Source organism: Rhodococcus sp. UNC363MFTsu5.1 (assembly GCF_000686785.1).
Classification (GTDB): Bacteria; Actinomycetota; Actinomycetes; order Mycobacteriales; family Mycobacteriaceae; genus Rhodococcus_G; species Rhodococcus_G maanshanensis.
The window spans coordinates 106,783-161,917 of record NZ_JMLO01000006.1 but is presented as its reverse complement, the minus strand read 5'-3'; the positions used below and the strand labels follow the sequence as shown (position 1 = coordinate 161,917).

The 55,135-nt window shown below is 69.8% G+C and carries 57 protein-coding genes and 1 tRNA gene (2 of these 58 running past the window's edge); 37 read left to right on the top strand and 21 right to left on the bottom strand.

Annotated features, from left to right (window positions below; all coding sequences use genetic code 11):
• Together BR31_RS0110555 and BR31_RS0110550 are read left to right on the top strand one after the other, a co-directional pair.
• On the top strand, window positions 1-660 hold the 3' portion of the coding sequence (locus tag BR31_RS0110555; protein ID WP_156042437.1) for a class I SAM-dependent methyltransferase. The gene continues 615 nt to the left of window position 1, outside the view; 660 of the gene's 1,275 nt are visible here — the last part of the coding sequence; its start codon lies off the left edge, out of view; its stop codon occupies window positions 658-660.
• Complete coding sequence (locus tag BR31_RS0110550) at window positions 657-1,460, top strand: DUF1295 domain-containing protein (RefSeq protein WP_027500932.1); 804 nt, start codon at window positions 657-659, stop codon at window positions 1,458-1,460. The genes BR31_RS0110555 and BR31_RS0110550 overlap by 4 nt, the downstream gene beginning before the upstream one ends.
• On the opposite strand, the gene BR31_RS31855 is transcribed toward BR31_RS0110550, so the two are convergent.
• From BR31_RS31855 to BR31_RS0110535, 3 genes are all read right to left on the bottom strand, one after another.
• On the bottom strand, window positions 1,457-1,834 hold the full coding sequence (locus tag BR31_RS31855) for a transposase (RefSeq protein ID WP_269321341.1): 378 nt from the start codon (window positions 1,832-1,834) through the stop codon (window positions 1,457-1,459). The genes BR31_RS0110550 and BR31_RS31855 overlap by 4 nt on opposite strands.
• A 243-nt stretch (window positions 1,835-2,077) precedes the next feature.
• Complete coding sequence (locus BR31_RS0110540; protein WP_027500931.1) at window positions 2,078-2,536, bottom strand: hypothetical protein; 459 nt, start codon at window positions 2,534-2,536, stop codon at window positions 2,078-2,080.
• 142 nt (window positions 2,537-2,678) lie between these two features.
• Window positions 2,679-3,503: an SDR family NAD(P)-dependent oxidoreductase gene (locus tag BR31_RS0110535; protein ID WP_197023587.1), complete on the bottom strand. Its 825-nt coding sequence runs from the start codon at window positions 3,501-3,503 to the stop codon at window positions 2,679-2,681.
• A 7-nt stretch (window positions 3,504-3,510) separates the two neighbouring features.
• Here BR31_RS0110535 and BR31_RS0110530 point away from each other — a divergent pair, with 7 nt between their 5' ends.
• Window positions 3,511-4,350 (top strand): LysR family transcriptional regulator, encoded by an 840-nt coding sequence (locus tag BR31_RS0110530; protein ID WP_027500929.1) that lies wholly within the window; start codon window positions 3,511-3,513, stop codon window positions 4,348-4,350.
• Between the two features lie 49 nt (window positions 4,351-4,399).
• Here BR31_RS0110530 and BR31_RS0110525 read toward each other — a convergent pair whose 3' ends face one another.
• Window positions 4,400-6,286: a propionyl-CoA synthetase gene (locus BR31_RS0110525; RefSeq protein ID WP_051637281.1), complete on the bottom strand. Its 1,887-nt coding sequence runs from the start codon at window positions 6,284-6,286 to the stop codon at window positions 4,400-4,402.
• A 187-nt stretch (window positions 6,287-6,473) separates the two neighbouring features.
• Between BR31_RS0110525 and BR31_RS0110520 the strand changes: the two genes are divergently transcribed.
• Both BR31_RS0110520 and BR31_RS0110515 read left to right on the top strand, forming a co-directional pair.
• Window positions 6,474-7,151, top strand: a complete 678-nt coding sequence (locus BR31_RS0110520) for a GOLPH3/VPS74 family protein (RefSeq protein ID WP_027500927.1) — start codon at window positions 6,474-6,476, stop codon at window positions 7,149-7,151.
• On the top strand, window positions 7,151-8,050 hold the full coding sequence (locus BR31_RS0110515) for an SDR family oxidoreductase (RefSeq protein WP_037176195.1): 900 nt from the start codon (window positions 7,151-7,153) through the stop codon (window positions 8,048-8,050). Before BR31_RS0110520 ends, BR31_RS0110515 begins: the two co-directional genes overlap by 1 nt.
• A gap of 4 nt (window positions 8,051-8,054) precedes the next feature.
• On the opposite strand, the gene BR31_RS0110510 is transcribed toward BR31_RS0110515, so the two are convergent.
• Genes BR31_RS0110510 through BR31_RS0110490 form a run of 5 tightly spaced genes read right to left on the bottom strand, consistent with a single transcriptional unit; the run spans window position 8,055 to window position 12,511 of the window.
• Window positions 8,055-9,548, bottom strand: a complete 1,494-nt coding sequence (locus tag BR31_RS0110510; RefSeq protein WP_027500925.1) for an acetyl-coenzyme A carboxylase carboxyl transferase subunits beta/alpha — start codon at window positions 9,546-9,548, stop codon at window positions 8,055-8,057.
• Window positions 9,549-9,557: 9 nt separating this feature from the next.
• Window positions 9,558-10,781: an ABC transporter permease gene (locus tag BR31_RS0110505; RefSeq protein WP_051637280.1), complete on the bottom strand. Its 1,224-nt coding sequence runs from the start codon at window positions 10,779-10,781 to the stop codon at window positions 9,558-9,560.
• Window positions 10,778-11,680, bottom strand: a complete 903-nt coding sequence (locus BR31_RS0110500) for an ABC transporter ATP-binding protein (protein WP_027500923.1) — start codon at window positions 11,678-11,680, stop codon at window positions 10,778-10,780. The genes BR31_RS0110505 and BR31_RS0110500 overlap by 4 nt, the downstream gene beginning before the upstream one ends.
• Window positions 11,677-12,231 carry a hypothetical protein gene (locus BR31_RS0110495; RefSeq protein WP_027500922.1) on the bottom strand — a complete coding sequence of 185 codons (555 nt, stop codon included), beginning with the start codon at window positions 12,229-12,231 and terminating at the stop codon, window positions 11,677-11,679. Before BR31_RS0110495 ends, BR31_RS0110500 begins: the two co-directional genes overlap by 4 nt.
• Window positions 12,224-12,511: a helix-turn-helix transcriptional regulator gene (locus BR31_RS0110490; protein WP_027500921.1), complete on the bottom strand. Its 288-nt coding sequence runs from the start codon at window positions 12,509-12,511 to the stop codon at window positions 12,224-12,226. The genes BR31_RS0110495 and BR31_RS0110490 overlap by 8 nt, the downstream gene beginning before the upstream one ends.
• Before the next feature lie 88 nt (window positions 12,512-12,599).
• On the opposite strand from BR31_RS0110490, the gene BR31_RS0110485 reads away from it, so the two are divergent.
• The 5 genes from BR31_RS0110485 to BR31_RS0110465 all read left to right on the top strand — a co-directional run bounded on the left by BR31_RS0110485 (window position 12,600) and on the right by BR31_RS0110465 (window position 16,963).
• The gene (locus tag BR31_RS0110485) at window positions 12,600-13,151 is read left to right on the top strand and encodes a hypothetical protein (protein ID WP_027500920.1); all 552 of its coding nucleotides are present in this window, start codon (window positions 12,600-12,602) and stop codon (window positions 13,149-13,151) included.
• A gap of 108 nt (window positions 13,152-13,259) precedes the next feature.
• On the top strand, window positions 13,260-14,660 hold the full coding sequence (locus BR31_RS0110480) for a PepSY-associated TM helix domain-containing protein (RefSeq protein ID WP_027500919.1): 1,401 nt from the start codon (window positions 13,260-13,262) through the stop codon (window positions 14,658-14,660).
• Window positions 14,657-15,241, top strand: coding sequence for a copper resistance CopC family protein (locus tag BR31_RS28175; RefSeq protein ID WP_051637279.1), 585 nt, complete (start codon window positions 14,657-14,659; stop codon window positions 15,239-15,241). The genes BR31_RS0110480 and BR31_RS28175 overlap by 4 nt, the downstream gene beginning before the upstream one ends.
• Complete coding sequence (locus BR31_RS0110470) at window positions 15,238-15,762, top strand: copper chaperone PCu(A)C (protein WP_027500918.1); 525 nt, start codon at window positions 15,238-15,240, stop codon at window positions 15,760-15,762. The genes BR31_RS28175 and BR31_RS0110470 overlap by 4 nt, the downstream gene beginning before the upstream one ends.
• The gene (locus BR31_RS0110465) at window positions 15,755-16,963 is read left to right on the top strand and encodes a Dyp-type peroxidase (protein WP_027500917.1); all 1,209 of its coding nucleotides are present in this window, start codon (window positions 15,755-15,757) and stop codon (window positions 16,961-16,963) included. The genes BR31_RS0110470 and BR31_RS0110465 overlap by 8 nt, the downstream gene beginning before the upstream one ends.
• Here the strand turns inward: BR31_RS0110465 and BR31_RS0110460 are convergent, their stop codons facing one another.
• Window positions 16,964-18,604 carry an ABC-F family ATP-binding cassette domain-containing protein gene (locus BR31_RS0110460; protein ID WP_027500916.1) on the bottom strand — a complete coding sequence of 547 codons (1,641 nt, stop codon included), beginning with the start codon at window positions 18,602-18,604 and terminating at the stop codon, window positions 16,964-16,966.
• 61 nt (window positions 18,605-18,665) lie between these two features.
• On the opposite strand from BR31_RS0110460, the gene BR31_RS0110455 reads away from it, so the two are divergent.
• Window positions 18,666-19,517, top strand: a complete 852-nt coding sequence (locus tag BR31_RS0110455) for an aldo/keto reductase (protein WP_197023586.1) — start codon at window positions 18,666-18,668, stop codon at window positions 19,515-19,517.
• 27 nt (window positions 19,518-19,544) lie between these two features.
• Here the strand turns inward: BR31_RS0110455 and BR31_RS0110450 are convergent, their stop codons facing one another.
• On the bottom strand, window positions 19,545-19,910 hold the full coding sequence (locus BR31_RS0110450; RefSeq protein WP_027500914.1) for a hypothetical protein: 366 nt from the start codon (window positions 19,908-19,910) through the stop codon (window positions 19,545-19,547).
• A 180-nt stretch (window positions 19,911-20,090) separates the two neighbouring features.
• On the opposite strand from BR31_RS0110450, the gene BR31_RS0110445 reads away from it, so the two are divergent.
• The 3 genes from BR31_RS0110445 (at window position 20,091) to BR31_RS0110435 (ending at window position 23,658) form a co-directional block, all read left to right on the top strand.
• Complete coding sequence (locus BR31_RS0110445; RefSeq protein ID WP_027500913.1) at window positions 20,091-21,863, top strand: hypothetical protein; 1,773 nt, start codon at window positions 20,091-20,093, stop codon at window positions 21,861-21,863.
• Between the two features lie 106 nt (window positions 21,864-21,969).
• Window positions 21,970-22,605, top strand: a complete 636-nt coding sequence (locus BR31_RS0110440) for a relaxase domain-containing protein (RefSeq protein WP_027500912.1) — start codon at window positions 21,970-21,972, stop codon at window positions 22,603-22,605.
• 150 nt (window positions 22,606-22,755) lie between these two features.
• Window positions 22,756-23,658, top strand: a complete 903-nt coding sequence (locus BR31_RS0110435; protein ID WP_037176192.1) for an AraC-like ligand-binding domain-containing protein — start codon at window positions 22,756-22,758, stop codon at window positions 23,656-23,658.
• Between the two features lie 10 nt (window positions 23,659-23,668).
• Here the strand turns inward: BR31_RS0110435 and BR31_RS0110430 are convergent, their stop codons facing one another.
• Window positions 23,669-24,757: an NAD(P)-binding domain-containing protein gene (locus tag BR31_RS0110430; RefSeq protein ID WP_027500910.1), complete on the bottom strand. Its 1,089-nt coding sequence runs from the start codon at window positions 24,755-24,757 to the stop codon at window positions 23,669-23,671.
• A 39-nt stretch (window positions 24,758-24,796) separates the two neighbouring features.
• On the opposite strand from BR31_RS0110430, the gene BR31_RS0110425 reads away from it, so the two are divergent.
• The 15 genes from BR31_RS0110425 to BR31_RS0110355 all read left to right on the top strand — a co-directional run bounded on the left by BR31_RS0110425 (window position 24,797) and on the right by BR31_RS0110355 (window position 40,026).
• On the top strand, window positions 24,797-25,528 hold the full coding sequence (locus BR31_RS0110425; protein WP_027500909.1) for an enoyl-CoA hydratase: 732 nt from the start codon (window positions 24,797-24,799) through the stop codon (window positions 25,526-25,528).
• Complete coding sequence (locus tag BR31_RS0110420) at window positions 25,525-26,643, top strand: MBL fold metallo-hydrolase (RefSeq protein ID WP_037176191.1); 1,119 nt, start codon at window positions 25,525-25,527, stop codon at window positions 26,641-26,643. The genes BR31_RS0110425 and BR31_RS0110420 overlap by 4 nt, the downstream gene beginning before the upstream one ends.
• Before the next feature lie 44 nt (window positions 26,644-26,687).
• The gene (locus tag BR31_RS0110415) at window positions 26,688-29,180 is read left to right on the top strand and encodes an HAD-IC family P-type ATPase (protein ID WP_081830404.1); all 2,493 of its coding nucleotides are present in this window, start codon (window positions 26,688-26,690) and stop codon (window positions 29,178-29,180) included.
• An 87-nt stretch (window positions 29,181-29,267) separates the two neighbouring features.
• Window positions 29,268-29,456: an antitoxin gene (locus BR31_RS0110410; RefSeq protein ID WP_027500906.1), complete on the top strand. Its 189-nt coding sequence runs from the start codon at window positions 29,268-29,270 to the stop codon at window positions 29,454-29,456.
• Window positions 29,457-29,478: 22 nt separating this feature from the next.
• Window positions 29,479-29,862, top strand: a complete 384-nt coding sequence (locus tag BR31_RS28170; RefSeq protein ID WP_037176189.1) for a thiol-disulfide oxidoreductase DCC family protein — start codon at window positions 29,479-29,481, stop codon at window positions 29,860-29,862.
• A 3-nt stretch (window positions 29,863-29,865) separates the two neighbouring features.
• Entirely contained in the window at window positions 29,866-31,455 is a 1,590-nt protein-coding gene (locus BR31_RS0110400; protein ID WP_027500905.1) for a Na+/H+ antiporter, read from the top strand.
• A 32-nt stretch (window positions 31,456-31,487) separates the two neighbouring features.
• Window positions 31,488-32,714, top strand: coding sequence for a lipase family protein (locus tag BR31_RS0110395; protein ID WP_037176272.1), 1,227 nt, complete (start codon window positions 31,488-31,490; stop codon window positions 32,712-32,714).
• A 43-nt stretch (window positions 32,715-32,757) separates the two neighbouring features.
• Window positions 32,758-33,132 carry an MmcQ/YjbR family DNA-binding protein gene (locus BR31_RS0110390; protein WP_027500903.1) on the top strand — a complete coding sequence of 125 codons (375 nt, stop codon included), beginning with the start codon at window positions 32,758-32,760 and terminating at the stop codon, window positions 33,130-33,132.
• Window positions 33,129-34,331, top strand: coding sequence for a sensor histidine kinase (locus tag BR31_RS0110385; protein WP_027500902.1), 1,203 nt, complete (start codon window positions 33,129-33,131; stop codon window positions 34,329-34,331). Before BR31_RS0110390 ends, BR31_RS0110385 begins: the two co-directional genes overlap by 4 nt.
• Window positions 34,332-34,374: 43 nt before the next feature.
• Window positions 34,375-35,196, top strand: a complete 822-nt coding sequence (locus BR31_RS0110380) for a LytR/AlgR family response regulator transcription factor (protein ID WP_051637278.1) — start codon at window positions 34,375-34,377, stop codon at window positions 35,194-35,196.
• Complete coding sequence (locus tag BR31_RS0110375) at window positions 35,193-35,567, top strand: hypothetical protein (RefSeq protein WP_425528689.1); 375 nt, start codon at window positions 35,193-35,195, stop codon at window positions 35,565-35,567. Before BR31_RS0110380 ends, BR31_RS0110375 begins: the two co-directional genes overlap by 4 nt.
• A gap of 18 nt (window positions 35,568-35,585) precedes the next feature.
• Window positions 35,586-37,352 (top strand): sodium/solute symporter, encoded by a 1,767-nt coding sequence (locus tag BR31_RS0110370; RefSeq protein WP_037176187.1) that lies wholly within the window; start codon window positions 35,586-35,588, stop codon window positions 37,350-37,352.
• A 217-nt stretch (window positions 37,353-37,569) separates the two neighbouring features.
• Window positions 37,570-37,929, top strand: coding sequence for a DUF485 domain-containing protein (locus BR31_RS0110365; RefSeq protein ID WP_027500898.1), 360 nt, complete (start codon window positions 37,570-37,572; stop codon window positions 37,927-37,929).
• Window positions 37,929-39,563, top strand: a complete 1,635-nt coding sequence (locus BR31_RS0110360) for a solute symporter family protein (RefSeq protein WP_027500897.1) — start codon at window positions 37,929-37,931, stop codon at window positions 39,561-39,563. Before BR31_RS0110365 ends, BR31_RS0110360 begins: the two co-directional genes overlap by 1 nt.
• Before the next feature lie 31 nt (window positions 39,564-39,594).
• Entirely contained in the window at window positions 39,595-40,026 is a 432-nt protein-coding gene (locus BR31_RS0110355) for a type II toxin-antitoxin system Rv0910 family toxin (RefSeq protein WP_027500896.1), read from the top strand.
• Between the two features lie 6 nt (window positions 40,027-40,032).
• Here BR31_RS0110355 and BR31_RS0110350 read toward each other — a convergent pair whose 3' ends face one another.
• The 4 genes from BR31_RS0110350 to BR31_RS0110335 all read right to left on the bottom strand — a co-directional run bounded on the left by BR31_RS0110350 (window position 40,033) and on the right by BR31_RS0110335 (window position 44,412).
• Entirely contained in the window at window positions 40,033-40,854 is an 822-nt protein-coding gene (locus BR31_RS0110350) for a tyrosine-protein phosphatase (RefSeq protein WP_051637277.1), read from the bottom strand.
• Window positions 40,855-40,966: 112 nt separating this feature from the next.
• Window positions 40,967-41,866 (bottom strand): ABC transporter substrate-binding protein, encoded by a 900-nt coding sequence (locus BR31_RS0110345; protein ID WP_027500894.1) that lies wholly within the window; start codon window positions 41,864-41,866, stop codon window positions 40,967-40,969.
• Window positions 41,867-41,927: 61 nt separating this feature from the next.
• Window positions 41,928-43,037, bottom strand: coding sequence for an esterase-like activity of phytase family protein (locus BR31_RS0110340; RefSeq protein ID WP_027500893.1), 1,110 nt, complete (start codon window positions 43,035-43,037; stop codon window positions 41,928-41,930).
• Between the two features lie 178 nt (window positions 43,038-43,215).
• Entirely contained in the window at window positions 43,216-44,412 is a 1,197-nt protein-coding gene (locus BR31_RS0110335) for a lipase family protein (protein ID WP_037176185.1), read from the bottom strand.
• A gap of 244 nt (window positions 44,413-44,656) precedes the next feature.
• On the opposite strand from BR31_RS0110335, the gene BR31_RS0110330 reads away from it, so the two are divergent.
• The gene (locus tag BR31_RS0110330) at window positions 44,657-45,640 is read left to right on the top strand and encodes a TIGR03086 family metal-binding protein (RefSeq protein ID WP_027500891.1); all 984 of its coding nucleotides are present in this window, start codon (window positions 44,657-44,659) and stop codon (window positions 45,638-45,640) included.
• Window positions 45,641-45,658: 18 nt separating this feature from the next.
• On the opposite strand, the gene BR31_RS0110325 is transcribed toward BR31_RS0110330, so the two are convergent.
• Window positions 45,659-45,734: transfer RNA gene (locus BR31_RS0110325), tRNA-Arg, on the bottom strand.
• Between the two features lie 66 nt (window positions 45,735-45,800).
• A complete protein-coding gene (locus BR31_RS0110320) occupies window positions 45,801-46,250 on the bottom strand; it encodes a DUF6069 family protein (RefSeq protein ID WP_027500890.1) in 450 nt (149 codons plus the stop codon).
• A gap of 135 nt (window positions 46,251-46,385) precedes the next feature.
• On the opposite strand from BR31_RS0110320, the gene BR31_RS0110315 reads away from it, so the two are divergent.
• Window positions 46,386-47,333 carry an NADP-dependent oxidoreductase gene (locus tag BR31_RS0110315; protein WP_037176183.1) on the top strand — a complete coding sequence of 316 codons (948 nt, stop codon included), beginning with the start codon at window positions 46,386-46,388 and terminating at the stop codon, window positions 47,331-47,333.
• Between the two features lie 282 nt (window positions 47,334-47,615).
• Window positions 47,616-48,536 (top strand): antibiotic biosynthesis monooxygenase, encoded by a 921-nt coding sequence (locus BR31_RS0110310; RefSeq protein WP_231496434.1) that lies wholly within the window; start codon window positions 47,616-47,618, stop codon window positions 48,534-48,536.
• On the opposite strand, the gene BR31_RS28165 is transcribed toward BR31_RS0110310, so the two are convergent.
• Complete coding sequence (locus BR31_RS28165) at window positions 48,508-49,329, bottom strand: SDR family NAD(P)-dependent oxidoreductase (protein WP_051637275.1); 822 nt, start codon at window positions 49,327-49,329, stop codon at window positions 48,508-48,510. The two genes, BR31_RS0110310 and BR31_RS28165, sit on opposite strands and share 29 nt — an antisense overlap.
• Window positions 49,330-49,444: 115 nt before the next feature.
• Here BR31_RS28165 and BR31_RS0110300 point away from each other — a divergent pair, with 115 nt between their 5' ends.
• The 5 genes from BR31_RS0110300 to BR31_RS0110280 all read left to right on the top strand — a co-directional run bounded on the left by BR31_RS0110300 (window position 49,445) and on the right by BR31_RS0110280 (window position 54,468).
• Window positions 49,445-50,485, top strand: a complete 1,041-nt coding sequence (locus BR31_RS0110300) for an LLM class F420-dependent oxidoreductase (RefSeq protein WP_027500887.1) — start codon at window positions 49,445-49,447, stop codon at window positions 50,483-50,485.
• Between the two features lie 102 nt (window positions 50,486-50,587).
• Window positions 50,588-51,373 carry a hypothetical protein gene (locus BR31_RS0110295; RefSeq protein ID WP_027500886.1) on the top strand — a complete coding sequence of 262 codons (786 nt, stop codon included), beginning with the start codon at window positions 50,588-50,590 and terminating at the stop codon, window positions 51,371-51,373.
• 87 nt (window positions 51,374-51,460) lie between these two features.
• A complete protein-coding gene (locus tag BR31_RS0110290) occupies window positions 51,461-52,972 on the top strand; it encodes a multicopper oxidase family protein (protein WP_231496433.1) in 1,512 nt (503 codons plus the stop codon).
• 105 nt (window positions 52,973-53,077) lie between these two features.
• A complete protein-coding gene (locus BR31_RS0110285) occupies window positions 53,078-53,452 on the top strand; it encodes a glyoxalase superfamily protein (protein WP_027500884.1) in 375 nt (124 codons plus the stop codon).
• Between the two features lie 113 nt (window positions 53,453-53,565).
• Window positions 53,566-54,468: a universal stress protein gene (locus tag BR31_RS0110280; protein WP_027500883.1), complete on the top strand. Its 903-nt coding sequence runs from the start codon at window positions 53,566-53,568 to the stop codon at window positions 54,466-54,468.
• Between the two features lie 21 nt (window positions 54,469-54,489).
• Here BR31_RS0110280 and BR31_RS0110275 read toward each other — a convergent pair whose 3' ends face one another.
• Window positions 54,490-54,726 (bottom strand): hypothetical protein, encoded by a 237-nt coding sequence (locus tag BR31_RS0110275; protein WP_027500882.1) that lies wholly within the window; start codon window positions 54,724-54,726, stop codon window positions 54,490-54,492.
• On the bottom strand, window positions 54,723-55,135 hold the 3' end of the coding sequence (locus BR31_RS0110270) for an acyl-ACP desaturase (RefSeq protein WP_027500881.1). Its footprint extends 544 nt past the window's final position; the window shows 413 of its 957 coding nt (coding positions 545-957); the start codon falls outside the window, past its right edge; it ends in the stop codon at window positions 54,723-54,725. The genes BR31_RS0110275 and BR31_RS0110270 overlap by 4 nt, the downstream gene beginning before the upstream one ends.

Here is a 55,135-nt window from a genome sequence, read left to right as displayed (position 1 = left end):
ACCCGGCTGCTCGAGATCGGCACCGGGTGGGGGGAGCTCTGCATCCGCGCCGCGCAGCGGGGAGCCACGGTCCGCTCGGTCACGTTGTCGACGCAGCAGCGGGCACTGGCGCGCCGTCGCGTGGCCGAGGCCGGGCACGCCGAGTCGGTGCGGATCGACCTGCTCGACTATCGCGCGGTCGAGGGCGAGTACGACGCGATCGTCTCGGTGGAGATGATCGAGGCGGTGGGCCATCGGTTCTGGGAGATGTACTTCGCCGCGCTCGACCGACTCCTCGCACCGGATGGCACGGTGGCGTTGCAGGCGATCACGATGGCACACGACCGGATGCTGACCACCAGGGACACCTACACCTGGGTGCACAAGTACATCTTCCCGGGCGGTTGCCTGCCGTCGACGCAGGCGATCGAGGCCGTCACCTCGCGGCACACGACACTGCGGGTGCGGGAGCTGACATCGATGGGTCCGCACTACGCGGAAACGCTGCGGCTGTGGAAGGAGCGGTTCGCCGCGCGCAGCGCCGAGGTCGCCGCGCTCGGATTCGACGAGATCTTCCGGCGGATGTGGCTGTTCTATCTCGCATACTCCGAGGCGGGGTTCCGTTCGGGCTACCTCGACGTCCAGCAGATCGTGCTCGACCGCGGGACCGGTCCGCGGTGAACGCCACCGGGCCCGCTGGTTTCGCCGCGGTCAGCGTCACCTGTCTGGTGGTGCTGGCGCTGCTGCAGGCCGGCACGTTCGCGGCCGGCCGCAGGATCGGCCGCTACAACGTGGTCGATGTGTCCTGGGGCCTGGGCTTCGTCCTGGTTGCGGTGGCGGCGGCGGCGATCGGCGGAGGAGACGTGACGCGCCGGATCCTGGTGGCGCTCCTGGTCGCGGTGTGGGGCCTGCGCCTGAGCTGGCACATGCACACCAAGTCGAGGGGACGCGGCGAGGACCCCCGCTACGAGGAGCTGCTGGCTCGGTCGGCGGGTTCGCGCACCGCGGTGGTGGTTCGGAAGATCTTCCTCACCCAGGGAGTCGCCCAGTGGTTCGTGTCGGTGCCGCTGCAGCTGTCCGCGGTGCTCGGCGCCACCAGCGGCGCCGCGCTCGCGGTCCTCGGGCTCGGTGTGGCGGTGTGGTTCGTCGGATTCGCCTTCGAGGCCGTCGGGGACAGCCAACTGGCGCGCTTCAAGGCCGAGCCCGCCAACCGCGGCCGGATCATGGACGTCGGGCTGTGGGCATGGACCCGTCATCCGAACTACTTCGGTGACGCGTGCGTGTGGTGGGGGTTGTGGCTGGTGACCGCGAGCGTCTGGCCGGGGCCGCTCACCATCGCGTCGCCGCTTCTGATGACCTACTTCCTCGTGTATGCCACCGGTGCCCGGCTTCTCGAGAGATCGATGTCGCGGCGCCCGGGCTATGCCGAGTATCAGGAGCGCACCGGGTTCTTCTTCCCCCGCGTGCCCCGACCGTCCTAGGGTGTGTCTGACAAAGCGTGGATCCATGCGATTGCGGCGTGGATGAGGACGGCGGCTCGGTAGACGATCGCGTGTTTGTTGTAGCGGGTGGCGAGGCCTCGCCATTGCTTGGTGTGGCAGAACCGGCGTTCGATCACGTTGCGGTTCTTGTAATCGGCGGCGTCGAGCCCGACGGGCCTGCCGCCGCGTGAGCCGCGACGTTTGCGGTGCCCCTGCTGGTCTCTGGGTTCAGGGATGACGGCCTTGATGCCACGCTCGCGCAGATGCTTCCGGATCGCGCGGGACGAGTACGCCTTGTCTCCGCGGACCGCATCCGGTCTCGTGCGCGGTCGCCCGATCTCCCGTCCGACGCGCAACTGCTCCAGAAGCGGCAGAATCCCCGGCCTGGCCGGGAGTGATCAGCGTGACCAGAGGCAGCCCGTTGCCATCGACGAGCTGATGGATCTTCGTCGACAACCCACCCCGCGAGCGGCCGATCCCGTGATCAGGCGGCTCGATCGCTGGATTCGTGTAGTTCGACCCATCCCCCTGTGGGGTGGATCGTGTTCGTCGCATGCTGATGCGCGCGAGCGATCGTCGAGTCCACCGACAGCGACCAATCGATCAATGGCTTCGGGTCAGGTCCGCTTGCGGCTCGCGATCTCGTCAGAGAGCTGCTGCACATGGGCGGGGTCCGCGTCCCGGGCAAGGGCGACGTAGTGGTCCATGACGGCCGGCCGGTAGCGCACGGGCAACGTCTGTCCTGGTGCGAGTCGGGTGAGCTCGGTGATCGTGAGGTCTTCGTCTGCGATACCGCGAAACGAGATGCCGTCGGCGGTCTCCACGTCGAACATCAGGACCACGCGTGGATTGCCGTTGACCTCCCGCCAGTCGATGAGAACGCCGAGTGCAAGCGCGCCCGTGCGCAGTTCGGCATTGCGCTTGCGTGCATCACTGCTCAGGAGCGGGTTCGGGGCGACGCCCGGAAAGTCGGGCCCGACGCCGAGCGATTCCCGACTCAGGTCCGGCCTGAGCTGCGCCATCACATCGTCGAGCGTCTTCGTCGAATCGTTGAGCTTCTTCTTCCAACCGAACATCCTGACCCCTCCCTCACACCAGTGCCGGAATCTCGGCCTGGCGCTTCGCCCTCACCGCGATTGTATGGCGCGGCCATTCCGACCTCCGTCGCATCACCCCGTCCCGATGCCTATTTGTCAGACACGCCCTAGAGCGCGCCCGTCACCAGGGCACCGTTCCCGAGTCGTCGAAGAATCCTCCGGTCGGGCCGTCGTCGGGCAGGGTCGCGAGGCGAATCGCCACGGCCGCACCCTGTTGCGGTGTACGGACGCCGCGAAACCCGTTGAGGTCGGTGGCAGTGAAACCGGGACAGCCGGAGTTGATCAGGATGTTGGTATCACCCAGTTCCTTGACGTACTGGACAGTGAGGGCGTTGAGGAAGGTCTTCGAGGCCAAGTAGGCGGCGGGAACCGGGCCCATGTCGATGCCGGGTGTGGTTTGCAGGGCGAGCGAGCCGACGCTGCTGGACATGTTGACGATTCGCGGTGACGCCGAGGCGCGCAGCATCGGCAGCATCGCGTTGGTCACGCTGATGACCCCGATCACGTTGGTTTCCACGACGATTCGCACGGTCGCGGGATCGACCGTGGTCGGTGTCTGCGGCATACCGCCGGTGATCGCGGCATTGTTGACCAGAACGTCGAGCCCGCCGGCATGGCCGGCGATCAATTCGGCCGCCGCGGCCGCACTTGCGTCGTCGGTCACGTCGAGCGGCACACCGAACGCATCGGTCCCGGCCGCGCGCAGCTTCGCCACCGCGGCCTCGCGGCGTTGCCGATCACGCGCGCCCACACCGATTCGCCAGCCGAGCGCGCCCAGGCCGGCGGCGATCTCGTATCCGATTCCCTTGTTCGCGCCGGTCACCAGCGCAATCGTCTGTTCACTCACACCGCCGATCCTGCTGCGGCTCCGGGTGCAGCGTCCAAGACCGATCGGGTGGGCGGCGATACCGCACGGGTATTGGTCGTGGTGATCGCCGGATACCATTGGCCCGGTGGAGACGCGGGAGATGCGGTACTTCGTCGCCGTCGCCGAGGAGTTGCACTTCGGGCGGGCGGCACAGCGGCTCGCGATCGCGCAACCACCACTATCGCGAGCCATCCAGCAGCTCGAACGGCGGCTCGGAGTCGTCCTGCTGCACCGCACCGCTCGCGCCGTCGCCTTGACCGAGGCCGGGTCGGTGCTGCTGCGGGAGGCCAGGACCGCGCTCGACGCGGTCGAAGCCGCCGAGCGGCGAACCCGCCGCGCCGCGGCCGACCGGCCCGGTGTTGTGCTGGCCACCAAGGCCGGAGCGTCCAGCGAACTGTTGTCGAAGCTGCTGCACGCCTACGCCGCCGAACCGGGCGCCGTGGCAGTCGAGGTGATGCTGTGCGGGCCAGGCCAGCCGGAAGGTCTGCTGCGCAACGGGCGTGCCGACGTTGCTCTGCTGCACCGGCCCTACGACACGACGGCCGGATTCGACACCGAGGATCTGCACACCGAACAGCAGGTCGTGGTCCTGCCCGCGGGGCATCCCCTCGCCAGCCGGGCGAATCTGCCGTTGGCCGAAGTCAACGCCCTGACGGACCTGCCCCTGCCGCGCTGGCCCGGACGGGATGGCAGCTATCCGGACGGCCCCGGCCCGCAGGTGCGCGACCATACCCAACTATTCCAACTGATCGCGCTCGGACGGGCTTGCGCGCTGGTGCCCGAGTCGCTCCGAGCCCAGCTACGCGACGATCATGCCGTCGTGCCCGTGCCGGACGCACCGGCCGTCACGACCGTCGTCGCCTGGCCACCACACAGCAGATCCAAAGCCGTTGCCGACCTTGTCCGTACGGCGGTACACCTCTAGCCGTTACCATCCGCAACTGCCGCAGGTCGCGTGGTTCGAGCAACAGGCCCTAGGTGTCCCGTCCACCCAACAACCGGGCCAGCGCGTCGAGCACCGCGGGGTCCTCGATGGTCGAGGGCACGGTGTACTCGTCGTGGTCGGCGATCTGTCGCATCGTCTTACGCAGGATCTTCCCGGATCGGGTCTTGGGCAGCGCCTGCACGACGGTGACGTCGCGGAAGGTCGCGACGGCGCCGATCTGGTCGCGCACCATGGCCACCAGCTCCACCCGGAGCTGCTCCGGGTCGATGTCGGCGCCCGCCTTGAGCACGACGTATCCGCTCGGCCGCTGTCCCTTGAGCTCGTCCTTGATGCCGATCACCGCGCACTCGGCGACGGCGGCGTGCCCGGCCACAACGGCCTCCATGCTCCCGGTCGAAAGGCGGTGCCCCGCAACGTTGATGACGTCATCGCTGCGGCCGAGCACGAACACGTACCCGTCGGCGTCGATGTAGCCGGAGTCGCCGGTCAGGTAGTAGCCGGGGAAGGTCGCCAGGTAGGACTTGACGTACCGGTCCTCGTCGCGCCACAGTCCGGCCAGTGTGCCGGGCGGCATCGGCAGCTCGATGACGATGTTGCCCTCGGTGCCTGCCTGCACCGGCGCACCCTCCCCGTCCAGGATCTCGACGTGATAGCCGGGCACCGGCACGGTGGGGGAGCCGGCCTTGATGGGCATCGGTTCGAGCCCGCGCAGGTTCGCGCAGATGGCCCAGCCGGTCTCGGTCTGCCACCAGTGGTCGATCACCGGCACGCCGAGCTTCTCGGTGGCCCACTCGTAGGTGTCGGGGTCGAGCCGCTCACCGGCCGCGAACAGCGTCTCGAGCGAGGAGATGTCGTACCGCGCAATCTCTTTCGCCTCGGGATCGACCTTGCGGATCGCCCGGATCGCGGTCGGCGCGGTGAACAGCGCGCGCACGCCGTGGTCGCCGATCACGCGCCAGAACGCGCCTGCGTCGGGGGTCCCGACCGGCTTGCCCTCGTAGAGCACCGTCGTCGCGCCGACCAGGAGCGGGCCGTACACGATGTACGAGTGCCCGACGACCCAGCCGACGTCGGAGGCCGTCCACATCACCTGGCCGGGGCCGATGTCGTAGAGGTTGCGCATCGACCAGGCCAGCGCCACCGCGTGGCCGCCGTTGTCGCGGACCACGCCCTTCGGCTTTCCGGTGGTGCCGGAGGTGTACAGGATGTAGAGCGGATCGGTCGCGGCGACCGACACGCAGCCTGCGGGCTCGGCGGCGGCGAGCGCGGCATCCCAGTCCAGCCAGCCGGCGACATCGCTCGCCGATCCCGGGATCTGCTCGCGGTCCTTGACGATCACGGTGCCGGGAGCGTTCGCGGTCAACCCGAGCGCTCGCTCCACGATCGGCAGGTACTCGATGGTCCGGCCCGGTTCGAGTCCGCCGGACGCGGTGATCAGGGCCTTCGGCTCGGCATCGTCGATGCGGGCGGCCAGCTCGGCGGCCGCGAAACCGCCGAACACCACGGAGTGGATCGCGCCGATGCGGGCGCAGGCGAGCATCGCGATCGCGGCCTCCGGGATCATCGGCATGTACACGATCACCCGGTCGCCCGCCGTGACGCCCTGCGCGACCAGCGCGCCCGCGAAGCGCGATACCTCGTCGAGCAGCTCGGCGTAGCTGTAGGTGCGGGTGGTGCCCAGCATCGCGGAGTCGTAGATCAGCGCCGCCTGCTCACCGCGGCCTGCGGCGACGTGCCGGTCGAGCGCGTTGAAGCAGGTGTTCAGCGTGGCACCGGGAAACCAGCGGTACATCGGGGCGTCGTCGGCGTCGAGGGCGCGGGTGGGAGCGACATCCCAGTCGACCGCGTCGGCGGCATCGAGCCAGAAGCGCTCCGGTTGCTCGACGCTCTCACGGTAGGCCTCGGCGTAACTCATCGACTCGTGTCCTCTCAACCGCTCCGCAGGTGTGACGCGCACTACAGGGTAGGTGACCGGGTCGGTGCAGCAGTGCGATTGGCCCCGCCGCGGACGTCGTCTGCGCCGGGCGGCAGCGAAGCGTCGGTGAACGGCGCTCGGGCCTCGAGCTACCACCCGCCCCGTCGAGCCGACGTACCGTGGACGCATGACTTTGCTCGCCGAAGATCTGCTCCTGCTCCTGCTCGACGACGAATCCGGCAAGCCGCTGATCGGCAGCACCGCGCTGCCGAGGGCGTTGGCCGGGGCCGTGCTCCTCGAACTCGCGCTCGGTGGCGTGGTGCGGCCGGCCGGGGAGGGTGAGGAGGTGAAGAAGGGCAGGCTTGTGCTGAGCGAGGAGGCGCCGCCCGAGGACCCGATCCTCGCGGGCGCGGTCGCCCGGATCCGGGACTCGAAGCCGCTCAAGCCGGAGAGCGCGATCGAGAAGATCGACCAGCGGCTCCGCGAGGCGCTCGTCCAACGGATCGTGGACAGGGGCTGGGTCCGCGAGTCGAAGGGGCGTCTGCTCGGGATCTTCCCGACCACGGTGTGGCCCGCGGTCGACGAGAGCCACGAGCGTGCTGTCCGCGACGAGCTTCGCGCCGCCCTGGTGGACGGCGCCACCCCGACCGAGCGGACCGCCGCACTGGTCTCGCTGCTCTCCGCCGTCGACGCGGCGCCCAAGGTCATCGCGGACGGTGACCGTCGCGCAATCAAGAAGCGGGCCAAGGAGATCGCCGACGGTGAGTGGGCGGGTGCCGCTGTCCGCAGGACGGTCGAGGCCGTGAACGCCGCGATCATGGTCGCGGTGATCATCCCCGCGACCGCGGCGGGCGGAACCTCCTGATGCACGGCAAGGTCGCGCTGGTCGCGGGCGCGACCAGGGGCGCGGGGCGCGGGATCGCCACCGCGCTCGGTGCGGCCGGCGCCACCGTCTACGTCACCGGCCGGACCAGCGGGTCGCAGCGGTCGGAGATGAACCGGCAGGAGACGATCGAGGAGACGGCGGCCCTCGTGGACGCGGCAGGCGGTCGCGGGATCCCGGTCCGGGTCGACCACCTGGTGCCCGAGGAGGTGGGCGCGCTGGTCGAGCGGATCCGGGCCGAGCAGGGCGCCCTGCACGTGCTGGTCAACGACATCTGGGGAGCCACCGAGATGGAGTGGGACAAGACGGTGTGGGAGTCGTCCCTCGACGTGGGGCTGCGGTACCTGCGGCTCGGCGTCGACACTCACGCCATCACCAGCCATTTCGCGATCCCGCTCCTGCTGGAGACCCCCGGTGGCCTGGTCGTCGAGGTGACCGACGGGACCGACGAGTACAACGCCGCCAACTATCGGGTGTCGTTCTTCTACGACCTGGCCAAGGCCGCGGTCAGCCGGATGGCGTTCGCGCTGGCCCACGAGCTGGGACCGCGCGGTGCGACCGCGGTTCTGGTCACCCCTGGCTGGCTGCGGTCGGAGATGATGCTGGACAACTTCGGTGTCACCGAGTCGAATTGGCGCGACGCCACCGAGCGGATCCCACATTTCGCCATCTCGGAGAGCCCGACCTATGTGGGCCGGGCGGTGGCGGCACTCGCGCAGGATCCCGACGTCGCGCGCTGGAACGGGCAGTCGCTCTCCAGCGGGCAGTTGGCACGGGAGTACGGCTTCACCGATCTCGACGGCAGCAGACCCGACGCGTGGCGTTACCTGGTCGAGGTCCAGGAGCCCGGCAGACCGGCCGACACCACCGGGTACCGCTGACGGATCAGCGCGGCAGCCCCAGATTCCGGTAGCGCGCGATCCTGGCCGCGTACCGATCGGCGGCGGGCTGATCGACCAGGCCGTACAGCTCCCTGGCGATGGCCTCGCCGACCCGCTTAGAGAACCCGATCGGCTCGTCCGCCGCGTCCGGTGATTCCGGGATGATCGCGTCGATGATGCCGTCGCGCAGCAGGTCCAGCGAGCGGATGCCCTGAGCGGCGGCCATCTGCGGCGCGTGCGTGGTGTCGCGGTGCACGATGGCGCTCGCTCCCTCAGGGGGAAGCGGTGCGAGCCAACCGTTCTGCGCGGACAACACCCGATCCGCGGGCAGCAGCGCGAGGGCGCCGCCGCCGGTGCCCTGCCCGAGCAGCACCGAGACGGTGGCCGTGTCGAGGGTGACCAGGTCCGCGAGGCAGCGCGCGATCTCCGGGGCGAGGCCCTTCTCCTCGGCCTCCTTCGAGAGCGAGGCGCCGAGCGTGTCGATGACCAAAACCAGCGGGATCCGCAGTTCCTCGGCGAGTTTCATCGCCCGCCTCGCCTCGCGGAGCGCGGCCGGTCCCATCGTGTGTGCCGGGGACTGACCGCTGCGGTCCTGGCCGAACAGCACGCACGGCGCGCCCCGGAACCGCGCCAGCGACACCAGCACGGTCTGGTCCGCCTCGCCCTGCCCGGTGCCGCTGAGCGGGATCTGCTCGGTGGCCGCGTGCCGCAGCAGCTGCCGGATACCGGGCCGGTCGGCCCGGCGCGAGAGCATCACCGACTGCCATGCGGGCACGTCCGGGATGTGGGCGGGCTCGGGATTCGGGTCCTGCCACTGCCCGGTCTCGCCGGTCATCACCCGCAACGCGCGATGAACGAGGTGCCGCAACCAGTGCGGCGACACCACGCCGTCGATGACCCCGCTGTTGTAGAGGTTCTCGGCGGTCTGCACGCCCTCGGGGAACTTCTCGCCGTACAGCGCCTGGTAGACCCGAGGGCCGAGGAAGCCGATCAGCGCGCCCGGCTCGGCGATCGTGACGTGCCCGAGCGAACCCCAGGACGCGAACACCCCACCGGTCGTCGGGTTGCGCAGGTACACCAGGTACGGCAGGTGCGCGGCCTTGTGCACGGTGACCGCCGCCGCGATCTTGATCATCTGCACGAAGGCGAGGGTGCCCTCCTGCATCCGGGTGCCGCCCGACGTCGGGGACGCCAGCAGCGGCAGGCCCTCGGCGGTCGCCCGCTCGATCGCGGTGACGATCCGCTCGGCGGCGGCGACGCCGATGGACCCCGCGAGGAAGCCGAACTCACAGGCGATCACCGCGACCCGGCGACCCCGGACGGTTCCGACACCGGTGATCACGGACTCGTCGAGGCCGGTCTTGGCTGCGGCCGCGTCGAGGTCCGCTCGATATGAGCTGTTCGCCTCGACCGGCACCGGCGGCCGGTCCCATGGCTCGAAGCTCCCGGCATCGAGTACCAGGTCCAGGATCTGCTGGGCCGACAGGCGCACGGTCATGGCCCGACCTTATCGGCCGAACGCCTCCCGCCAGGACACCGTCTTGCCGACCCGCAGGATCGAGCGCTGGTAGATCTTCGCGGCTACGAGCGAGAGCGCCGCGGTGACCGCGATCATCAGCACGATGGTGCCGATCACCTGTGCCGGGTCGGTCACCCCGGCCGCGATCCGCAGCGGCATCAGGATCGCGGAGAACGGCGGGATCCAGCTCAGCACGGTGCTCAGGGTGCCGTCCGGGTTGCCGACCGCGGAGAAGGCGGAGAAGAACATCGCCATGATCAGCAGCATCAGGGGCATCGTCGTGGAGTTCACGTCCTCCTGGCGCGAGACCATCGAGCCGGCCGCGGCGTAGAGCACCGCGAAGAACGTGAAGCCGAGGACGAACCAGCCGAGGGTGCCGACGAACACCCCGATCGCCGTGCCGGTGACGGTCAGGACCCCGGTGGCGAGTCCGGCGCCGACCCCGGCGACACCGTATGCGGTCAGCTGTACCAGCCCGACCGCGCCGATGCCGATGACCTTGCCCCACAACAGCTGCAGCGGGCGCAGGGTCGACAGCAGCAGCTCGACCACCCGGCTGGACTTCTCCTCGACGACGCCCATCGCGACGTACATGCCGAAGCCGAGGATCTGCATGTACAGCAGGGTCACCGCCGCGATGGACATCGCGATGCGCTGGCCCTCCTCCGGGTCGGGCGGATCGATCGCCTCGACGGTGACCACGGCCGCGCCGATGTCCGCACTCAGCTGCGCGACGTCCACGCCCTGGGCCGTCAGAGCCCGCTGCTGAGCCTGGCCGGTGACCGCGATGTCGATGACGGTGCGGAGCGCGGCGTCGATCTCGGATTCGGTGACCGCGGTGGCGGATCCGTCCGGATTCGGGATGAGGGCCACGTCCAGGTCGCCGCTGCCGACGCGATCTCGGGCGGTCTGTTCGTCGGGGATCTCGGACACCTCGACGGGCGTGCCCACCTGCTCTCCCGCGGCCACAAGGGTCGGGGACAACGACTGGTCCCCGACCAGTCCGATGGCGGCGCGGTCCGCGTCGTCGCCGGTGGAGAAGATCGAGTACCCGACGATGCCGCCGACGATGGCGATCAGGATGACCACGTTGCTGATCAGGAAGCTCTTCTTGCGGACCTGGGTGAGGAACTCGCGCTTGGCGACCAGGCGTACTGCGCGGGCGGTCGGCAGTGTCTTCTGGTCGTTCCGCAGGCTCCACTCCCTGGTCATGCCGCGACCACCTCTCGGAACAGTTCGGTGAGGGACGGGCGGTGCAACGAGAACTCGTGTACCGGTCCGGTTTTCAGGGCGGCGGCGAGGATCGCCTGGTCGTCCGCGCCTGGCTCGAGCGTGAGCACGGTGCGCCCGTCGGTGTGACTGACCGCGCTCACCCCGGCCAGGTGCTGTGCCCAGTCCGCGCCCGCACCGGGGGCGTGCACGACGAGCTGGGCGCTCTCGCCGCCGCGCAGTTCGTCGACGGTGCCGACCGCGCGCATCTTGCCGTGCTTGATGATGCCGACGCGGTCGCACAGTCGCTGCACCAGGTCGAGCTGGTGGCTGGAGAAGATCACCGGCACCCCGGTCTTCGCCTTCTCGATCAGCACGTCGCTCATCACGTCCACCGCGACCGGGTCGAGGCCGGAGAACGGCTCGTCCAGGACCAGCACCGCCGGGTCGTGCACCAGCGCCGCGGCCAATTGGACTCGCTGCTGGTTGCCCAGGCTCAGCGAGTCCACGGTGTCACCGATGCGTTCGGCGATGCCGAGCCGGTCGGTCCAGCGGGTCACCGCCGACCTCGCCTCGGGGCGTGAGAGTCCGTGCAGTTCGGCGAGATACGAGAGCTGGGCGCCTACCTTCATCTTCGGGTACAGGCCACGCTCCTCGGGCATGTATCCGATGGTGCGGCGCACGTCCAGGTCGACGGGTCGGCCGCCGAGCCGCACCTCGCCGGAATCGGCGGACAGCACCCCGAGCGCGATCCGCATGGTGGTGGTCTTTCCTGCGCCGTTGCTGCCGACGAATCCGAAGATCTCGCCGGGGCGCACCTCGAAGCTGAGGTCGTCGAGCGCGACCACCTCGCCGTAGCGCTTGGAGATGCGGTCGATGGTGAGGGTGTGGCTGTCGGTCACGCTGCCTCCATGGGGAATTCGTCGGACTCGGGATCGGGATCGGGGCGGCTCCAGGCCAGGATCATCGCGGGGGAGCAGCCGCCGATCATCAGCGTGGTGAGGGTGAGCAGCCCGCCGGTGTAGGCCATCGTGGTGTGGCTTCCCTCGGTGACCACGCTGCCGACGATCAGGTAGATGACCGGGATCATCACCAGCGACTGGGTGATGCTCAGGCCGGTGGAGCGGGCCGCGTTCTGCTGCTGCACCTCCCACTCGTCGAGGGTCCCGGACGGCGCGTCGCCGAGGCGGCCGGAGACGATCTGCAGCGAGGTCCAGATGGGGAGGAAAAGCAGGCAGGCGGGCAGCCACAGCAGCGGGCCGCGCTCGAAGAAATGGCAGAGCACGCCGACCGTGAGCATGAAGGCGAAGGTCGCGGCGAGCGCGATCACCAGGATTCGACGGCGGTGCCGGGTACGCCAGCCGGGCAGCATGTGCCGCCACTTCTCGGAGTTCGCGAGGAACCTCCTGGCCCGGTGCGCCTGATAGCGCTCGACGAGGTTCATCTCAGGCATCTCGGTTCACTCCTGACTCGCGTGGTCGGTAGAGCTCGGTGGAGAGCGGGGTGAACTCGGTCCGCGAGAACACCGCCTCGATCGGCAGGCCGAACACCTCGCAGATCCGCATCGCCAGGTCCAGGCTCGGGAAGTGGTCGCCGCGCTCGAGCGCGCCGACGGTCTGCGGGTTCACCTCGATCAGTTCGGCCAGCCGGACCCTGCTCAGCGAGCGCTCGGCCCGCAGCACCGCGATGCGGTTGAAGATGGGGCGCGATTCCCCGCGTCGTACCGGGCTCATGCATCAGATTGTTGGGAAAACCCAACAGTCTGTCAAGTAGTTCCTACGGTCGGGGAACGAGTCCTACTCGATGTAGTACGGTTCGCCCATGCGCGTCGGCCCAGGTGAGAAGCTCTCTCGCCGTGTGCGCTGCGCGTCCGTCGGCTCGACAACCGCGGCCGTGGCCGTCGCAGCGCACGGCGCGGGCGGTGGCGGACTGCCCGCCGGGTCCACCCTCATGCTCCTCGTCGGGTTCTCCGCGGTGCTGGTCGCCGTGATGGCCGCAGTCCCCGCGCTTCGCCGCGGGGGGCCTGCGCTGGTCCCGATCCTGGCGGTCGGGCAGCTCGGTGCGCACACCACGCTGGCGTTCGGCGGCGCCCACCACGCGGACATGGCCTCGGGTCCGATCGGCGGCATGAGCCCGCAGATGCTCGCCGCGCACGCCCTCGCGATCGGCGTCTGCGCCGCACTCATCGCGGCGGCGGAACGGATCGGCCCGCGCACCGAGGCCGCGCTGCGCGCGGTCGTCGCGGCACTCGTCGTCGCCATCCCCGTCCTCGAACGACCCCGCAGCTGGCGACCCGTCGCCGAGGTGCACCCGCTCGTCTCCGCCCTCTGCCGCGTATCGGTCTCGCGGCGCGGCCCACCGCTTTTCGTCTGATCACACCTCACCCCACCGCGTAACCACGGCCGTCCCGGCCGGGGCGCGGTCTCTCGCGGTTCCCATGGGGTCCCGCGCACCCAAAGTCTGATCGACGAAAGCGATGTCATGACCATCACCACCGAGCCCGGCGTGCCCAAATCCTCGCCGCCGGGCACCGAATCCTCGGCGCTGCGCAAGCTCCTGCTGCGGCTGCACTTCTACGCGGGCGTGTTCGTCGGCCCGTTCCTCCTGGTCGCGGCCCTCACGGGATTCGTATACGCGTTCGCGCCGACGCTGGAGAGGCTCGTCTACGGGAACTACCTCGAGGCGCCCGCGACGGATCACCCGCTGCCCGCGTCCGAGCAGCTGCGGGCCGCGCTCGACGGCCGCGACCCGTCCGCGGTCCTGTCGTTGCAGACCGCCGAGGCGGGCGGGTCGACCCGCGTGGTGTTCGAGGACCCCGGCGTCGGCTCGGGGGAGACGACGGTGTTCGTCGACCCGGGCAGCGGCAAAGTGCTCGGCGCGCTGGCGACGGACTCAGGGGACCTGCCGCTGCGGGCCTGGCTGTCGGCCCTGCACAAGAACCTGCATCTCGGTGAGGTCGGCAACCTCTACAGCGAGATGGCCGCGTCCTGGCTCGGCGTGATCGTGCTCGCCGGCCTGTATCTGTGGTGGACGAAGTACCGCCGTGACCGCGCGAACGGCCGGGGCCGGTTGCTGACGGTTGACCGGTCGCTGACCGGCCGCAGGAGCACGCTGAACTGGCACGGGGTCGTCGGTGCCTGCGCCGCGATCGGGTTGATCTTCCTCTCCATCACCGGACTGACCTGGTCGGACAACGCAGGCGAGAACGTGAAGACGCTCCGCACCGAGATGAGCTGGACCACCCCGAAACTGGACACCACGCTGGGGGCGAGCCCGGCCGCGCCCGCGGGCGAGCACGCGGGGCACGGCGCTCCGGTCGCTCCTGTCACCGACGGCGCACCGGCGGACCCGTCGGCCGTCGACGGCGTGCTGGCCGTTGCTCGCGACCAGGGTCTGACCGGATCGCTGTCCGCGACGATCCCGGCCAGCGCCGCGAAGGCCTGGGCGGTGAAGGAGACCGCGACGGGCGGCGACTCGATCGCGGTCGACGCCAGGACGATGCAGGTCACCGACGAGCTCCGGTTCGCGGACTGGCCGCTGGCCGCCAAGCTCAGCTCGTGGGGGATCGCAGGCCACATGGGCACGCTGTTCGGCATCGCCAACCAGCTGCTGCTCGGGGCACTCGCGCTGTCGCTGATCACGCTGATCGTGACCGGCTACTGGATGTGGTGGCAGCGGCGTCCCCGCCGCTCGGAGGGGTTCGCGCTCGGCACCGTGCCGCGCCGCGGCGCCATGCGGCGGCTGCCATGGCCGGCCATCGGCGGTATCGCGGTGGTCGCGGTTGCCGTCGGCATCTTCGTGCCGCTGCTCGGACTCTCGCTGCTCGGCTTCCTCATCGTGGACATGCTGCTGGGGCTGCGTTCGAGGCGGCAACCGGCATGAGGCGGGCGGCGATCGCCCTGCTGCTGGCACTGGGCGCGGTCGTGCTGACCGCGCCGGTGGCGTCGGCGCACTCCGAGCTGCTGTCCTCGTCTCCCGCTCGCGACGGCGTGCTTGCGGAACCGCCAACCGAGGTCGTGCTGACCTTCTCCACGGCGGTGCAGTCGACCGGTGCCGCGGTCGTGGTCACCACCGCGGATGGGACCCGTCTCGACGACGGCCCGGTCAGGCGCGACGGAGCCAGGATGATCCAGCGGGTGAAGGCCGGCTCCGGGGCCGTCGACGTCCGCTGGCGGGCGGTGTCCGAGGACGGGCACCAGCTCACCGGGACCTTCGGCTACGCGGTGGGTGCGCCCGCCGGGGCGGCGGGTGTCGAGGCGACGCCGACCCCACCCGCTGGGCAGCAGGCGGTCGCGCCGGCACCGGACGTGCAGTCGTCCGCGGCGGAGCCGTCGCCGCTGTACCGCCGCCTGCTGGGGCCGGCCGCCCTGGTGATCGCCGCGCTCGCGCTCGCGGTCGCCGCGTGGCGCTCCGGAAGACACTCCAAGACAAACGAACTCGTATCGAAGGAACAACAATCATGAGCAACAACATCTTCTCTCGCCGGCGGATGCTGGCCGCGGGCGCCGCTCTGTCCATGGGACTCGCCCTCGCCGGCTGCTCGTCGGACTCCGACAACGCGGCCGAGAGCGCTCGGCCGGCGGCCGAGTCGGTGACCCTGACCGAGTCCTGGGTGAAGGCGGCCGACAGCGGGATGACCGCCGCCTTCGGCACCCTCGTCAACGAATCGGGGACCGAAGCGACCCTGGTCGCGGTGAGCAGCCCGATCTCGCCTGCCGTCGAGGTGCACGAGATGGCGATGGGCCCCGACGGCGCGATGGTGATGCGGAAGAAGGAGGGTGGGGTGTCCATCCCCGCCTCGGGTACGCACAAGCTCGAACCAGGGGCGGACCACATCATGTTCCTCCGCCTGCCCGCTCCCGTGAAGGCGGGCACCGACGTGCCGCTGACGCTCACCTTCGGTGACGGGTCCACCTCCGAGACCACGGTCCAGGTAAGGGATTTCACCGGAGCCAACGAGAGCTACGAAGGGAATCATGGCTGAGCTGAGCCGGCGCCGCCTGCTCAGCGCCGGTGCCGTCGTTCTCGGCGGCACCGGCCTGGCCTGGGGCGCACGCGAGGTCACGCTCGACCAGGGGCCGCAGGCGGCGCCGCCAGCGGCAACCGAGTCGGAGGTCGAGCCCTTCTACGGCACGCATCAGGCGGGCATCGCCACGGCGCCGCAGGCGCACTCGACGTTCGTGGCGCTCGATCTCCGGCCGGAGGTGGACCGGGCCGCGCTGATCCGGTTGCTGAAGGTGTGGACCGAGGACGCGGCCCGGCTCACCGAGGGCAGGGCGGCGCTGGCGGACACCGAACCGGACCTGGCCACCGAGCCGACCCGGCTCACGGTCACGGTCGGGTTCGGCCCCGGAGTGTTCCGGGCCGGGAATGTCGAGCATTTGCGCCCTGCGTGGCTGCGTCCGCTGCCCCCTTTCGCGGTGGACCGACTCGAGGACCGGTGGAGCGGAGGGGATCTGCTGCTCCAGGTCGGCGCGGAGGATCCGGTCACCGTTGCGCACGCGCTGCGGGTGTTGCTCAAGGGCGCTGCGGGATTCGGCACGGTGCGCTGGACCCAGCGCGGCTTCCGCCGGGCCCGCGGCACGCAGGCCCCCGGCACCACGATGCGGAACCTGTTCGGTCAGGTGGACGGCACGGTGAACCCCTCGCCGGGTACCGCGGACTTCGCGGATCTTGTCTGGGACAACGGGTCCGGGCAGGCGTGGATGGCGGGCGGAACCTCGGCGGTCATCCGGCGCACCCACCTCGACCTGGACGAGTGGGACAAGGTGGACCGGCCGGGGCGCGAGCAATCGGTCGGGCGCAGACTGTCGGACGGGGCGCCGCTGACCGGCGACTCGGAACACGACGAGCCCGACTTCGCGGCGGTGGGCGCGAGCGGGTTCCCGGTGATCCCGGAGTTCTCGCACATCGCCAGGGCCAGGTCGGCGGACCCGCGGCAGCGGATCCACCGACGCGGGTACAACTACGACGAGGCGCCTGCCGGCGGTGAGATCTCGGACTCGGGCCTGATCTTCGTCTGCTACCAGGCCGACGTCGATGCCCAGTTCGTGCCCATCCAGCAACGCCTTTCGGAGCTGGACATGCTGAACCAGTGGACCACGCCGATCGGGTCCGCGGTGTTCGCGATCCCGCCCGGCTGCGCCAAGGGTGGCTACATCGGTCAGCAGCTCTTCGGTAGCTGATCAGGCTTCGGTGAGCTGACCGCCGTCCATCCGCCACCGGCGGGTGCTGCGCATCGTGTCCAGCATCCGCCGGTCGTGGGTGACCAGGAGCAGCGTGCCCTCGTACTCGTCCATCGCGCGCTCGAGCTGCTCGATGGCGGGCAGGTCCAGGTGGTTGGTCGGCTCGTCGAGGACCAGCAGGTTCACCCCGCGGGCCTGGAGCAGAGCCAGTGCGGCCCTTGTCCGTTCGCCGGGCGAGAGTGAGCTCGCCGACCGCAGGACGTGCGCGCCGCGCAGGCCGAACTTGGCGAGCAGGGTTCGCACCTCGGCGTCGGGCCAGTCGGGAACCTGGGCGCCGAACGCCGACGCGAGGGCTTCGTCGCCCTCGAACAGCCCACGGGCCTGGTCGACCTCACCGACCGCGACCCCGGACCCGAGCGCCGCGGTGCCCTCGTCGGGGACCAGCTTGCCCAGCAGCAGACGCAACAGTGTCGTCTTGCCCGAACCGTTTGGCCCGGTGATGAGAACCCGGTCGCCCCATTCGATCTGGGCGCTGATCGGCCCCAGTCGGAATGTTTCACGCTGAACAACCGCGCCGCTGACGGTGGCCACCACGGTGCCGCTGCGCGGGGCGTCCGCGATCTGCATGCGCAGCTCCCACTCCTTGCGGGGCTCCTCGACCACCTCGAGCCGTTCGATCCGGCGCTGTGTCTGCCTGGCCTTCGCGGCCTGCTTCTCGGTGGACTCGGAGCGGGCCTTGCGTCCCATCTTGTCGGAGTCGGCGCCCTTGGCCTTCCGTCGTGCGTTGCGGACACCGTGCTCGAGCCAATTGCGCTGCATCTGAGCGCGATCCTCGAGACCGGCCTTGGTGTCGGCGTACTCCTCGTAGCGTTCCCGCGCATGCTGGCGGGCGATGGCCCGCTCCGCGAGGTATGCCTCGTAGCCGCCGTCGTACACCGCGATCTGCTGCTGGGCGAGGTCGAGCTCGACGATCCCGGTCACGGTACGTGCCAAGAACTCTCGATCGTGGCTGACCACCACGATGCCGGTCCTGGCCTCCGCGACGAACCGTTCGAGCCGCTCGAGGCCGTCGAGATCCAGGTCGTTGGTCGGTTCGTCGAGCAGCAGCACGTCGTATCGGGAGAGCAGCAGCGAGGCCAGCCCCGCCCGTGCGGCCTGACCGCCGGACAGCGCGGTCATCTCCGCGTCGAGCCCGACGTCGAGGCCGAGGTCGCTCAGCACCTTCTCGGCGCGCTCGGACAGGTCGGCGCCGCCGAGGCCGAGCCACCGCTCGAGCGCGTGCGAGTACCGGTCGTCGCCGCCCTCCTCCGCCAGCGCCTCCGCGGCCGCGTTCATCTCCTCTTCGGCCCCGGTGACGCCGGTGCGCCTGCCGAGGAATCCCTCGACACTCTCGCCGGCGAGGCGCTCGGGTTCCTGAGTGAGATGTCCCACGGTGGCGTGCGGCGGGCTGAGCGTCACCGCGCCCTCGACGTCGGCGGTGCTGTGGCCGGACAGGATGGAGAGCAGGGTCGACTTGCCCGCGCCGTTGGCGCCCACCAGCCCGATCACGTCGCCGGGGGCCACGACGAGGTCGAGCCCGGAGAAGAGGGTGCGCTCGCCGCGGGATGCGGACAGCCCGTCGGCGTGCAGTGTTGCGGTCATGGCGACGATTGTCTCAGTCGCGCGGGGAACAAGGCTCCGACGGCGGGGGTTGATCCGTTGCATGACCTCTGTGAGCCCTGTCCCGAACGTGACGTTGAACGACGGCAACACCATCCCGCAGCTCGGCTTCGGGGTGTGGCAGGTGCCCGACGACGAGAGCTACACGGCCGTCACCAGCGCATTGAGCATCGGCTACCGGAGCATCGACACCGCGGCCATCTACGGCAACGAGGTCGGTACCGGCCGGGCGATCGCGGACTCCGGAGTGGCGCGGGACGAGTTGTTCATCACGACCAAGCTGTGGAACGGCGCGGGGGAGACCTGGACGACGGACTCGGTCCGCCGCGAGTTCGACGCCTCCCTCGAGCGGCTCGGCCTCGACTACCTCGATCTTTACCTGATCCACTGGCCCCGCGCGATGCGCGAGGACTACATCGCCATCTGGCGTGCCTTCGCCGAGCTGAAGGCGGAGGGGCGAGTGCGCTCGATCGGTGTCTCCAACTTCCAGACCGCGCAGCTGAGCCGGATCATCGACGAAACGTCCGTTGTGCCCGCGATCAACCAGATCGAGGTGCACCCGGACTTCGCGCAGCCGGAGCTGCGGGCCTTCCACGCCGACCACGGCATCCTCACCGAGGCGTGGTCGCCCCTCGGTCAGGGCGGTGCGTTGCTCGACGACCCGGCGCTGGCCCGGATCGCCGAGAAGCATCAGCGTTCCACCGCGCAGGTGGTGCTGCGATGGCACCTCCAGCTCGGCAACGTCGTCATCCCGAAGTCCGTGACGCCGTATCGGATCCGGCAGAACATCGAGGTGTTCGACTTCGAGCTCGATGCGGATGACCTCGCCGCGATCGCCGGTCTCGACGTCGGTAACCGGCTGGGACCGGACCCGGACGAGTTCGACATGGGGTGATCCCCGCGGCGGCCCGGCGTCGGACGGTCAGAAGTTCATGGTCAGGTTGTGGCGACCGGATTTCATCCAGCCGGTGACCACGGCCCGCTCCGCCTGCTCGGCTGTTCCGCCGCACCCGACGAGAAGTCGGAATCGCTCGGCTTCATAGGACGTGTACGAATACTCGCGCATCCATCCGTGGCCGCCGACCGGGTTGTCGAGTTCCGCCCATCCGGATTCGCCCTTGTCGGCGACCACCCATACCGCCACCGGTGGCGAGTTCCGCGGACCCTGCTTGCAGCTCACCGTCCCGAAGACGGTCCGTGGGGTCAGGGCCTGGGCGGCCGGTGCCGCGAGGGCGGCCGGCACAGCGACGAGTGCGGCGGCGGTGGCGGCAAGCTTGAGGAAACGCATCTGGGTCCTCTCGGTCGCACGGGACTCTCGGCAACACCAAGCACTGATCCTAGCCAGCGTCCGCACGTCTGCGTGCTCAATACCGGCACTAATGTCGGGGACACCATGCGCGCAGAAACGCTCCCCGCGGACCGGGCCCACGCCCCGGTCCCGGAGCAGGCCGCCGACGGGCGGCCCCGGATGTCTCGCTGGTGGCCGCTGTCCGGCACCCGGGTCCTGCAGATCGCGTTCGCCCTGATCGGGCTGCAGTTGGTCGTGCGCGGCCTGGTCCTGAGCCGCGGTTACTTCTACTGGGACGACCTGATCCTGACCGGCCGGTCCGGATCCATGTCGCTGCTGTCGTCGCAGTTCCTGTTCTACGACCACGACGGTCACTTCATGCCTGCGGCCTTCCTCGTCGCCGGGATCGCAACCAGGTTGGCGCCGTACAACTGGCTGGGGCCTGCGCTGATGTTGCTCGTGCTCCAGGCGTTGGCCTCGTTGGCCCTGCTGCGACTGCTCCGGCTGATCCTCGGTCGCCGCCCGGCCGTCCTCATCCCGTTGGTGTTCTACCTCTTCTCGCCGCTCACCCTGCCCGCCTTCGCCTGGTGGGCCGCCGGCCTCAACGCGTTGCCGCTGCAGATCGGTCTCGCCTGGGTGGCGGGGGACGCGATTCGGTTGTGCCGCACCGGCAGTGCGCGCTACGCGATCTCCGGGTTCCTGGTGTTCGCCGCGTCGTTGCAGTTCTTCGAGAAGGCGGTGCTGGTTCCCCTGGCGGCCTTCGTCGCGGTCGCGTTGATCTACCGGGTCGACGGCCTGGCGCGGCCGATTCGCGCGGCGGCCACCAGGGGGGCGCTCCTCTGGGCGCCCACGCTGCTCCTCGCGGTCGTGTGGTCGCTCATCTACCGCCTCACCGTCACGATCGATCTCGCCCCGTACGACCGCGCGTCGGCGACCGAGATGGTCTGGCACGCGACGTCGAAGGGGCTGATTCCGGCGCTCTTCGGTGGCCCATGGACCTGGGACCGCTGGCCACCGAGTCCGCCGTGGGCGGACCCGTCCGCGGTGCTCATCGGCGTCAGCGGGGTCCTCGCCGCCGCCGTTGTCGTCGCGACGATCGTCTGGAAGCGCCGGGTCGCGTTGGTGTGGATCGCAGTGGGGGCCTATGCGTTCGCCTCGATCGCGGCGATGGTGGTCACCAGGTCGGGTGCGGATACGACCTTCGAGCTCGGGCAGACGCTGCGCTACCTGACCGACAGCGCCGTCATCATCGCCATCGCGCTGGCCGTCACCCTGCGTGCCCCCGCCCGAACGGCAAGGGCGGGTTCGGGGCGTGGACCGACGCCGACGGTGGCGCTGATGTCCGCGTTCGTCGCGGGCAGCCTCGTCTCGACCGCGACCTTTGCCGACAGCTGGCGGGACGACACGACACGCGACTACCTGGCCAACGCGCGCTCGGCGCTCGCGGAGCATCCCGATGTGCCGCTGCTGGAGCAGCCGACGTCGATCTGGGTGCTCCTACCCGTCGCTCATCCACACAACCTGGTCAGTCACGTCCTCGGGCCGTTGCCGGATCGCCCCGAGTTCGCAGCTGCCACGCCGGAGCTGCGCATGCTCGACGACGACGGCAGGCTGGTCGACGCGGAGGTGACCTGGGTCCGGACCATCGATCCTGGTCCCGAGCCGGGCTGTGGGCACCGCATCGGAACGGACATTTCCGAGCTGCCGCTCGACGGACCGCTGGCCGGCTGGGAGTGGACCGTTCGGCTGAACTACCTGGCCTCGGCGGACGGTGAGATCACGGCATCGCTCCAGCAGGGGGACCCGGTGACGGTTCCGGTTCGGCGGGGGCCGAACAGTGTCTTCGTCCGGCTGACGGGTGGCGGTGACCTGCTCGAGCTCCGCGCGATGGAGCCGGACCTGACGCTGTGCGTCGGATCCGGACCCGTTGGAGTGGTGGTTCCGAGCCCGTGATCGGACTGGGTGATCCGCGCATGGGGATTCGACGATTCGCGCACCAGGGTCACAATTGGGTATTCGGTGCGGTCTGAACGCTTGTCCGGATGCCATCATGCCCGCTATGACGTGGGTTATCGCACACGCGGATTCGGTTCCGCCGCTCCAGTGTCCCGACATCTCCCGGCTGCATTGGATCGGGTCGTCGACCGTTGGACCGGAGTTCGTGCACCCGCCCGAGATGCGCGTCGTGGAGTGGCTGTTCGGGGAGGGCTGCGGTGTGCGGCGCGAGAGCGCGTCGGTGTCGGCGCTCGAGGTGACCTTCACCCCGCCGAGATCGGTTCTGCGCGCGGCATTCGGAGGAAGGTTGCGCGACCGCCTGGATGCGGTCCTTGCCGCCCATGAGCACGCGGTCGAGGAGACGTTGGCGACCTGGGAGCGGCACGCGACGGCCGTCAGGTTCGACACCTGTGCGGGAGTCGAGTGGTGTCCCGCGGTGGGTCTGGCCGGGCTGTCGGAGATCGAGATCTGCGTCGAGCGACAGCTGATCTGCACCCGCTTGCATGTGTCCACCGTGGCGCTGACCCTGGACGACGCCCAGTGGCGCACGCTCGTGGTGGAGCGGTTCCTGGACTGGCAGACGCACGCCTGGTCCCAATACCAGCGACTGCTCACCTTGGGTGTGCGGCGGTCGCTCGGTTGGGGATTCGAGTTCGCTCCGCTGACGCGAACGCGCCAGGTGGTGGCCGACGCGGGCTGATCGACTGCCGGTGGGGTCCGTGCCGTTGCGTTATGGTGCCTACGGAAACTCATGTCGGGGGGCACGGGCGACACGGGGGAAGAATTGAACGATGGCAGGGCGACGCTGCAGACCGCGGGTCTGACGCAGCGGTTTCATGGCGGACTTCACATGCGCGGGGCCGACGGGATCGAGATGCTCTCGGGGATCTGCCGATTCAGCGCCGAGCAGCCGTCACAGTTCAGAGCGACGATGGGGTCGACCGACTTCGGGACGATCCGCGTGAATCGGATGAAGTCGACCGCGGTCAGGGCGGTTCGCACCCGCACCCTGCTGGATGACGAGATGGGTGACTACGTCTCGGTGGCGACCATCCGGTCGGGCACCGTTGGCGTGGAACAGGATCGGACCTCGGCTCGGGGCGCCGCGGGAGATCTCACGTTCGTCGACTTCGGGCGTGAGTTCGAGCTCGACGTGGCCGCAGGTAGCGAGGTCGTCTTCGTCTATCTCCCTCGCCTGCTGCTCACGGAGAGGTCGATCGACACCCGAAGGCTCACCGGCGCTGTCATTCCCGGATCGCCTGTCGGCAGCGCGCTGGCGGGGATGCTGGAGCCGCTCACCCGCCACCACCCGAACACCCTCGCCGAACAGTCGCTGATCGAGCACGCGATCGTGGATCTGGCGCTTGCGGTGATCCAGCCATCGGCGGACGAGGAGCCGGCGCCGGAGGAGATGGCCGTCGGCAACAGGGCCAGGGTGTACGACTTCATCGAACGCAATTTCACCGACCCGACGCTCAGCGTCGATCGCGTTGCCGCGGGGATCAACGTCAGCCCTCGCTACCTCCACAAACTCATGGAGGGCGACGGCATCTCGGTCTACGGGATGATCCGCAGGCGGCGGGTCAGGCACGGCATCGACCTGCTCTCGGACCCGGGCACGGCGCACCTGTCGGTCGGCCAGATCGCGCGCAGGAGCGGGTTCACCGGGTTGAGCCAGTTCGGCCGCGCCGTCAGGGACCTCGCCGGTGAGTCGCCGCGGCAGATCCGGCAACGGGCGGTGGCCTCGGCCTGACGACGGCCCGCTACCGGCCGGTGCCGCCCAGATGCTCGACCAGCTCCGCCGCGGCCGCCCGCCCGCCGCGGTTCGCCCCGATCGTGCTCGCGGACGGGCCGTACCCGAGCAGGTGGATGCGCGGGTCGGACGCGACCTGCGTGGCCAGCCGCCCGGTCATGGTGATCCCGCCGCCTGGCCCGCGCAGCCGGAGCGGGGCCAGGTGGTCGAGCGAGCTGCGGAAGCCGGTACACCACAGGATCACGTCGGCGCGGCGTTGCGTGCCGTCCGCCCAGCGCACCCCGTCCGCGGTGATCTCGCTGAACATCGGCAGTCGCGCGAGCGCGCCACGGGCGCGGGCGGCCCGGATCGCAGGGGTGACCGGCAGCCCGGTCACCGACACCACCGAGCCGGGCGGCAGGCCGCGCCGCACCCGGTCCTCGACCACCGCGACCGCGGCCCTGCCCTCCTCCGCGGTGAAAGGCTCCTCCCGGAACTGTGGGACGCTGCGGGTCACCCAGGTGGTGGAGGTGACCAGGGAGATCTCGTCGAGCAGTTGCACGGCGGAGATGCCGCCGCCAACGACGACCACGTGCCGACCCTCGAACTCGGCGGCGCTCTGGTAGTCCCTGGTGTGCAGCTGGCGCCCCTGGAACAGCTCGGCTCCCGGGTAACGCGGGATGAACGGGCGCTCCCAGGTGCCGGTGGCGTTGATGATCCCGCGGGCGGTGACGGTGCCGGAGTCGGTCTCGAGGGTGAGCAGACCGTCGCCCGCCCGATCGCACACCACCCTGGTATGCACAGGCCGGTGCACCGGCAGTTCGAAGCGGCGCTCGTACTCGGCGAAGTACCGCGGCACCGCCTCCGCGGCGCGCACCTCGGCGGGTGCGGTGCCGTCCAGGACATCGGTGAACGGCATGCCGGGCAGGTCGTGCACACGATTGACGGTGCTCAATGTCAGTGAGGGCCAACGAAACTGCCACGCGCCGCCGGCGCCGCCTGCGTGGTCGAGAATCATGAATCCGGCATCGGGCTCGAGTCCGAACCGGCGCAGGTAGTAGCCCGCGGACAGGCCTGCCTGCCCGGCGCCGATGACCACGACGTCCGACCGTGTCTGCATGGTGGCAACCTCCCGGGTGAGAACGGTACGGTCAATCACATGATCGGGACCAGCCGCGACGGTGATGTGGTGACCATCGAGCTCCAGCGAGAGGAGCGGCGGAACGCTCTGAACACCGAGCAATGCGTGCTCCTGCGCGATGCCGTCGACGAGGCCGTTGCCCTCGGGGCGCGGGCGATCGTGCTGACCGGGCAGGGCTCCGCGTTCTGCGCGGGCGCCGACCTGTCCGGTGACGTGTACGCGGACGGCTTCACCGACACCCTGCTCGAGATGCTGCACACCATCGACGGGGCGCCGATCCCGGTGATCGCGGCGGTGAATGGCCCCGCCGTCGGTGCGGGCACCCAGCTCGCCCTGGCCTCCGACCTGCGGGTCGTCGCCCCCGATGCCCATTTCGCGATCCCCGCCGCCAAGCTCGGCATCTCCGTCGACACCTGGACCGTGAAGCGGCTGGTGTCCCTCGCAGGCGGCGGACCGGCCCGCACGATGCTGCTCGGAGCCGAGTCGCTGTCCGCCGAGGAGGCGCTGACCGCGGGCCTGGCGAACAAGATCGGTGATCTCGCGGTCGCGCAGGACTGGGCCAAGCGCATCGCGGCGCTGGCCCCGCTGTCGCTGCGGCACCTCAAGATGGTGTTCAACGACGACGGCACCCAGGACGACCCGACTCCCGAACAGCTCAGCGCGCTGCAGGCCGCATGGCGCAGCGAGGACATGGACGAGGCCCGCCAGGCTCGGTGGGAGAAGCGGCAGCCGGAGTTCAAGGGCCGATGAGAATCGGGATCAAGGGCGCCATTGGGGCCGCGGCCGGCCTGGCAGGGGTCGCGGCGCTCGTGCGCGTCGGCACGGATCTGTCCTCGGCGATGGGCGCCTCGACCACAGCGATCGTGCCGCACGCGAAGGGTTCCGCCCGATACCGCGGCAAGCGGTTCCACAACAGCGAGCCCAGCAGCCAGTTCGTGACCACGGGCCCGAGCATCGTGACCTCGTTCCTCACCCGCGGCCGGCTGGGTCGCCCGCGGAGCCCGATCCCGCTGGCCACCCCGCTCGCACCCGCGCAGCCCGCCGAGCTGGCCGTCACCTGGTACGGACACTCCAGCGCGCTGATCGAGATCGACGGGCATCGGGTGCTCACCGACCCCGTCTGGAGCCATCGGGTCTCGCCCTCCCGGCTGATCGGGCCCGCCCGGCTGCATCCGACCCCGGTCGGGATCGAGGCCCTGCCGCAGATCGATGCCGTCGTCGTCTCGCACGACCACTACGACCATCTCGACAAGACCACCGTCATGGCGCTGGTGCGCACCCAGCGCGCCCCGTTCGTGGTGCCGAAGGGTATCGGGGCGCACCTGCGGCACTGGGGGGTGCCGGACGATCGGATCGTCGAGCTCGACTGGGACGAACAGGCGACGGTCGGTGCGCTGACCCTCACCTGCACCGAGGCGCGGCACTTCTCCGGCCGCGGGCTGGTGCGCAATCCGACGCTCTGGTCGTCCTGGGTGATCGCCGGACCGACGCGGGCGGTGTTCTTCGGTGGTGACACTGGTTACACCCCGAGGTTCGCGGAGATCGGCACGCGGCACGGCCCGTTCGACCTGACGCTGCTCCCGGTCGGTGCCTATGACGAGCACTGGCCGGACATCCACATGAACCCGGAGGAGGCGGTCCGGATGCACGCCGACCTCAACCGGGGCGAGCCGGGATCCGGCGTGCTGGTGCCGGTGCACTGGGCCACCTTCAACCTGGCCTTCCATCCCTGGGCGGAGCCGGTGACACGGCTGCTGGCGGCGGCGGGCGAGGTCGACACGAAGGTGAGCGTGCCGATGCCGGGACAGCGGATCGACGTGCTGCGCCCGGCCTCGCAGCGGCAGTGGTGGCTGCGGCTCGCATGAGCGAGGGGCGGCGGGGGTCCCCGGGTCTGACATAGCCTGGCGGCATGGCCCCCGACGAGAATTCCGGCGACGGTGTGACGGTCGCAACACTGACGGCAGGCGAGGTCGATGTCTCGACCGGATTGACCGCGGCGCAGGTATCGCGCCGGGTGGCGGACGGGCGGACCAATGACGTGCCCGGCCGCGCGAGCCGGTCGGTCAAGGAGATCGTCCGCGCCAATGTGTTCACCCGGATCAATGCGATCCTCGGTGTGCTGCTGATCATCGTGCTGTCCACCGGCTCGGTGATCGACGGCATGTTCGGGCTGCTGATCATCGCGAACAGCGCGATCGGCATCATCCAGGAGGTCAGGGCCAAGCAGACCCTCGACAAACTGGCGATCGTCAGTCAGGCCAAGCCCCAGGTCCGCCGCGACGGCGCCTCGGTGTCGGTGGCACCGAACGAGGTGGTTCTCGACGAGATCATCGAACTGGGCGCGGGCGATCAGATCGTGGTCGACGGCGCCGTGGTCGAGGGCGAGGTCCTCGAGGTCGATGAATCACTGCTGACCGGCGAGGCCGACCCCGTCCACAAGCGGCCGGGCGAGCAGGTGCTCTCGGGCAGTTTCGTGGTGTCGGGCAGCGGCGCCTACCAGGCCACGAAGGTCGGCAAGGACGCGTACGCGGCGAAGCTGGCGGCGGAGGCGAGCAAGTTCACCCTGGTGCATTCCGAACTGCGCAGCGGTGTCGACAAGATCCTCAAGTTCATCACGTACCTGATGATCCCCGCGGGCCTGCTGATCATCTACAACCAGTTGTTCGTCAGCGAGCAGAATCTGGGCACGGCGCTGAACGGCATGGTCGCGGCGCTGGTCCCGATGGTTCCCGAAGGCCTGGTGCTGATGACCTCGCTGGCCTTCGCGGTCGGCGTGGTCCGGCTCGGGCGCAGGCAGTGCCTGGTTCAGGAACTGCCCGCGATCGAGGGGCTCGCCCGCGTCGACGTGGTCTGTGCCGACAAGACCGGCACGCTGACCGAGAACGGGATGCGGTTGTCGGAGTTGCGTTCTCTCGACGGGGACGAGGCCTCGGCTCGCGACGCGCTCGCGGCGATGGCGGGGAGCGATCCCCGTCCGAACGCGAGCATGCTGGCGATCGCGGAGTCCTGTGACGGCGATCCCGGCTGGACCAGTACGGCCATCGCGCCGTTCACCTCCGCCAAGAAGTGGAGCGGTATCTCCTACGGCGACAACGGGAACTGGGTGCTCGGCGCCCCGGACGTGCTGCTCGACCCCGAGACCGACACCGCCCGTGAGGCCGAGGAGATCGGCGCGAAGGGCCTGCGCGTGCTCATGCTCGGCAGCAGCGACCTGCCCGTGGACGACGGCGCGGCACCGGGTCAGGTGACGCCGCGGGCGCTGGTGGTGCTCGAGCAGCGGGTGCGGCCCGACGCCAGAGAGACCCTCGAGTACTTCGCCGATCAGCACGTCCAGGTCAAGGTGATCTCCGGGGACAATGCGGTTTCGGTTGGCGCGGTTGCCGGTTCGCTCGGTTTGCCCGGCGGTGACCGCCCGGTCGACGCGAGGGAACTCCCGACCGAGCGGGAGGCGCTGGCCGACACCCTGGACACGGCAACCACCTTCGGTCGGGTGCGGCCGGATCAGAAGCGCGAGATGGTGGGAGCGCTGCAGTCGCGCGGCCACACGGTGGCGATGACCGGCGACGGCGTCAACGACGTGCTCGCGCTCAAGGACGCCGACATCGGGGTGTCGATGGGCTCGGGCAGCCCCGCGACCAGGGCGGTCGCCCAGATCGTGCTGCTGGACAACAAGTTCGCCACGCTGCCGTACGTGGTCGGCGAGGGGCGCCGGGTGATCGGCAACATCGAGCGCGTCTCGAACCTGTTCCTCACCAAGACCGTGTACTCGGTGTTGCTGGCGTTCCTCATCGGGCTCTCGGGGGTGCTCTCCCAGTTCTTCCACTTCGAGCCGATGCCGTACCCGTTCCTGCCGCGGCACGTCACGATCGCGGCCTGGTTCACGATCGGTATCCCGGCGTTCATCCTGTCGCTGGCGCCGAACAACGAGCGGGCACGCAGCGGGTTCGTCCCGCGGGTGATGCGGTTCGCGGTCCCGTCCGGCCTCGTCATCGGCGCCGCGACGTTCGTGGCCTACGCCCTGGTGTACGCGGGTCCGGAGGCCACCGAGACCCAGCGGGTGCAGGCAGGAACCACCGCCCTGATCACCCTGATCATGATCGCGCTGTGGGTGCTGGCCATCGTGGCGAGGCCGTACACGTGGTGGAAGGTGCTGCTGATCGCCGGGTCGGCCGGCGGATATCTCATCCTGTTCGGGCTGCCCTTCACCCGCGAGTTCTTCAAGCTCGACCCGTCGAACATCGGGGCCACCACCACCGCGCTCGTCTGTGGCGCGGTCGGCATCGTGCTTGTCGAGGTGTCGTGGTGGATCTCCGGTGCTATCCACGGTGAGCAGCGGCGGCTGTTCGCGCAGCCGGATGTCGGCGGCGTGACCGGCGCGGATGACCGGGATCCGGTGGCGTGACCACTGGATCTCTGTGAGACTGGGGGCGAAGCGGGGCAACGCCCCGGCGACCCAAGGTGCCCGCTCGGCACCGGAGGAGGACACGCTATGAGCTTCATGGACACCCTCAAGGGACTGTTCGGCAAGGGCAAGCAGGCCGCCGCCCAACACTCCGACAAGATCGAGGACGCCGTCGACAAGGCGGGGGACTTCATCGACCAGAAGACCGGCGGCAAGTACGCGCAGCACGTCGACAAGGCCCAGGATGCGGCCAAGAAGATCATCCCGAACGAGTAGCCGAGCCCACCCAGGAGCCGCAATGCCCGATCCTTCCCCGTACACGGTGGAGCTGCTGTTCGATCGGGATTGCGGCTTCTGCGTCCGTAGCGCGGAGTTCCTCGGCCGCATCGACCGCCGCGGCCGCGTCAGTACGTTCGCGCTCCAGCAGCGCGGCGCACCGGAGCGGTTCGGCGTCGACACCGATGCCGCGCTCGAGCAGGCGTGGGCGGTGGACTCGCGCGGCGACCGGTACGCGGGTGCGGGCGCCATCAACGCCGCGCTCTCGGGGGTGCTCGGCACCCGAATCCCGTTGTTCGTCTACCGGATCTGGGGTGTTCGCCAACTGCAGGACCGCGTCTACCGCTGGGTCGCGGCCAACAGGCACCGTCTGCCGGGTAAGGGTGGAAGCTGCGCGGTGGACTAGCGGATGACCCTCACCTGGCTGTTCCTCGTCGTGATCGTGGCCATGGCCGTGACGGGGTTCGCCAAGCGGTTCGACCTCCAGGTCCCGCTCGTGCTGGTCGCCATCGGAGGCGCCGCCTCCTTCATTCCCGGTCTCCCGCGCCTCGAGCTCTCGCCGGAGCTGATGCTCGGCGTCGTGCTGCCGCCGCTGCTGTACTCGGCGGCACTCGACTTCTCCTTCAGCACCTTTCGGCGAAACCTCGCCCCGATCCTGCGGCTCGGCATCGGCATGGTGGTCGTCACCACCTTCGCCGTCGGATGGTTCGCCAACTGGTTGGTGCCGGAGCTCACCCTTGGAGCCGCGCTCGTTCTCGGCGCCGTGGTGGCGCCCCCCGACGCCGTCGCGGCCGTCGCGGTTGGCCGGAAGCTGGGTCTGCCGCGTCGCATGATGGCCATTCTCAAGGGCGAGTCCCTGGTCAACGATGCTGCTGCGCTGACCCTGTTCGCCCTTGCGACCGCGGCGGTCACCGGCAGGAAGATCGCGATCGGGTCGCCGGTGCTGTACTTCCTCTACGAGGTCGTGGGCGGAGTTCTTGTCGGCCTTGTCCTTTCGATTGCCGTCCGGTTCGTCCGCGCGCGGATCGAGGACTCGCCGATGGAGACCGTGCTTGGGCTGTTGCTGCCTTTCGCCGCGTACTTCGCGGCCGAGGAGATCCACGCCTCCGGCGTGCTCGCCGTCGTCACGGCGGGGTTCGTCCTCGGACGCGACATCGGGGACGAGTCCGTCTCGACGCGACTGCAGGAGAGTGCGGTGTGGCCGACGATCGACCTGGTGCTGGAGACCTTCGTCTTCGCCTACATGGGTTTGCAGCTGAAGTTCGTGATCGAGGACGTACGCGACGAGGGGCTGCCCGTCCATCACATCTTCGCGTACGGGTTGGCGGTCCTCGCCCTGGTGATCCTGATTCGCCCCGTGTGGATCTTCGCCACCCAGGCCAGGAGTGAGGGTTGGCGCCAGAACCTGGTGATCTCCTGGGCGGGGATGCGCGGCGTCGTCACCCTCGCCGCCGCGTCCGGCGTGCCACTGACGACGCTGGCGGGCGACCCGTTTCCCGGCCGCGGCGTCATCGTGGCGATCGCCTTCACGGTGGCGGTGGGGACACTGCTGATCCAGGGCCTGACGCTGCCGCTGCTGATCCGGCGGCTCGACGTGGCCGATCCCGATGAGGAGCAGCGACTCGGCGAGCAGATGGCACTCGCTCGGCGGATCTCCCACGATGCCGCCGCGCAGTCCCTCGAGGAAGCGCTGCGGGATCCGCCTGCCGGGATACCGACCGCGGAGCTGTCGGCGCTCGTCGAGCGGGTCAGGAAGGTGTCCGAGGCCAGGGCGAACATGGACCGCGCCGAGGAGGTCAGCGAATACGAGGCCAAGGCGTTGCGGGCGAGTGCGGTCTTCAACCGGTTGCGGCGTGGGGTTCTCCAGGATCAGCGGGCGGCGCTGATCGCGGCAAGGAACGCGGGTGAACTCGACGACGAGGTGCTGCGGGACGTGCTCGACGGGCTCGACATCGAAGAGGTGGCGGCGGAGTCGAGGGTGCGGCGGTCGCGGTGGTGAGCGCCCCGGCGCAGCTCGGGCACAATCGGATCGTGATCCGGACCAGAGCGATTCTCGCCGCGATCGCGTGTGCCGCGCTCGCCGCAGGCTGCTCCGACGCCCCCGCCGAGTCCGCGCGCGACGCCCTGACCGCGACCGCGGACGCGGCCGCCGCGGTCACGTCGGCCCCGGCACCGGTCGGCGACGAGCGAGGGGCGCTGATCGGGGACCAGCCGCTCGCCGAGACCGCGGCGGTCAGCCCGAACGGGCCGGTCACCGCCCGCGAGCTCGTCTACCGCTCCACCTCGGGCCTGGACGGCAGCGGAACCGAGGTGTCCGGCACGGTCTTCGTCCCGCCGGGCGCCGCGCCGGACGGCGGGTGGCCGATCGTCACGGTCGGGCACGGCACCACCGGCGTCACCGACGAGTGCGCGCCCTCGCGGTACCCCGACCTGCTCGGGGCCGTGGGCATGGTCACCGCACTGCTCGAGCGGGGCTATGTCGTCGTCGCCTCCGACTATCAGGGGCTCGGCACACCGGGACCGCACCCGTACCTGGAGCCGAAGTCCGCCGCCCACAACCTGATCGACGGGGTCAGGGCGGCGCGGGCCGCGGTGCCGAACACCTCGAACCGCTGGGCGGCGCTCGGTCTCTCGCAGGGCGGACAGGCATCCTGGTCCGCGGCCGAACACGCGGCCGGATACGGCGACGGGCTCGAGTTCGTCGGCGCGGCACACCTGTCCCCTGCGGCGGACCTGTCGCACATCGCCGACGACCTCGGCGGAATCCGGCTGACGCTGCCGCAACAGATCTTCCTGCCGATGTTGCTCGCAGGCAGCGAGGCGCAGCACGCGGGCCTCGATCCGGCGAACTACATCCGGGGCGCGCTTGCGGACAGTCGCGAGGCCTTGATGTCGTGCGGCCCGCGGGCGGCCGAGCGAAAATGGGATGCGGCGGTGCGGATCACCCGGGCGGACAGTCTTCCGCTGACCAGCGCCGACACCGATCGGATGCGGGCGTGGCTGGAGCGGATCGCATTGCCGCAGCACCGCACCGAAGCGCCGATGCTGGTGGTGGTCGGGGAATCCGACGACCTGATCCCCGCGGACTGGACCAGGGTGGCGGTGACGAAGGCCTGTGCGCTGGGCGACGTGATCGCGCTGGAGTCGCGGCCGGGCGAGGGGCACGCCGATGCGCGGGCCAACCCGGGGGCGGTGGCCTGGATCGCGGACCGGTTCGCGGGGGTACCCGCGCCGAACACCTGCCCCGGCACCCCGTGAGCGTCTCGCGTCGGCGACCGCCCGGCTGTCGTAGCGTCTACACATGACCGCGACCGGCCCGATCGACCGACTCCGTGAGCTGTGTCTGCGGATGCCGGAGGCGACGGAGCGGATCAGCCACGGCGAACCGGCCTGGTTCGTCCGCAAGGCCCCGCAGTTCGCGACCCTGGCCGACCACCATCACGACGACCGGCTGGCCTTCTGGGCGGCGGCGCCTGCCGGGGCGCAGTCCGATTGGGTGGCCCGTGACCCGGAGCGCTTCTTCGTGCCGCCGTACGTGGGCGGGCGCGGCTGGATCGGGGTATACCTCGACCGTCCGCAGGAATGGGACGACATCGCGGACATCGTCGAGGACGCGTACCGCACGGTCGCCCCGCGCAAGCTGCTCGCCCTGCTCGACGAGGGGCGGGACCGGTGACCGGCACCACCGCCGCGGTTCTGCTGGTCATCGTAGCCGCGGCCCTCGCGCTCGGCGCGTGGTGGCTGCGCAGCCGCAGGACGCTCACCACACCCGCGGAGCGGGCCGTGCACGCCACTCTGCACACGGCCGCCCTCGCCGCGAAACCGCTGCGCCGCGGCCTCGACGCCACGTCCGCGGCCGAGGCCGCACCGCACCTGCAGGCGCTGATCGGTGCCGATGCGGTCGCGCTGGCCTCCGCGGACGGGGTGTTGCTGGCCTGGAACGGGCCGCACGCGGACCTGGCCGAGCGGTTCCTGGAGGTCGGGCTGCGGGCGGTCGCCGGTGAGCGACGGGTGCTGGTCGAATCGGCCGAGCTAGGCAAGCCCGAGGTCGGGGCGTTGATCGCCCAACCGCTGCTGATCGAGGATTCCGGGGTCGTCGGCGTGATGGGCGTGCTGACCGCGGGGGTGCCCGGCCCCGGCCTGCTCGGGGCGATCACGGAGGTCGCCCGGTACGCGTGCAGCCAGATCGAGCTGGCCGAACTCGACGCGTCAAGGGCGCGACTGGACCGGGCCGAGGTGCGGGCCCTGCGGGCCCAGATCAGCCCGCACTTCATCTACAACGCGCTCAACACGGTGGCGTCCTTCGTCCGGACCGACCCGGACCTGGCGAGGGAGCTGATCCTCGAGTTCGCCGACTTCACCCGGTACTCGTTCCGGTCCGCTGGCGAGTACACCCTGCTGGCCGACGAACTGCGCAACATCGACCGGTACCTGACCCTCGAGCGGGCGCGGTTCGGCAAGGCCCTCGAGGTACGCCTGCAGGTCGCCCCCGAGGTGCTTGGCGTCGTGCTGCCGTTCCTTGCGTTGCAACCACTGGTGGAAAACGCCGTGCGGCACGGGATCTCGAGCAAGCCGGAGGGCGGAACGGTGAGCATCGTCGCGGCGGACGAGGGCACCGACTGCGTCATCAGCGTGGAGGACGACGGCGTCGGGATGGATCCCGAACTGTTGCGCTCGGGTTCGCTGGACGCGGTCGAGTCCGGCGGCGACCGGCCGAGCGCCAGGGAATCCGCCCACGTCGGCCTGGCGAACGTGGACGACCGGCTGCGTGCCGCGTTCGGGAACGACTACGGGCTGGTGGTGGAGACGGCGCCGGGCGCGGGCACGAAGGTGAGCATGCGGGTGCCGAAGTTCCGGCCGGGAATCCGGGCCTGAGCGTGACGGCGGGAAGGTCCACCCATGGCACGATGGTTCCGTTGTGACGCAGAACTCCGAAGGGCCGACCATCGCCCCGCTGACCGTGCTTGCCGTCGACGATGAGCGCCCCGCCCTCGACGAGCTGGCCTACTTGCTGCGCGCCCAGGACGCGGTCGGTGACGTCCTCACCGCGAGCGACGCCACCACCGCGCTGCGGGTGATCAAGGACCGTCTCGGCAGGTCAGCCGCCATCGACGCGGTGTTCCTCGACATCAACATGCCCGGCCTCGACGGGCTGGAGCTGGCCGGGGTGCTCTCCGCGTTCGCGGATCCGCCCGCGGTGGTGTTCGTGACCGCGCACGACGATCGCGCGGTCGCGGCGTTCGACCTCGGCGCCGTCGACTACCTGCTCAAACCGTTGCGGGAGGAGAGACTGGCGGAATCGGTCCGCAGGATCGTCGCGCTCAAACAGCAGCACGAGCGTCGCGCGGGCGCGGGCAGGTCCGAGCCGGATGCGGACGAGGTGATCCCGGTCGAACTCGGCGGCGTCACGACCCTGGTTCCCCGGTCCGCGGTGGCCTGGGTGGAGGCGGACGGCGACTACGCCAGGCTGCACACGGCGACCGGATCGCATCTGGTGCGGATCCCGATCTCCGCCCTGGAGAGCCGCTGGGAACAGGCCGGATTCCTGCGGGTGCACCGCTCGTACCTGGTGTCGCTGCAGCTGGTCACGGGGATCCGCAGCGTCGGCAACGGCACGGTGGTGTGCCTGCGGGCCGTCGGCGACGGCCCGGCCGTGGAGCTGCCGGTGAGCAGGCGGCACACCAGGGAGCTCAAGGATCGGCTGGTGCGCGCGCCGCGGCAGAGCTGGACCGGCCGGTGACCGCGCCCGGGGGAGCGCCGAGGGCCAGGGAACGGGTGGTGCTGGCCAAGCGGCACGGCGCCCGGATCGTGCGCACCAGGGTGGAGGTCCAGGAGCAGACCGAGGTCGGCGACGCGATGATCCGCGGACTGGTCCGCGCCCAGCTGGGGCTGGCCCTTCGGCTGGCCCTGCTCGCCGCCGGGCTGCTGTCCGCCGTGCCGCTGCTGATGATCGCCTTCCCCGGGCTCGCCGAGGTGGAGGTGCTCGGGATCCGGCTGCCCTGGTTGGTCCTCGGGGTGCTGGTGTACCCGATGCTGCTGATCGTCGGCAGGCTCTTCATCGGGCGCGCGGAACGCAACGAGCAAGAGTTCGTCGACCTGGCCGACGACTGAACGCGGTTGGTAGCCACGGTGTCCGGACAGTCCATCCCGGTGGCCACGGTGCTCGGCCTGCTGGCCGCGGCGGTGGCGACGGTGGCCATCGGTGTCTACGGCGTCCGGCTGGCGCGAACCACCTCCGACTTCCTGGTCGCCTCCCGCAGCGTCGGTCCACGCTGGAACGCCGCCGCGATCTCCGGTGAATACCTTTCGGCTGCATCGTTTCTCGGTGTCGCCGGGTTGATCGCCAAGTACGGCGCGGACGCCCTCTGGTATCCGGTCGGCTTCACGGCGGGCTACCTGGGGTTGCTGCTGTTCGTGGCCGCACCGCTGCGCAGGTCCGGTGCCTACACGGTTCCCGACTTCGCCGAGTTCCGTTTGGGATCGACACGACTACGCAAACTCGCCATGGTGGTCGTTGCGGTGATCTGCATCCTGTACATGGTTCCGCAGTTCCAGGGTGCCGGCCTGACGGTCGGCATCCTGCTCGGCATCCCCACATGGGTCGGCGCGGTCGCGGTCGCGGTGATCGTCATCGCGAACGTGGTCGGCGGCGGAATGCGCTCGATCACCTTCGTGCAGGCGTTCCAGTACTGGCTCAAGCTGACCGCGGTCGCGGTGCCGGCCCTGGTGCTCACGGCGCACTTCCTCGGTGAGGAACACGATCTCGGCTCGCCCGCCCCGCCCACCGTCGCGGAGCGCACCACGGTGGAGATCACCACCGATGTCGTCGTCCAGGTGTCCGAGCCGGTCGCCGCAGGCGTCCGCGGAACCCTCGACGGTGCGGAGGTGGACGGCACGGTCACCCTGGCGCCGGGCGAACACGAGCTGGGCTCGGGCACCGCGCTGATCCTCGAGGCGGGCTCGCCGGTGCCCGTGGTCGCGGGCGCACCCGCCACCGACGCCGACTGGCTCGAGCCCGGCTCCGGGCTCGGCGGTGAGCACCCGCTCTTCCAGGTGTATTCGCTGATGGTCGGGATCTTCCTCGGCACGGTGGGGCTGCCGCACGTGCTGGTCCGCTTCTACACCAACCCGGACGGCCGCACGGCCAGGAGGACCTCGCTGGCGGTGATCGGCCTGCTCGGGGTGTTCTACCTGTTCCCGACCCTGCTCGGGGTGTTCGCGAGGCTGTGGGTGCCGCAGCTGCTCATCACCGGCACCTCGGACGCGGCGGTGTTGTTGCTGCCCGGGTCGGTGCTGTCCGGCCCAGGCGGTCAGTTGCTGGCCGCACTCGTCGCGGCCGGGGCGATCGCCGCGTTCCTGTCGACCTCCTCGGGGCTGCTGGTCAGCGTCGCGGGTGTGCTCAGCACCGACGTGCTGCGCGGGCGGGTCCGCGACTTCCGGGTGGCGGCGGTGCTGGCGGGCGTGGTGCCGCTGCTGCTCGCACTCGGCATGGTGTCCGTCGACCTGTCCAGGACCGTCGGGCTGGTGTTCGCCGTCGCGGCGTCCACCCTGTGCCCGCTGCTGGTGCTCGGTATCTGGTGGCGCGGGCTGACGGCGGTCGGGGCTGCGGCCGGGATGGTGACCGGCGGCGTGGTGGCCGGGGCGGCGGCGCTGCTGACCGCGGTCGGCGGGGCGCCCGGCGGCTGGGCGGAATGGACGAGGACCGGCTGGTCCGGGGCGGTGGTCGGCTATCCGGCCGCGGTGAGCGTGCCGCTGGCGTTCCTGGTCATGGTCCTCGTCAGCCGGGTCACCCGCGGCCAGGTGCCCCAGGACATCGGGCGGACCTTCACCCGCATGCACGCGCCGGAACGGCTCGACGTCGGCAGGGACAGGGAGACGGACCTCCGGTCCCTGTGAGCACTTCTGGCCCCTATGGACCCCATAAGTACTCACAGGCGGCGCAGCCGCCTACGCCGTTCGCCCGTTCGTCGTGTGGTGGCGACCGCCCGGCGCGCGATTCGACGGTTCGGCGTGTGACCGTCGCCACAGCCTGTCCCTGTGACCTGTGTCTCATTAACGTCTGTGCCCTGCCGGTCCTCACGGGATCTGGCCCCCACTGACCGAGGAGTCCGCAGTGACCACAGCCGACCTGATCCCGGAGAGGTCGCCCGAGCGACCGACCCCGGACGCACAGGCCTTCATCGACATGCAGGCCAGTCCCGAGTTCCAGGAATTGCGTAGCCGGCTGCGGCGCTTCGTCTTCCCGATGACAGCGTTCTTCCTGGCCTGGTACGCGACCTACGTGCTGCTGGCCACCTACGCGACCGACTTCATGGCCACCAAGGTGATCGGCAACGTCAACCTCGGGGTCGTCCTCGGGCTCGGGCAGTTCGTGTCGACCTTCGTGATCACCGCGCTCTACGTGAAGTTCGCGAACCGCGAGCTCGACCCCCGCGCCACCGCGATCCGCGAAGAACTGGAAGGACCGGCCTAGTGACCACTCTCGCAGCGGGTGCGGCCTCGGTCGGCAACCCGGCACTGAACATCGCGATCTTCGTGGCGTTCGTCGTGATCACCATGACCATCGTGATCCGAGCGAGCCGCACCACCAAGAAGGCATCCGACTTCTACACCGGCGGCGCCCAGTTCTCCGGCCCGCAGAACGGCTTCGCCATCGCGGGCGACTACCTGTCCGCCGCCTCCTTCCTCGGCATCGCGGGCGCCATCGCGGTCTACGGCTACGACGGGTTCCTCTACTCGGTCGGCTTCCTGGTCGCCTGGCTGGTGGCGCTGCTGCTGGTCGCCGAATTGCTCCGCAACACCGGCAGGTTCACGATGGCCGACGTGCTCAGCTTCCGGCTGCGTGAGCGCTCGGTCCGGATGGCGGCCGCGCTGTCCACGCTGGTGGTCTCGCTGTTCTACCTGCTCGCCCAGATGGCGGGCGCGGGCGGGCTCGTCGCACTGCTGCTGAACATCAACGGCAAGGTCGGCCAGGGCATCGTCGTCGCGGTGGTCGGGGTCCTGATGATCGTCTACGTGCTCGTCGGCGGCATGAAGGGCACCACCTACGTGCAGATGGTCAAGGCGGTGTTGCTCATCCTCGGCGCCGGAATCATGTTCGTGCTGGTGCTCTTCGCGGTGAAGGGCAACTTCTCGCAGCTGCTCGCGGACGCCCAGGCGATGGTCAACGGCTCAGCCAACGAGGCGGTCGCGGGTCGCGACATCCTCGCGCCCGGCGCGAAGTACGGCATCAGCTCCATGTCGCGGCTGGACTTCATCTCGCTCGGCCTCGCCCTCGTGCTCGGCACCGCCGGGCTGCCGCACGTGCTGATGCGCTTCTATACCGTGCCCACCTCGAAGGAGGCCCGGCGGTCGGTGACATGGGCGATCGGCCTGATCGGGGCGTTCTACCTGTTCACCCTCGTGCTCGGGTACGGCGCCGCCCGCATGGTCGGGCCCGACAAGATCCTCGCGGCACCGGGCAAGGAGAACTCCGCCGCGCCGCTGCTCGCGTTCGAGCTCGGCGGCACCATCTTCCTCGCCGTCATCTCGGCGGTGGCATTCGCAACCATCCTCGCCGTCGTGGCCGGCCTGGCGATCACCGCCTCGGCCTCCTTCGCCCACGACATCTACGCCAGCGTCATCAAGCGGGGCAAGGCATCCGAGGAGCAGCAGGTCCGGGTCTCGAGGATCACCGTGGTGGTCATCGGGCTGGTCTCGATCGTCCTCGGCATCCTCGCCATGGGGCAGAACATCGCCTTCCTGGTCGCGCTCGCCTTCGCCGTCGCGGCCTCCGCGAACCTGCCGACGCTGCTGTACTCGCTGTTCTGGAAGAAGTTCAACACCACCGGCGCCCTGTGGAGCATCTACGGCGGCCTGATCAGCTGCCTCGTGCTGATCGTGTTCTCGCCCGCGGTGTCCGGCAAGCCCTCGTCGATGTTCCCGAGCGCCGACTTCGACTTCTTCCCGCTGGCGAACCCGGGCATCGTCTCCATCCCGCTCGCCTTCCTGCTCGGCGTCGTCGGCACCTACGTCGGACGCGCGAAGCAGGAGAGCGCGGCGAAGCAGGCCGAGATGGAGGTTCGCTCCCTCACCGGGGTCGGCGTCGAGAAGGCCGTCGCCCACTAGCGGCGCGTTGACTGTTCGCTACGATTCGTCAATGGCGAAGCTGAAGGTGTCGATCGATGTGCCGTTGTCCCCGCAGGAAGCGTGGGAGAAGGCAAGCGCTCTTGACGAATTCGAGAAGTGGCTCTCGATTCACGACGGCTGGCGCTCCGAGATCCCCGAGCAGCTGACGAACGGGACCACCGCGGAGTCGGTGGTCTCCGTCAAGGGGATGCGGAATCGGATCAAGTGGGTCATCAAGGAGTACAACCCGCCCAAGACCCTGCTCCTGAAGGGGGACGGCAAGGGCGGCGTCAAGGTGAACCTCACGCTCTCGGTGACGCCAAAGGGTGACGGCGCCGAGGTCGGTTTGAACATCGACCTCGGCGGGGCGCCGCTGTTCGGCCCGATCGGGTCCGGTGTGGCCCGCGCCCTCAAGGGCGACATCGAGGGCTCGCTGCGCACGTTCGTCGCCCTCTACGCCTAGGTCGGCCTAGGCCAGGAGCTTGGCCCGCAACATGTTCACCGCGTTCTGATCCAGTCCGAGCCCGTCGCGCACGTAGCGGTCGAAGCTGCCGTACAGCCGGTTGACCTGATCGAACGCGGCGTCGAGCCAGGACTGTTCGACGGCGTCGCTGCGGCCGAGGAAGGTGTTGCTGGCCAGGAAGTCCGCGTTCACCGTCGCGCGGGGGACACCGAGGATGGTCAGCAGGACGGCGGTCGCCCATCCGGTGCGGTCCTTGCCTGCGCTGCAGTGGTAGACGACAGCGCCGCTCTTGTGCTGTGCGATCGCGGTGAGCAGGCTGCGGAACGCGGCGTCCGAGCCCTGGAAGGTGACCATGAACGGGTAGCCGATGCTCTGGCCGATGTCCGAGGAACCCTTGACGTGCGCATCGATGATGGCCCGCCCCAGCGTGATCGGCACGAACTCGTGGAACCCGAGCCCGTTGTTCAGGCTCACCACATCGGCGACCTTGTACTCGACCCCGGCGGGCAGGCGGTCGGGTTCGTCCTTGCGCTCCATGGCGTTGCGCAGGTCGACGTCGAGGGTGACGCCCGCCGCGGTGAGCTTCGCCTGGTCGGCGTCGGTGAGCTTGCTCAACCTGTTCGACCGGTACACCAGGTCCTCGCGCACCCGGCGCCCGTCGGCGGTCAGGTAGCCGCCGATGTCGCGGAAGTTCTTGGCCCCCTCGAGCTGAATGTCGGGGGCGGTGGGCTGGGCCGAGGCGGCGGCCGGGACCAGCAGACCTGGCGAGAGCACGACCGCCGCTGCCAGCAGTGAACCGACCAACCGTGCCCGAACTCCGCGTGTCATCCCTGTCCGCCTCTTCGTGATCTCGTGCACCCGACCGCCCCGCCGGGGATCCGAGGGGAGGCTACGGCAGATCGACGACCGGTACCGGGCGTTCGATCGGAATCCGTCTGCGTCAGCTGAGGACCGGGACCCCGGCGGTGTCGGCCAGCCAGGTCTGGGCGAGCCGTTCGAGCGTGCCGTCGGCATAGAGCGCATCGACGGCCGCCGAGACGCATGCCGTCATCGGGCTGTTCTTCTCGAGCACCAGGCCGAAGAACTCGGTGACCGTGTTCGGGCGCGGGAACTGGCCGATGAGTGTGCTGTTGGGCAGATCGGTTGCGGTGATCTGGAATCCGGTCGGGATGTCGACGACCAGCGCGTCGATCGTGCCCGCCGCCAGCGCGGCCTTCGCCTCGTCGTTGGTGGCGAACTCGACGGGGGGCTGCGACGGCCGGATCGTCCCGGTGATCGAGGCCAGGCTGGTGGAGCCGCGCTGCGCGCCGAGCCGGAAGGGGGCGAGCCCGTCGAGGGAATCGACCGCCGCCGCCGGGGTGCCCTTCATCGCGACGATGGACTGCGCGACCGCGTAGTAGGGCGAGGAGAAGTCGACGGCATCGCGCCGATCGCCCACGATGGTGACCTGGTTGATGTCGAAGTCGAACTTCTTCTCGCCCGGTGCGATCGCGTCGCCCCACGGCACCCGGATGAACTCGACCTGATCCGGTCGGTACCCGAGCTTTTCGGACACCGAGCGGGCCACCGCGCCCTCGAATCCCTTGCCGTTCGACGGGTCGTTGTCGACGATCCAGGGCGCGTAGGCCGGTGAATCGGTGGCGATGGTGAGGGCGCCGTCGGCCACGGTGGCCCCGCTGTCCGGGCCGCAGTTGCCGATCGAGGCGGTGGTGGGCAACTTGGTGTACGCCTCGGGAATCGACGTCGGCCCCGCCTCGGACTCGGCTCCGGCGGAACACCCGCCGAGGATCAGTGCGGACACCGCGGCGAGGGAGGCGAGGACGGCGGGCCGACGGCCGATTCTGGACACCCGGACATAGTGCCCAGATTCGGGAAGCAGAGCAATAGGAACGGTCGGTATGTCAGTGGCCGACGGTCAGCAGGTGGAACGTGGTCTTCCCCGCGATGCCGAAGTTGTCGTCGGCCACCAGCACGAGGGTGCGGGTGCCGTCCGGCCGGGTGGGGCCCCAGGTGATGCCCTCGATGCACTCCGGGCTCACGCCTGCGGCGGCGAAGTCGAAGACCAACTCCTTGCGCATGGTCCGTTCGGTGCCGTTCAGTGCGGCCCTGCCCGCGACGTTCTCGGCCCCGTGGACGCCGGTCCGGTAGATCCTGACGGAAAACCCGCCTGCCGCCGAGACGTTGCGCTCGAGCACCAGGTAGTCGGAGTCGCCGATCGCCAGGATCTCGCCGATCCCGTTCACCGAGGAGACGGGGTTGAAGGGCTCGCCCGGCGCGAGGCGGATCGGGTCGACCTCGTAGACGAACTCGCCGCGGCCCGCGCCGGTGGCCCGGTCCAGTCGCAGGAACCGTGACCGGCTGCCGACCTGGTCCGAGATGGCCGGACCGTCCTGGGCCAGGGCGTTCTCGCCTGCGGCGGTGATGGTGCTCCCGGTGCGGTCGACGGTCATGGCCTCGAAGCCGAGGTTGTCCCGGAATCCCGACGGTGGGGCGACCTTCGGGGTGTACGCCTCGGGCAGCGCGTAGTCCCGCAGGAACCTGCCGTCGCGGGCGGTCTCCCGGACGAATCCGGGCAGGCCGATCCGCGCGGATCCCTCGCTGGTGTACAGGAGGGAGTCGGAGCCGGGCAGGTAGCGGATCGACTCGGTGTCCGCGGTCTTGGGGGCGAACGGGGCCTGGGTCGTGTCGAGCAGGGCGGTCTGGCCCGTGAACTCGGCGGTGGTCAGCCTGCCGGCCTGGTCGAGGGGCAGGCGCAGCGAGTAGTAGCGGACCGGACCCTGTTCGCCGCGGTTGTCGCTGATGGCGACGTACTCGCCCCGCTGCGCGTCGTAGTCGATGCCCGACAGTCCGCCGATCGGGACACCGTCGAAAGGGGTGCCGGTGGGCACTGTCACCGAGTTGACGTAGGTCAACTCGAGGTGGCCGTCGGCGGACCCGCTGGAACCGGCGGATCCGAAGTCCGGGACGGCGTTTGCCGCCGGTGCGGCACACAGGAGGAGGGAGGCGGACACAGCGACGGTGCCGACGAGCCGAACTCGCCTTCGGGTGGAGCGCATCACCAGATTGGTTACCAGCACGAAAGACCCACTCTCGACTCAGTTTTCGGCGCCGGAACGGCGCGCGATCCCTGAGCACCGTAGGTAGGCGCCGGGAATGGTGCGTCCCACGTCTCCCGCTGGGTGGAACCGATCAGCAGTGAGTGGGGGCGGGGTCGCCGCGGAAGCGGGCCTCGACGTAGTTCCATGCATCGCCGAAACCGGCCGCGGCGGTGGTCATGTGCTCGGCGATGTCGTACGGCACGAACGTCAGGGGTGCTCCGGCCGCGCAATACCGGTGGGCGACATCGGCTACCGCGTCATAGGGGGTCAAGCCGTCGTACATGCCGTGCCAGATGTAGATGGGCGCGGTCGGGATCGTCGGGTAGTACCGGAGGCTGTTCTCGCGTAGGACGCTGAGCGCCTCCGGACTTCCCAACAGGCTGGTCGAGGCGGCGAGCTGTTCCGCGCTGCGGAACACGCCGTGGAAGAGCAGGAATCGCCGGCATTCGTTGGTCACCCAGTCGCGGAACCACATGCCCGTCGGGTTCAGCTGCGACGAGACCGGCAGCCGTTCGGGGTACTCGCGTTCGAGTCCCATGGCCGCCGCGAAGGCGAGGCCGAAGCCCGGATGCGGGTTGAGGCCGAGGCCCTGCACCATTTCCCAGAGGTCCGCCGGGATGCCGCCCGCGGCCACCCCGGCGAGCTTCAGCTCGGGCGCGTAGGTCGGTTGCAGCGCCGCCGCCCAGGCACTCGCCATCCCGCCGCCGGAGTATCCGGCAAGGGCGACCGGGCTGTTGGCGAGGCCGAGTTCGGCCACCTTCTGTACGGCGCGAACGCTGTCGAGCGTGATCAGACCGCCGAGTTTCGCGGCACCGTAGGCTCCGGTCGGCCCGGTGTGATCGGGCACCGACACCGCCCAACCGCGGTTGATCGGCAGGTACATGCCGGGGGCGTCCTGCAGCTCGCCGTTGAACAGTGACCGCGAGGGGTTGCACTTGGTGCCCAGCGAATTGATGATCGCCTGGTAGGAGACCAGCGGTGGGTTCTTGATGCCGTGGGGCAGGAACACCGTGGTCATGCCGAGGATGGGTTTGCCGGTGGAGTTCGTCGACCGGAACGCGACTTGCCAGCCGTCGCTGTTCGCGTACAGCGAGGCGTCGATGGGGCGGACCCGGACCACGTCGCCAGGGCGCAGATTCGCTAGGTCGGGCGGGGCCAGATAGAACGGGTCCGGATCGGGCGTGGGATAGAGGGGGCCCGCCGGTGTGGCCGACGCGGGCAGGGCCAATCCCGCCATCAGGAGCAGGACGCCGAGCGTTGTTGTCAGAAGGCGGAGGCGTTGACGCATGCTCGGGGCTCCCTCGCATCGGTCCAAATGCAGTGACGGGCGAACGCGGTGACGAACGTGGCGCGGGCGAACGCGTAACACGCTAACCCAAGGCGCCGACGAGGGCAGCGCGTCGAGACGAAAAAATCTGCCCTGATCACCTTGTCTGCCGTCCAGGTGGTAACCAGTCGGGTGGTCGGTTTCGGGGCCGAACCGGGTGCAACGGCGATATATTCATAGACGGGGGTCGCCTGGAAGGAGACCCGTGACGCAATTCGACAGGACCGTCGAGGTTGCGCTCGAGCCCGACGCGGCGTTCGAGCTGATCAGCCGTCCGGAACGGCTGCGCCGATGGCTGACCGTTGCCGCGAGGGTCGACCTGCGCCAGGGCGGGCGCTACCGGTGGACGGTGGTGCCCGGCCACTCCGCTTCAGGGACGATCACCGAGGTCGTGCCCGGCCGACGACTCAAGCTCCGGTGGTGGTGGGAGGACAGCGACGACCTGCCGCCGGGCAGCTCAACGGTGGCATTGACCCTGACCCCCAAGAACGGGTCGACCGAGGTCCGGTTGGTTCACGACGGCCTGACCGAGGCGCAGGAGCCGAGCCACGCCGAGGTGTGGAATCACTATCTCGACCGGCTGGCGGTCGCAGGCCGGGACGGCGACGCGGGACCCGACGACTGGGCGGTCGCCCTCGAGCCGAGTGACGAACTCACGGGTGCCGAGGCCACGCTCGTCGTGCTGCAACAGGTGCTGCGCGGTCTCACCGCGGACGACCTGCAGCGCCGGACGCCCTGCCGCGATTTCACGGTCGCCGCGCTGGCCGAACACCTGCTCGGGTCGATCAGGAGCCTCGGGTCGGCAGGGGGAGGGACCATGCCCGCCGCCGACGCGCCCGGCGACGTGGAGGTCCGGGTCGCCGACGCCGCCCAGGCGGCGACCGAGGGATGGCGCCATCGTGGCCTCCAGGGCACCGTGTCGCCGGGATCGACCGCGATGCCCGCGACCACTGCGGTGAGCATCATGGCCATCGAATTCCTTGTGCACGCCTGGGATTTCGCCACCGCAACGGGGCAACGGCTCGAGGTGCCCGAGCAGCTCGCGAGCTACGTCCTCGGACTGGCGCAGGGCACCATCGGTCCACAGTCCCGGGAGAGTGGGGACTTCCGGGATCCGGTGCCCGTCGGAGACGATGCGGGGCCGCTCGAACGCCTCATCGCGTTCACCGGCCGGTCGCCCTCGCCCTGATCGGGCGCCTGGCGGTGGTGGTGCCCTCGGCAGGATTCGAACCTGCGACCTACCCTTTAGGAGAGGGTTGCTCTATCCCCTGAGCTACGAGGGCCTCCGGCCCGCAGAGCACCTGCGGGCCGTATTGCACGGTTGGAGTGTAGCGGGTTCGGGTTGACACCTAGCCGTTCGCCCGGCCGACGACCCGGCGGTGGAGCAGTTCGAGGCCGGCCACGATCGCCGCCGCCATCAGCACGTGCATCAAGATCAGCGCGGTCTTCGTGATGCCGTCGGTGTCCGCCATCGCGGCGAGGGCGATGGTGAGCAGGGGCAGCGCCGCACCGACCACCTGGCCGACCCTGATCATGGCAGGCCAGCGCAGGGACAGCAGCACGACCAGGCCGACGCCGATCGCGGTCGGCAACGCCGAGATCCCCACGATTCCGCTCGCGGAGATCGGTTTGGCGGCGCCCTTGTCGATGACCTCGAGCGAGCCGCCCGCGATCCATGCGATCAGGTAGATCGCGAGATTGCCCACCACGGCCGCGGCCGTGGTCGCGACGACCGCCTGCCACCGCCCCAGGCTGAGCTTCGTCGCGGGGGAGGTGGTCGGACGCAGGATGGTGGACATGGCGCGCTCCTAGGAACCGGGTTACTGCCGCGCGGGTCCGCGCTGCATGGGAGAGAGCCTGCAACCTAAACCATTATTGAGGTCAAGCTGGGTCCGGTGAGGAATTCCTTGCTGCGTTTCGCGGTTGTCCAAGGAATGAGCACTACCGAATCCATTGTTGCGAATGCGTTCGGAGGGCCGGAGGTCCTCGCGGTGTCAGAGGAGGAGCTGCCCGCTCCCGCTCCCGGTCAGGTCCTCGTGGAAATGCGCGCGATCGGCGTCAATCCCATCGACTACAAGCTCTACAGCGGCGCCCTCGGCGCCAACGAGTCCCGGCTGCCGCTCCACCTGGGCGCCGAGGGATCGGGCGTGGTGCTCGAGGTGGGAGCGGACGCGGCAGGGCCCGCCGGTCCGATCTCGGTCGGCGACGAGGTGATCGCCTACCCGGGCGAGGGGGCCTACACCCGCAAGCTGGTGCTTCCCGCGGATTACGTCTTCCCGCGGCCCGAGGCGCTGTCCTGGGAACAGTCCGCCGGGCTGATGGTGGCGGGGACCACCGCGTCCGAGGCGATCGTCGTGACCGGGGTCGTAGGCGGTGAGACCCTGCTGATCCACGGCGCAGCGGGCGGCGTCGGTTCGCTCGCCGTCCAGCTGGCGGTGGCCAAGGGTGTCACGGTGATCGGAACCGCGGCGGAGTCCAACCACGAGTACCTACGGGGTCTCGGGGCGATTCCCGTGACCTACGGGGACGGGCTGGAGTCCCGGGTGCGCGCACTGGCCCCGAATGGCGTCGACGCGGCCTTCGACACCGCGGGAACGGATGAGGCGGTGGATGTTTCGCTCGCCCTGGTCGCCGACCGCAAGCGCATCGTCACCATCGTCGCGTTCGGCCGGGCGCAGCAGGACGGCTTCGTCGCGATCGGCGCAGGCAATCCGGACACGCCCCGGATCAGGAAGGCCGCGCGCCTCGGCCTGGTCGAGGCGGCCGCCGACGGCAAGCTCGACGTCGTTGTGGCCAAGACCTTTCCGCTCACGGAGGCCGCCCGCGCACATGCCGAGCTCCAGCGACCGCATCCGCGCGGCAAGTTCGTCCTGATCCCCTGAGGGCCAGGCGCTCCGGCGCGCCGAGTACACGCTGTGGCCACCGTCGCCAACCGCCCGTCGGCCAGGTCGCGGGGGAGTAGATTGGCAGATGGTGCTTGCCGGGCACTCACAGTGGAGGCGTAATCCCCATGACACCAGACGAACTCATGACAACGGCCTGTCGCCGTGCGACGGAATCGGTCGCCGACAACTGGGGTGGGTCCTCGGGTGCGGTCCTCGCCGGCCCCCATTACTGACATGACGCCGCCTGATGCCTCTGCGTCACGACCGTCACCGGCGACAGTGGTCATCACCCAGCGACTCCGTCCGGGTCGCGAGCCCGCCTTCCGGCGCTGGCAGGACGAGGTGGACACGGCGGCGGCGTCTTTTGCCGGATTCCTCGGAACCGATGTCGCCCGGTCGCCTGGCACCGAGTCGGAGTGGACGGTGGTGTACCGGTTCGACGGCGCCGACAACCTGAAGCTCTGGCTCGACAGCGAGACACGGCGAGCGTTGGTGGTTCGGGCCGGGGAGTTCTTCGAGGAATCGCCCTCCCAGTACGTGCTGATCGACGAGGGCCGCGACGAGGCGGTGACGGTCGCCGTGTCGCACCCGCCGGTACCGGGCCGGGAGGCGGAATTCCTCGCCTGGCAGCAGCGAGTCATCGAGGCGGAGAAGGCGTTTCCCGGCTTCCGCGGATCGGAGTTGCATCGCCCGGTGCCGGGGATCCAGGAGGATTGGATCGTCCTGTTCACCTTCGACTCGTCGGAGAACCTCGAGCGGTGGCTGTCGTCGTCGGAGCGGGCGGCGCTGCTGGCGGAGGGCAGGGAGTTCCGGGGCTTCACGGTCAAGCGGATCGCGAATCCATACGGGTCGTGGTTCCCGGCGGGCGGGCCGGGCGCGGCGCCTGCGGCCTCGTGGAAGGCGGCCCTGTCGGTGCTGGTCGGGCTGTACCCGACCGTGGTGATCCTCACCGTTGCCATCGCCGAGACCTGGCCGGGCGCGCCGCTCTGGCTGAGCCTGCTGATCGGCAATATCGCGTCGGTATGCCTGCTGACCTGGGTGGTCATGCCGGTCGTGACCAGGGTGCTGCACTTCTGGCTGGAACCGGAGGACGGCGAGCGGGGCACCGACGCGCGTGGCGCGGCGATCTCGGTTGGCGTGCTGACGGTGTTCGCGGTGGCCTTCTGGCTGGTCACGACGGTGCTGTGGACGCTGCCCTAGCTTTCCCGATCATGCGGGCCAGGATCGGGCGCACGATCGGCTCCACGATGCCGCCTGCGCGCACGAGCACCCGGGTGAGCGGGTCGATCGCGATGTGGTGGCGGCCCTTGTCGATGCCTGCGATCACGGCCGCCGCCACCACGTCCGCGGAGACCGGGGTGATCGCGCCCGACACCGCCACGGTCTCCGGGGGTTTGCGGGTGTTCTCCACCGCGAAGCCCGGGGTGTCGGTGTCCGGGGGATACAGCACGGCGACCGTTACCCCCGCGGGCCCGACCTCGTAGCGCAGGCAGTGCGCGAGCTGGTGCACCGCGGCCTTGGTCGGCCCGTAGCCGGTGTATCCGACGACCCCGATCATGCCCGCGGTGGAACTGGTCAGCACCAGGTGGCCGCGCCCACGGGACACCATCCCGGGCAGCACCGCCCGCGCGGCGTGCACCGCGCCCAGGTAGTTCAGTCGCATCTGCGACTCGAATTCGTCGATCGGTACCTCGAGGAACCGCCCGGGCAACGCGGTCCCGGCACAGGCGACGAGGAGGTCGCAGGGGCCGGAGCGCCGCTCCAGCTCGTCGACCGCCTTCTGGAGTTCGTCCGGATCGGTGACGTCGGCGGACGCCCAGGCCGCGCCGATCGGCTCCGCGGTGGCCCGCAGCGGTTCCTCGCCGCGGGCGATGATCGACACGGCGGCGGCCCTTGCCCGCGCGGCACGCGCGACCGCGGCACCGATGCCCTGCGAGCCTCCCGTCACGATGACGTGCGAGCGCTGCCAGTCGAACGGGGTCCTCTTCGCCACTGCGCGAGCGTACGACTTCGGTCACAAATGGTGGTCGGTTCTGTCATTCGGTTTCGGGGCCGCACTGCGTAGTGTTCGAGGAAGTATTCACATCGAGTCGATTAGAGGTGTCCGGGTGCGAGTCGGAATGCAGATCACCTACAGCGGCGGGTTCGCCGAGACGGTCGCGGAGGTCGCCGACCTCGAGCGTGCCGGCCTCGACATCGCGTTCATCGCGGAGGCGTACTCCTACGACGCGGTCAGCCAGCTCGGCTTCCTCGCGGCGAAGACCTCGAGGATCGAGCTCGCGTCGGGCATCTTCCAGATCTACACCAGGACGCCGTCGCTGATGGCGATGACCGCCGCTGGCCTCGACTTCGTCTCCGACGGCCGGTTCGTGCTCGGTCTCGGTGCGTCGGGACCGCAGGTGATCGAGGGCTTCCACGGCGTGCCCTACACCGCTCCGCTCGGCCGCACCCGCGAGATCGTCGACATCTGCCGGCAGGTGTGGAGGCGCGAGAAGGTCCAGTACGACGGCAAGTACTACCAGATCCCGCTGCCCGCGGAGAAGGGCACCGGACTCGGCAAGCCGCTCAAGCTGATCAACCACCCCGTGCGCGATCGCATCCCGATCGTCATCGCCGCGCTCGGCCCGAAGAACGTCGCGCTGACCGCCGAGATCGCCGAGGGCTGGCAGCCGATCTTCTTCGATCCCGAGCGCGCGAACGACGTGTGGGGCGAGTCCCTCGCGCAGGGCAAGGCCAAGCGCGACCCCAGCCTGGGCGAGCTGCAGATCTACGCGGGCCCCGCGCTGGCGATCGGCGACGACGTGGACCACCTGCTCGAGTGGGTCAAGCCGAGCCTGGCCCTCTACATCGGCGGCATGGGCGCGAAGGGCAAGAACTTCTACAACGACCTGGCCTGCCGCTACGGCTACGAGAAGGAAGCCGCCACGATCCAGGAGCTGTACCTGTCCGGCAAGAAGGCCGAGGCCGTCGCGGCCGTGCCGGACGAGCTCGTGCGCGCGATCTCGCTGATCGGCCCCGCCGGGTACGTCAAGGAGCGGGTCGCGGCGTTCGCCGAGGCGGGCGTCACCACGCTGACCGTGAGCCCGTTGGCGGGCGATTCCGCCGGCCGCGTCGCGCTGATCGACCAGTTCCGCAAGCTCGTCGACTGACCGTCGAGTGTGCACCTCCGGTCGTCGCCCATCGGGCGATGCACCGGGAGGTGCACACTCGACGCGCCTGCGCGGCCGGCCGCCGGTGCCTATTGTCAGGGCATGCGCCCCATGATGGTCGCGACCGTCCGTTCGGAGTGGGTGCGAGCGTGGCGGTGGCCCGCACAGGTGCCGATGACGGTGCTGGGTAATGCGGCGCTCGTCTGCGTCGCCTGGTTCCTCATCCCGCGCAGCTGGCTGTTCGACTTCACCGGCGCGTGGGGCTTCCCGATCGCGCTGGCCGGGTGGATGTACGCGGACGTGTCCGCGACCAACGTGCTGGGACAGGACCCCGCCGACGCGCTGACCGTGCTGTCCGACGGCGCCGCGCTCGAGCGGCTACTGCGGGCCAAGACCATCGTGCTGTGGCTGATGGTGGCACCGGCCTGCGCGGCGGTCGCCCTCGCACTCGGGGTCGTCGAACACGACCTGACGCTGGCCGCACTGATGATGGTCGGGCTGTGCGTGATCCCGCTCGGCCCGCTGGCTCTGTCCGGCTGGGTCGGCGTCGTCTTCCCCTATCACCAGCGGTCCCTGCGCTGGCGGTGGGCGAACCGGCGCCGGTTCCGGTCGGTCGTGGCGCGCTGGCTGATCCTGGTGGTGGTGCCGTACGGGGTGTTCCCGGCCGCGATCGCCGTGGTCCTCGCGGTGCCCCTGCTGATGTTCCACCTGCTGCCCCCGTTCGACGTCGGGGCGGTGCTGACCGCGGACGGACGGGTCGGGTTCGTGTTGTCGGCGAGCGTGGTGTCGGTGCTCGCCTGGTTCGCGGCGATCCGGGGGACGGCGTTCCTTGCGGGTCGCCGGGCGGGGCGGCTGACCGACTACCTCGGCGACGCCGAGCGGGGCTGAGGCCGGCTCAACTCGGGGTATCTCGGGGTGCGAATCTGGGTGTCTTCCTGGATGTGTCGGCCCGGCGGGCAGGCGAGCATCGGTGGCATGGAGAAAACACGCGTTCGGTGGCTGCGGGTGATCGGTGGCCTGTTCGCCGCCGTCGCCATCGTGTTCGGTGTGGTGGCCGGCGGTGTCGTCTATGCGTGGCAGAGCGCCAGGGTGGACACCGTGGGTCAGGTGCGGTTCGACCGGCCCCTGTCGATTCCGCCACTCGCGCCATCCACCGTCGCCCCGGACGGGACCAGGGAGTTCGACCTCGAACTGCGCAGCGGCACCACCGACCTCGGACACGGTCCCGGCACCGGGACCTGGGGCGTGAACGGCTCCTACCTAGGCCCCACGGTGCGCGCGGAGCGCGGCGAGCGGGTCCGGATGAACGTGCGAAACGGGCTCGACGAGGCCAGCACGCTGCACTGGCACGGCATGCACCTGCCCGCGGCCATGGACGGCGGGCCGCATCAGATGGTCGATCCCGGCACCACCTGGTCGCCGCACTGGACTGTAGATCAGCCCGCGGCCACGCTCTGGTATCACCCGCACCTGCACGGGGCAACCGCCGAGCACGTCTACCGCGGCGTCGCGGGCATGTTCCTCGTCGACGACCCGGCCGGGCCGGTCCTGCCGGACCGATACGGCATCGACGACGTCCCGGTGATCGTGCAGGACAAGAAGTTCGACGGGGACCGACTCGACGACGGCGCGGCGATGTTCAGCGACACCGGGGTGCTCGGCGACGAGGTGCTCGTCAACGGCACTCCCGGGCCCTATCTCGACGTCACCACGGAGCGGGTGCGGCTGCGGCTGCTCAACGCGTCCAACGCGCGGGTGTACCGGTTCGGGTTCGACACCGGCCTCGGATTCGCGCTCATCTGCACCGACGGTGGGCTGCTGCCGAAACCCGTTGGGATGACGAGCCTTCAACTCTCACCCGGTGAACGCGCCGAGATCGTGGTCGCCGTGCCTGCGGGCACGTCGCCGGTGTTGCGTAGTTCCCCGCCCGACCTCGGCGCGGATTTCTGGGGCACCCGGTTCGGAGGCGGTTCCGACACCATGGACATCCTGCAGCTGCGTGCGGCCGACCGGCTCGACTCGAATGTCGTCGTTCCGAGTTCCCTTGCCGCGCAACCCGATCTGGGGGTGCCGAGCGTGACCCGGAGGTTCGACCTGACCAGTTCGACGCAGATCAACGGGAAGCCGATGGACATGGGACGGATCGACGAGGTGGTCACCGTCGGGACGACCGAGGTCTGGGAGGTGCGCAACCTGAGCGGGGGAGTGCACAACTTCCACGTCCATGACGTGCAGTTCCAGGTACTCGGCACGGACGATCCCGCGCTGACCGGTCCGAAAGACACCGTCTATGTGCCGCCCGGGCGCACCCTGCGACTACTGATGCGGTTCACCGACTTCTCCGATCCGTCGACCCCGTACATGTTCCACTGCCACCTGCTCCGGCACGAGGACAACGGGCTGATGGGACAGTTCGTGGTCGTGGAACCGGGCCAGCAGCCGGTGCCGCCGGTGCCGCCGGCGGGCGCCGTGCGCGGCCACCACTGAACATTCGGAAAAGTCCCGGGTCGAATCCGAATGAGGACCGTTCCTGGCCGCAATTGGCGTGAGACTCGAGGTGTCGCTCAGTCAACCCGAACCGAAGGACAGGTCATGGACATCAAGCTCGAACTGGTCGCGATCCCCGTCACCGACATCGACCGGGCCAAGGAGTTCTACGTCCGGCTCGGTTTCAACGCGGACCACGACCACACCGTCCACGAGGACCTCCGCTTCGTCCAGCTCACCCCGCCCGGGTCGGCGTGCTCGATCTGCATCGGCAAGGGCATCACCGATGCCGAGCCAGGCTCTGTCGTCGGCATGCAGGTGGTGGTCAAGGACATCGAGGAAGCCGAGCGCGAATTCAAGAGCCGCGGCATCGACATCACCCCGATCGACCGTCAGCCGTGGGGGAACTTCGTGTACTTCAGCGATCCCGACGGAAACAGGTGGGCGGTCCAGGAGATCGTGGTCCCGGACCTCGGGTAGGTGACCAGCGCAACAGCGATCGGTCCGCAACAGTGACCTTTGACTCTGACGGCGCGCAGGCAAATTCAGGACAATGGTCCGGGCAGGCCAATCGTGATCGTGAAGGGAGAACCATGAGCGCAGGAAAGCCCATCGTGGTGGGTGTGGACGGATCGGAGTCCTCGACGGCAGCGGTGGCGTGGGCGGCACGCACCGCGGCGATGAGGAAGACACCGCTGGTCCTCGTGTCGGTGGTGCACGTTCCTGCGTACTACTACTCCGAGCCCTACCTCGCCCGAGGCTACGGAGACGACCTCAAGAACGCGGGCCGCGCCCACCTGGACTCCGCGGCGGTGCTCGCCGCGCAGGCCGTGGACGGCCTCGCGCCGGTCGACATCAGCACCAAGCTGCACGAGGGGCAGATCGCGGAGACGCTGCTGCAGTACTCGGACGGCGCGACCATGATCGTGCTCGGGTCGCGAGGTCTCGGGGAGTTCACCGGAGCGCTGATGGGATCGGTCACCGTCGCGGTGTCCTCGCACTCGACGGCTCCGGTCGCGGTGGTCCGCGGCCGCACGCTGGACGGCAGGCCGCCGACCGAGGGCCCCGTCGTCGTCGGGGTCGACGGCTCTGAGATCAGCGAGGCGGCCGTCGGGGTCGCGTTCGAGGAGGCCGCGACCCGGCACGCCACGCTGGTCGCGGTCCACGTCTGGAGCGACGTGTCGGTCCAGCCCTCGCTGGGGGCGACCGCCGACGACCCGCACTGGAGCGGGATCCAGTCGTTCGAGGAGGCGGTGCTGTCCGAGCGGCTCGCCGGCTGGACCGAGCGATACCCCGACGTCTCCGTGCAGCGGGTCGTGGCACGGGATCGCCCGGTCCGAGTGCTCAGCGAGTACGCGGAGCGTGCGCAGGTGCTGGTGGTCGGCAGTCACGGCCGCGGCGGTTTCAAGGGCATGCTGCTCGGCTCGACCAGCAATGCGCTGATGCGTACCGCGGACTGCCCCGTGCTCATCGTCCGCCCGACGGACAAGGCCTAGCGACGCGCGGGCGGTCGGGACTCAGCCGAAGTCCGCAAGACCGCCCGCGCGGAGCTGGGCCCACGCGTCGGCGGGGTGCACCCCGCGACGGACGGCATCGTTCTCGATGAGCACCCCGAGCAGCACCGAGTTCATGAACGCGAGGCCCTCCGACTGGTGCTGGGTGGTCTTCGCCTCCGTCCACCGCATGACGTTGCCCCGCTTGGCGGCCGCCGCCATCTCCAGCACCGCGTCGAACATCGCCGACGTCTCGCTCATCGCACGGACTCCTTCTCCTCGTCGCGGACGGCCGCGCGTGCGAGCGCGCGATCGCGGGCGTCCTCGAATCGCTCCGCGTCGGCCTGCAGGCCGACGAGGAAACGCTCCAGCCGTTCGCGCTGTTCCTCGCCCTCGGCGGTGAAGTCGTTGCGCTCGAAGACCTTCCAGGTGCGCAGTACCGGCAGGACCACGTCGTCGAGGTGCTGGCGGAGGTCGTAGATACCGCCCTTCGCGATCAGCACCGCGTTGCGGCGGAAACCCGGCATCCCGGAGCCCGGCATCCGGAAGTTGGTCAGCACCTTGGTGATCGCCCGGATGGTCTGATCGGGTGCCACCTCGAGTGCGGCCCCGCAGATGTTGCGATAGAACATCATGTGCAGGTTCTCGTCGGCCGCGACGCGCGCGAGCA

What these genes read in the sequence shown, in the direction of transcription:
- BR31_RS0110540 (WP_027500931.1), bottom strand. Translation starts at nt 2,536, where the DNA reads ATGTTCGGTTGGAAGAAGAAGCTCAACGATTCGACGAAGACGCTCGAC.
- BR31_RS0110535 (WP_197023587.1), bottom strand. Translation starts at nt 3,503, where the DNA reads ATGGTATCCGGCGATCACCACGACCAATACCCGTGCGGTATCGCCGCC.
- BR31_RS0110525 (WP_051637281.1), bottom strand. Translation starts at nt 6,286, where the DNA reads ATGAGTTACGCCGAGGCCTACCGTGAGAGCGTCGAGCAACCGGAGCGC.
- BR31_RS0110520 (WP_027500927.1), top strand. Translation starts at nt 6,474, where the DNA reads ATGACTTTGCTCGCCGAAGATCTGCTCCTGCTCCTGCTCGACGACGAA.
- BR31_RS0110515 (WP_037176195.1), top strand. Translation starts at nt 7,151, where the DNA reads ATGCACGGCAAGGTCGCGCTGGTCGCGGGCGCGACCAGGGGCGCGGGG.
- BR31_RS0110510 (WP_027500925.1), bottom strand. Translation starts at nt 9,548, where the DNA reads ATGACCGTGCGCCTGTCGGCCCAGCAGATCCTGGACCTGGTACTCGAT.
- BR31_RS0110505 (WP_051637280.1), bottom strand. Translation starts at nt 10,781, where the DNA reads ATGACCAGGGAGTGGAGCCTGCGGAACGACCAGAAGACACTGCCGACC.
- BR31_RS0110495 (WP_027500922.1), bottom strand. Translation starts at nt 12,231, where the DNA reads ATGCCTGAGATGAACCTCGTCGAGCGCTATCAGGCGCACCGGGCCAGG.
- BR31_RS0110490 (WP_027500921.1), bottom strand. Translation starts at nt 12,511, where the DNA reads ATGAGCCCGGTACGACGCGGGGAATCGCGCCCCATCTTCAACCGCATC.
- BR31_RS0110485 (WP_027500920.1), top strand. Translation starts at nt 12,600, where the DNA reads ATGCGCGTCGGCCCAGGTGAGAAGCTCTCTCGCCGTGTGCGCTGCGCG.
- BR31_RS0110480 (WP_027500919.1), top strand. Translation starts at nt 13,260, where the DNA reads ATGACCATCACCACCGAGCCCGGCGTGCCCAAATCCTCGCCGCCGGGC.
- BR31_RS28175 (WP_051637279.1), top strand. Translation starts at nt 14,657, where the DNA reads ATGAGGCGGGCGGCGATCGCCCTGCTGCTGGCACTGGGCGCGGTCGTG.
- BR31_RS0110470 (WP_027500918.1), top strand. Translation starts at nt 15,238, where the DNA reads ATGAGCAACAACATCTTCTCTCGCCGGCGGATGCTGGCCGCGGGCGCC.
- BR31_RS0110465 (WP_027500917.1), top strand. Translation starts at nt 15,755, where the DNA reads ATGGCTGAGCTGAGCCGGCGCCGCCTGCTCAGCGCCGGTGCCGTCGTT.
- BR31_RS0110460 (WP_027500916.1), bottom strand. Translation starts at nt 18,604, where the DNA reads ATGACCGCAACACTGCACGCCGACGGGCTGTCCGCATCCCGCGGCGAG.
- BR31_RS0110455 (WP_197023586.1), top strand. Translation starts at nt 18,666, where the DNA reads ATGACCTCTGTGAGCCCTGTCCCGAACGTGACGTTGAACGACGGCAAC.
- BR31_RS0110450 (WP_027500914.1), bottom strand. Translation starts at nt 19,910, where the DNA reads ATGCGTTTCCTCAAGCTTGCCGCCACCGCCGCCGCACTCGTCGCTGTG.
- BR31_RS0110445 (WP_027500913.1), top strand. Translation starts at nt 20,091, where the DNA reads ATGTCTCGCTGGTGGCCGCTGTCCGGCACCCGGGTCCTGCAGATCGCG.
- BR31_RS0110440 (WP_027500912.1), top strand. Translation starts at nt 21,970, where the DNA reads ATGACGTGGGTTATCGCACACGCGGATTCGGTTCCGCCGCTCCAGTGT.
- BR31_RS0110435 (WP_037176192.1), top strand. Translation starts at nt 22,756, where the DNA reads ATGCGCGGGGCCGACGGGATCGAGATGCTCTCGGGGATCTGCCGATTC.
- BR31_RS0110430 (WP_027500910.1), bottom strand. Translation starts at nt 24,757, where the DNA reads ATGCAGACACGGTCGGACGTCGTGGTCATCGGCGCCGGGCAGGCAGGC.
- BR31_RS0110425 (WP_027500909.1), top strand. Translation starts at nt 24,797, where the DNA reads ATGATCGGGACCAGCCGCGACGGTGATGTGGTGACCATCGAGCTCCAG.
- BR31_RS0110420 (WP_037176191.1), top strand. Translation starts at nt 25,525, where the DNA reads ATGAGAATCGGGATCAAGGGCGCCATTGGGGCCGCGGCCGGCCTGGCA.
- BR31_RS0110415 (WP_081830404.1), top strand. Translation starts at nt 26,688, where the DNA reads ATGGCCCCCGACGAGAATTCCGGCGACGGTGTGACGGTCGCAACACTG.
- BR31_RS0110410 (WP_027500906.1), top strand. Translation starts at nt 29,268, where the DNA reads ATGAGCTTCATGGACACCCTCAAGGGACTGTTCGGCAAGGGCAAGCAG.
- BR31_RS28170 (WP_037176189.1), top strand. Translation starts at nt 29,479, where the DNA reads ATGCCCGATCCTTCCCCGTACACGGTGGAGCTGCTGTTCGATCGGGAT.
- BR31_RS0110400 (WP_027500905.1), top strand. Translation starts at nt 29,866, where the DNA reads ATGACCCTCACCTGGCTGTTCCTCGTCGTGATCGTGGCCATGGCCGTG.
- BR31_RS0110390 (WP_027500903.1), top strand. Translation starts at nt 32,758, where the DNA reads ATGACCGCGACCGGCCCGATCGACCGACTCCGTGAGCTGTGTCTGCGG.
- BR31_RS0110355 (WP_027500896.1), top strand. Translation starts at nt 39,595, where the DNA reads ATGGCGAAGCTGAAGGTGTCGATCGATGTGCCGTTGTCCCCGCAGGAA.
- BR31_RS0110350 (WP_051637277.1), bottom strand. Translation starts at nt 40,854, where the DNA reads ATGACACGCGGAGTTCGGGCACGGTTGGTCGGTTCACTGCTGGCAGCG.
- BR31_RS0110335 (WP_037176185.1), bottom strand. Translation starts at nt 44,412, where the DNA reads ATGCGTCAACGCCTCCGCCTTCTGACAACAACGCTCGGCGTCCTGCTC.
- BR31_RS0110320 (WP_027500890.1), bottom strand. Translation starts at nt 46,250, where the DNA reads ATGTCCACCATCCTGCGTCCGACCACCTCCCCCGCGACGAAGCTCAGC.
- BR31_RS0110315 (WP_037176183.1), top strand. Translation starts at nt 46,386, where the DNA reads ATGAGCACTACCGAATCCATTGTTGCGAATGCGTTCGGAGGGCCGGAG.
- BR31_RS0110295 (WP_027500886.1), top strand. Translation starts at nt 50,588, where the DNA reads ATGCGCCCCATGATGGTCGCGACCGTCCGTTCGGAGTGGGTGCGAGCG.
- BR31_RS0110290 (WP_231496433.1), top strand. Translation starts at nt 51,461, where the DNA reads ATGGAGAAAACACGCGTTCGGTGGCTGCGGGTGATCGGTGGCCTGTTC.
- BR31_RS0110285 (WP_027500884.1), top strand. Translation starts at nt 53,078, where the DNA reads ATGGACATCAAGCTCGAACTGGTCGCGATCCCCGTCACCGACATCGAC.
- BR31_RS0110280 (WP_027500883.1), top strand. Translation starts at nt 53,566, where the DNA reads ATGAGCGCAGGAAAGCCCATCGTGGTGGGTGTGGACGGATCGGAGTCC.
- BR31_RS0110275 (WP_027500882.1), bottom strand. Translation starts at nt 54,726, where the DNA reads ATGAGCGAGACGTCGGCGATGTTCGACGCGGTGCTGGAGATGGCGGCG.